The 55,828-nt window shown below is 59.2% G+C and carries 57 protein-coding genes (2 of these 57 only partly in view); 31 read left to right on the top strand and 26 right to left on the bottom strand.

Annotated elements, in window-relative coordinates:
* The 4 genes from BMY54_RS17740 to BMY54_RS17755 all read left to right on the top strand — a co-directional run.
* A protein-coding gene (locus BMY54_RS17740; protein ID WP_093435077.1) for an enoyl-CoA hydratase/isomerase family protein crosses the window boundary here: on the top strand, positions 1–481 show its 3' portion. The gene continues 317 nt to the left of window position 1, outside the view; the window shows 481 of its 798 coding nt (coding positions 318–798); its start codon lies beyond the left edge, outside the window; it ends in the stop codon at positions 479–481.
* A 111-nt stretch (positions 482–592) separates the two neighbouring features.
* Positions 593–2,554, top strand: coding sequence for an acetyl/propionyl/methylcrotonyl-CoA carboxylase subunit alpha (locus BMY54_RS17745; RefSeq protein ID WP_093435080.1), 1,962 nt, complete (start codon positions 593–595; stop codon positions 2,552–2,554).
* A gap of 70 nt (positions 2,555–2,624) precedes the next feature.
* Entirely contained in the window at positions 2,625–3,167 is a 543-nt protein-coding gene (locus BMY54_RS17750) for a 3'-5' exonuclease (protein WP_093435082.1), read from the top strand.
* 105 nt (positions 3,168–3,272) lie between these two features.
* Positions 3,273–3,557 (top strand): pyrimidine/purine nucleoside phosphorylase, encoded by a 285-nt coding sequence (locus BMY54_RS17755; protein ID WP_003226701.1) that lies wholly within the window; start codon positions 3,273–3,275, stop codon positions 3,555–3,557.
* Between the two features lie 70 nt (positions 3,558–3,627).
* On the opposite strand, the gene BMY54_RS17760 is transcribed toward BMY54_RS17755, so the two are convergent.
* Both BMY54_RS17760 and BMY54_RS17765 read right to left on the bottom strand, forming a co-directional pair.
* A complete protein-coding gene (locus tag BMY54_RS17760) occupies positions 3,628–4,434 on the bottom strand; it encodes an MOSC domain-containing protein (protein WP_093435085.1) in 807 nt (268 codons plus the stop codon).
* Between the two features lie 166 nt (positions 4,435–4,600).
* The gene (locus BMY54_RS17765) at positions 4,601–5,536 is read right to left on the bottom strand and encodes a chemotaxis protein CheV (protein ID WP_064391361.1); all 936 of its coding nucleotides are present in this window, start codon (positions 5,534–5,536) and stop codon (positions 4,601–4,603) included.
* A gap of 454 nt (positions 5,537–5,990) precedes the next feature.
* On the opposite strand from BMY54_RS17765, the gene BMY54_RS17770 reads away from it, so the two are divergent.
* The 3 genes from BMY54_RS17770 (at position 5,991) to BMY54_RS17780 (ending at position 8,495) form a co-directional block, all read left to right on the top strand.
* Positions 5,991–6,458: a hypothetical protein gene (locus tag BMY54_RS17770; protein WP_093435088.1), complete on the top strand. Its 468-nt coding sequence runs from the start codon at positions 5,991–5,993 to the stop codon at positions 6,456–6,458.
* Between the two features lie 487 nt (positions 6,459–6,945).
* Positions 6,946–7,839: a sensor histidine kinase gene (locus tag BMY54_RS17775; protein ID WP_093435091.1), complete on the top strand. Its 894-nt coding sequence runs from the start codon at positions 6,946–6,948 to the stop codon at positions 7,837–7,839.
* A complete protein-coding gene (locus tag BMY54_RS17780) occupies positions 7,836–8,495 on the top strand; it encodes a response regulator (protein WP_093435094.1) in 660 nt (219 codons plus the stop codon). The genes BMY54_RS17775 and BMY54_RS17780 overlap by 4 nt, the downstream gene beginning before the upstream one ends.
* Here the strand turns inward: BMY54_RS17780 and yegS are convergent.
* The gene (yegS, locus tag BMY54_RS17785) at positions 8,479–9,396 is read right to left on the bottom strand and encodes a lipid kinase YegS (RefSeq protein WP_093435097.1); all 918 of its coding nucleotides are present in this window, start codon (positions 9,394–9,396) and stop codon (positions 8,479–8,481) included. The two genes, BMY54_RS17780 and yegS, sit on opposite strands and share 17 nt — an antisense overlap.
* A gap of 312 nt (positions 9,397–9,708) precedes the next feature.
* Here yegS and BMY54_RS30630 point away from each other — a divergent pair, with 312 nt between their 5' ends.
* On the top strand, positions 9,709–10,017 hold the full coding sequence (locus BMY54_RS30630; RefSeq protein WP_175559630.1) for a hypothetical protein: 309 nt from the start codon (positions 9,709–9,711) through the stop codon (positions 10,015–10,017).
* Between the two features lie 61 nt (positions 10,018–10,078).
* Here the strand turns inward: BMY54_RS30630 and glp are convergent, their stop codons facing one another.
* Together glp and moaB are read right to left on the bottom strand one after the other, a co-directional pair.
* Positions 10,079–11,305 (bottom strand): molybdopterin molybdotransferase MoeA, encoded by a 1,227-nt coding sequence (gene glp, locus BMY54_RS17795; RefSeq protein WP_093435103.1) that lies wholly within the window; start codon positions 11,303–11,305, stop codon positions 10,079–10,081.
* Entirely contained in the window at positions 11,289–11,828 is a 540-nt protein-coding gene (moaB, locus tag BMY54_RS17800; RefSeq protein ID WP_093435105.1) for a molybdenum cofactor biosynthesis protein B, read from the bottom strand. Before moaB ends, glp begins: the two co-directional genes overlap by 17 nt.
* An 81-nt stretch (positions 11,829–11,909) precedes the next feature.
* Here moaB and mobA point away from each other — a divergent pair, with 81 nt between their 5' ends.
* Both mobA and BMY54_RS17810 read left to right on the top strand, forming a co-directional pair.
* Positions 11,910–12,512: a molybdenum cofactor guanylyltransferase MobA gene (mobA, locus tag BMY54_RS17805; RefSeq protein ID WP_093435107.1), complete on the top strand. Its 603-nt coding sequence runs from the start codon at positions 11,910–11,912 to the stop codon at positions 12,510–12,512.
* Between the two features lie 78 nt (positions 12,513–12,590).
* A complete protein-coding gene (locus BMY54_RS17810) occupies positions 12,591–12,812 on the top strand; it encodes a YgdI/YgdR family lipoprotein (protein ID WP_007908660.1) in 222 nt (73 codons plus the stop codon).
* A gap of 80 nt (positions 12,813–12,892) precedes the next feature.
* Here the strand turns inward: BMY54_RS17810 and BMY54_RS17815 are convergent, their stop codons facing one another.
* From BMY54_RS17815 to BMY54_RS17825, 3 genes are all read right to left on the bottom strand, one after another.
* On the bottom strand, positions 12,893–13,783 hold the full coding sequence (locus tag BMY54_RS17815; protein WP_093435109.1) for a pseudouridine synthase: 891 nt from the start codon (positions 13,781–13,783) through the stop codon (positions 12,893–12,895).
* Positions 13,784–13,853: 70 nt separating this feature from the next.
* Positions 13,854–14,171, bottom strand: a complete 318-nt coding sequence (locus BMY54_RS17820; RefSeq protein ID WP_093435111.1) for a transcriptional regulator — start codon at positions 14,169–14,171, stop codon at positions 13,854–13,856.
* A 112-nt stretch (positions 14,172–14,283) separates the two neighbouring features.
* Positions 14,284–14,520: a glutaredoxin family protein gene (locus BMY54_RS17825; protein ID WP_093435113.1), complete on the bottom strand. Its 237-nt coding sequence runs from the start codon at positions 14,518–14,520 to the stop codon at positions 14,284–14,286.
* 207 nt (positions 14,521–14,727) lie between these two features.
* On the opposite strand from BMY54_RS17825, the gene BMY54_RS17830 reads away from it, so the two are divergent.
* Positions 14,728–16,440: a cation:proton antiporter gene (locus tag BMY54_RS17830; RefSeq protein WP_093435115.1), complete on the top strand. Its 1,713-nt coding sequence runs from the start codon at positions 14,728–14,730 to the stop codon at positions 16,438–16,440.
* Here BMY54_RS17830 and BMY54_RS17835 read toward each other — a convergent pair.
* Complete coding sequence (locus BMY54_RS17835; RefSeq protein WP_093435118.1) at positions 16,437–17,645, bottom strand: ammonium transporter; 1,209 nt, start codon at positions 17,643–17,645, stop codon at positions 16,437–16,439. The genes BMY54_RS17830 and BMY54_RS17835 overlap by 4 nt on opposite strands.
* A 305-nt stretch (positions 17,646–17,950) precedes the next feature.
* Between BMY54_RS17835 and BMY54_RS17840 the strand changes: the two genes are divergently transcribed.
* From BMY54_RS17840 to BMY54_RS17875, 8 genes are all read left to right on the top strand, one after another.
* Positions 17,951–18,265, top strand: a complete 315-nt coding sequence (locus BMY54_RS17840; RefSeq protein WP_007908653.1) for an ElaB/YgaM/YqjD family protein — start codon at positions 17,951–17,953, stop codon at positions 18,263–18,265.
* Between the two features lie 2 nt (positions 18,266–18,267).
* A complete protein-coding gene (locus BMY54_RS17845) occupies positions 18,268–18,654 on the top strand; it encodes a phage holin family protein (protein WP_093435120.1) in 387 nt (128 codons plus the stop codon).
* Entirely contained in the window at positions 18,651–18,989 is a 339-nt protein-coding gene (locus BMY54_RS17850) for a hypothetical protein (protein ID WP_093435122.1), read from the top strand. Before BMY54_RS17845 ends, BMY54_RS17850 begins: the two co-directional genes overlap by 4 nt.
* A gap of 123 nt (positions 18,990–19,112) precedes the next feature.
* Positions 19,113–20,276, top strand: a complete 1,164-nt coding sequence (locus BMY54_RS17855; RefSeq protein WP_093435124.1) for an EAL domain-containing protein — start codon at positions 19,113–19,115, stop codon at positions 20,274–20,276.
* A gap of 76 nt (positions 20,277–20,352) precedes the next feature.
* Positions 20,353–21,681: a deoxyguanosinetriphosphate triphosphohydrolase gene (locus BMY54_RS17860; RefSeq protein WP_093435126.1), complete on the top strand. Its 1,329-nt coding sequence runs from the start codon at positions 20,353–20,355 to the stop codon at positions 21,679–21,681.
* 367 nt (positions 21,682–22,048) lie between these two features.
* Positions 22,049–22,675 carry a response regulator transcription factor gene (locus tag BMY54_RS17865; RefSeq protein WP_007908640.1) on the top strand — a complete coding sequence of 209 codons (627 nt, stop codon included), beginning with the start codon at positions 22,049–22,051 and terminating at the stop codon, positions 22,673–22,675.
* Positions 22,676–22,683: 8 nt separating this feature from the next.
* A complete protein-coding gene (locus BMY54_RS17870; protein WP_093435128.1) occupies positions 22,684–26,328 on the top strand; it encodes a transporter substrate-binding domain-containing protein in 3,645 nt (1,214 codons plus the stop codon).
* A gap of 47 nt (positions 26,329–26,375) precedes the next feature.
* Complete coding sequence (locus tag BMY54_RS17875) at positions 26,376–29,321, top strand: HD domain-containing phosphohydrolase (RefSeq protein WP_093435131.1); 2,946 nt, start codon at positions 26,376–26,378, stop codon at positions 29,319–29,321.
* Here the strand turns inward: BMY54_RS17875 and BMY54_RS17880 are convergent, their stop codons facing one another.
* Positions 29,322–29,804: a GAF domain-containing protein gene (locus BMY54_RS17880; RefSeq protein ID WP_093435133.1), complete on the bottom strand. Its 483-nt coding sequence runs from the start codon at positions 29,802–29,804 to the stop codon at positions 29,322–29,324. It abuts the gene before it with no gap.
* Positions 29,801–30,691 carry an ATP-binding protein gene (locus BMY54_RS17885; RefSeq protein ID WP_093435135.1) on the bottom strand — a complete coding sequence of 297 codons (891 nt, stop codon included), beginning with the start codon at positions 30,689–30,691 and terminating at the stop codon, positions 29,801–29,803. The genes BMY54_RS17880 and BMY54_RS17885 overlap by 4 nt, the downstream gene beginning before the upstream one ends.
* Before the next feature lie 167 nt (positions 30,692–30,858).
* Between BMY54_RS17885 and BMY54_RS17890 the strand changes: the two genes are divergently transcribed.
* On the top strand, positions 30,859–33,180 hold the full coding sequence (locus BMY54_RS17890) for a hybrid sensor histidine kinase/response regulator (RefSeq protein ID WP_093435137.1): 2,322 nt from the start codon (positions 30,859–30,861) through the stop codon (positions 33,178–33,180).
* Here BMY54_RS17890 and BMY54_RS17895 read toward each other — a convergent pair.
* The 3 genes from BMY54_RS17895 to msrB all read right to left on the bottom strand — a co-directional run bounded on the left by BMY54_RS17895 (position 33,164) and on the right by msrB (position 34,612).
* The gene (locus BMY54_RS17895) at positions 33,164–33,625 is read right to left on the bottom strand and encodes a MarR family winged helix-turn-helix transcriptional regulator (RefSeq protein WP_093435139.1); all 462 of its coding nucleotides are present in this window, start codon (positions 33,623–33,625) and stop codon (positions 33,164–33,166) included. The two genes, BMY54_RS17890 and BMY54_RS17895, sit on opposite strands and share 17 nt — an antisense overlap.
* Positions 33,622–34,107: a glutathione peroxidase gene (locus BMY54_RS17900; protein WP_016985485.1), complete on the bottom strand. Its 486-nt coding sequence runs from the start codon at positions 34,105–34,107 to the stop codon at positions 33,622–33,624. The genes BMY54_RS17895 and BMY54_RS17900 overlap by 4 nt, the downstream gene beginning before the upstream one ends.
* 109 nt (positions 34,108–34,216) lie before the next feature.
* Positions 34,217–34,612, bottom strand: a complete 396-nt coding sequence (gene msrB, locus BMY54_RS17905) for a peptide-methionine (R)-S-oxide reductase MsrB (protein WP_093435141.1) — start codon at positions 34,610–34,612, stop codon at positions 34,217–34,219.
* A 224-nt stretch (positions 34,613–34,836) separates the two neighbouring features.
* Here msrB and BMY54_RS17910 point away from each other — a divergent pair, with 224 nt between their 5' ends.
* Positions 34,837–36,048, top strand: coding sequence for a pyridoxal phosphate-dependent aminotransferase (locus tag BMY54_RS17910; protein ID WP_007908620.1), 1,212 nt, complete (start codon positions 34,837–34,839; stop codon positions 36,046–36,048).
* 303 nt (positions 36,049–36,351) lie between these two features.
* Complete coding sequence (gene htpX, locus BMY54_RS17915) at positions 36,352–37,239, top strand: protease HtpX (RefSeq protein ID WP_007908619.1); 888 nt, start codon at positions 36,352–36,354, stop codon at positions 37,237–37,239.
* Between the two features lie 201 nt (positions 37,240–37,440).
* Here the strand turns inward: htpX and BMY54_RS17920 are convergent, their stop codons facing one another.
* Positions 37,441–38,088, bottom strand: coding sequence for a thiopurine S-methyltransferase (locus BMY54_RS17920; RefSeq protein WP_093435143.1), 648 nt, complete (start codon positions 38,086–38,088; stop codon positions 37,441–37,443).
* A gap of 103 nt (positions 38,089–38,191) precedes the next feature.
* On the opposite strand from BMY54_RS17920, the gene BMY54_RS17925 reads away from it, so the two are divergent.
* Positions 38,192–38,959: a DODA-type extradiol aromatic ring-opening family dioxygenase gene (locus BMY54_RS17925; protein WP_093435145.1), complete on the top strand. Its 768-nt coding sequence runs from the start codon at positions 38,192–38,194 to the stop codon at positions 38,957–38,959.
* 105 nt (positions 38,960–39,064) lie between these two features.
* On the opposite strand, the gene BMY54_RS17930 is transcribed toward BMY54_RS17925, so the two are convergent.
* Positions 39,065–40,738, bottom strand: coding sequence for a DEAD/DEAH box helicase (locus BMY54_RS17930; RefSeq protein ID WP_008088238.1), 1,674 nt, complete (start codon positions 40,736–40,738; stop codon positions 39,065–39,067).
* Positions 40,739–41,160: 422 nt separating this feature from the next.
* Here BMY54_RS17930 and BMY54_RS17935 point away from each other — a divergent pair, with 422 nt between their 5' ends.
* Entirely contained in the window at positions 41,161–41,952 is a 792-nt protein-coding gene (locus BMY54_RS17935; protein WP_093435147.1) for a crotonase/enoyl-CoA hydratase family protein, read from the top strand.
* Positions 41,953–42,058: 106 nt separating this feature from the next.
* On the opposite strand, the gene BMY54_RS17940 is transcribed toward BMY54_RS17935, so the two are convergent.
* Positions 42,059–42,814, bottom strand: coding sequence for a spermidine synthase (locus tag BMY54_RS17940; protein WP_093435149.1), 756 nt, complete (start codon positions 42,812–42,814; stop codon positions 42,059–42,061).
* 153 nt (positions 42,815–42,967) lie between these two features.
* Here BMY54_RS17940 and BMY54_RS17945 point away from each other — a divergent pair, with 153 nt between their 5' ends.
* A complete protein-coding gene (locus tag BMY54_RS17945; RefSeq protein WP_093435151.1) occupies positions 42,968–44,314 on the top strand; it encodes a class II 3-deoxy-7-phosphoheptulonate synthase in 1,347 nt (448 codons plus the stop codon).
* Positions 44,315–44,412: 98 nt separating this feature from the next.
* On the opposite strand, the gene BMY54_RS17950 is transcribed toward BMY54_RS17945, so the two are convergent.
* Positions 44,413–45,639 (bottom strand): winged helix-turn-helix domain-containing protein, encoded by a 1,227-nt coding sequence (locus BMY54_RS17950; RefSeq protein WP_093435153.1) that lies wholly within the window; start codon positions 45,637–45,639, stop codon positions 44,413–44,415.
* An 80-nt stretch (positions 45,640–45,719) separates the two neighbouring features.
* Positions 45,720–45,941, bottom strand: a complete 222-nt coding sequence (locus BMY54_RS17955) for a DUF1127 domain-containing protein (protein ID WP_093435156.1) — start codon at positions 45,939–45,941, stop codon at positions 45,720–45,722.
* A 96-nt stretch (positions 45,942–46,037) separates the two neighbouring features.
* On the opposite strand from BMY54_RS17955, the gene BMY54_RS17960 reads away from it, so the two are divergent.
* A complete protein-coding gene (locus tag BMY54_RS17960) occupies positions 46,038–46,892 on the top strand; it encodes a LysR substrate-binding domain-containing protein (RefSeq protein WP_007908606.1) in 855 nt (284 codons plus the stop codon).
* On the opposite strand, the gene BMY54_RS17965 is transcribed toward BMY54_RS17960, so the two are convergent.
* On the bottom strand, positions 46,882–47,631 hold the full coding sequence (locus tag BMY54_RS17965; RefSeq protein WP_175559623.1) for a sulfite exporter TauE/SafE family protein: 750 nt from the start codon (positions 47,629–47,631) through the stop codon (positions 46,882–46,884). The genes BMY54_RS17960 and BMY54_RS17965 overlap by 11 nt on opposite strands.
* A 109-nt stretch (positions 47,632–47,740) precedes the next feature.
* Here BMY54_RS17965 and BMY54_RS17970 point away from each other — a divergent pair, with 109 nt between their 5' ends.
* From BMY54_RS17970 to BMY54_RS17980, 3 genes are all read left to right on the top strand, one after another.
* Positions 47,741–48,697 (top strand): LysR family transcriptional regulator, encoded by a 957-nt coding sequence (locus BMY54_RS17970; RefSeq protein ID WP_093435162.1) that lies wholly within the window; start codon positions 47,741–47,743, stop codon positions 48,695–48,697.
* 72 nt (positions 48,698–48,769) lie between these two features.
* The gene (locus BMY54_RS17975; RefSeq protein WP_175559624.1) at positions 48,770–49,225 is read left to right on the top strand and encodes a MarR family winged helix-turn-helix transcriptional regulator; all 456 of its coding nucleotides are present in this window, start codon (positions 48,770–48,772) and stop codon (positions 49,223–49,225) included.
* 328 nt (positions 49,226–49,553) lie between these two features.
* Entirely contained in the window at positions 49,554–49,973 is a 420-nt protein-coding gene (locus tag BMY54_RS17980) for an organic hydroperoxide resistance protein (RefSeq protein WP_093435168.1), read from the top strand.
* Positions 49,974–50,163: 190 nt separating this feature from the next.
* Here BMY54_RS17980 and BMY54_RS17985 read toward each other — a convergent pair whose 3' ends face one another.
* Both BMY54_RS17985 and earP read right to left on the bottom strand, forming a co-directional pair.
* A complete protein-coding gene (locus BMY54_RS17985; RefSeq protein WP_007908599.1) occupies positions 50,164–50,733 on the bottom strand; it encodes an elongation factor P in 570 nt (189 codons plus the stop codon).
* A 48-nt stretch (positions 50,734–50,781) separates the two neighbouring features.
* Positions 50,782–51,924 carry an elongation factor P maturation arginine rhamnosyltransferase EarP gene (gene earP / locus BMY54_RS17990; protein WP_093435171.1) on the bottom strand — a complete coding sequence of 381 codons (1,143 nt, stop codon included), beginning with the start codon at positions 51,922–51,924 and terminating at the stop codon, positions 50,782–50,784.
* A 124-nt stretch (positions 51,925–52,048) separates the two neighbouring features.
* Here earP and BMY54_RS17995 point away from each other — a divergent pair, with 124 nt between their 5' ends.
* A complete protein-coding gene (locus tag BMY54_RS17995) occupies positions 52,049–52,456 on the top strand; it encodes a hypothetical protein (protein ID WP_093435173.1) in 408 nt (135 codons plus the stop codon).
* A gap of 2 nt (positions 52,457–52,458) precedes the next feature.
* A complete protein-coding gene (locus tag BMY54_RS18000) occupies positions 52,459–52,941 on the top strand; it encodes a GreA/GreB family elongation factor (RefSeq protein ID WP_034155245.1) in 483 nt (160 codons plus the stop codon).
* A 9-nt stretch (positions 52,942–52,950) separates the two neighbouring features.
* On the opposite strand, the gene cysB is transcribed toward BMY54_RS18000, so the two are convergent.
* The 4 genes from cysB to BMY54_RS18020 all read right to left on the bottom strand — a co-directional run.
* Positions 52,951–53,925 (bottom strand): HTH-type transcriptional regulator CysB, encoded by a 975-nt coding sequence (gene cysB, locus BMY54_RS18005; RefSeq protein ID WP_003183769.1) that lies wholly within the window; start codon positions 53,923–53,925, stop codon positions 52,951–52,953.
* 113 nt (positions 53,926–54,038) lie between these two features.
* Positions 54,039–54,542, bottom strand: a complete 504-nt coding sequence (locus BMY54_RS18010; RefSeq protein ID WP_016985500.1) for a universal stress protein — start codon at positions 54,540–54,542, stop codon at positions 54,039–54,041.
* A 97-nt stretch (positions 54,543–54,639) separates the two neighbouring features.
* On the bottom strand, positions 54,640–55,545 hold the full coding sequence (locus tag BMY54_RS18015; protein ID WP_093435175.1) for a 5'-nucleotidase: 906 nt from the start codon (positions 55,543–55,545) through the stop codon (positions 54,640–54,642).
* A 31-nt stretch (positions 55,546–55,576) separates the two neighbouring features.
* A protein-coding gene (locus tag BMY54_RS18020) for a putative 2-dehydropantoate 2-reductase (RefSeq protein WP_093435177.1) crosses the window boundary here: on the bottom strand, positions 55,577–55,828 show its end. It continues 705 nt past the right edge of the window; only the last 252 of its 957 coding nucleotides appear in the window; the start codon falls outside the window, past its right edge; the stop codon is at positions 55,577–55,579.

The following is a 55,828-nucleotide window of genomic DNA, read 5'->3' on the forward strand; positions in this document are numbered from 1 at the left end:
GATCACCGTGCTGCAAGGCGCGGTGCTCGGCGGTGGTTTCGGTCTGGCCTGTGTCAGCGACATCGCGATTGCCGATCATCAGGCGCAATTCGGTTTACCGGAAACCAGCCTCGGCTTGCTGCCGGCGCAGATTGCGCCGTTTGTGGTGCAGCGCATCGGCCTCACCGAAACCCGTCGACTGGCACTGACCGCCGCACGTTTCGATGGGCACCAGGCACGCGGTCTGGGGCTGGTGCATTTCGTCGAAGAGGATTCGCAGGCCTTGGCTGAGCGGCTGGATGAGGTGTTGCAACATGTGCTGTGTTGCGCGCCGGAGGCGAATGCCATGACCAAGAAATTGTTGTTGGCGAGTGCCGGGCAGCCTTCAAGTGAATTGCTCGATGAGGCGGCGCAGTGGTTTAGCGAAGCAGTGACTGGCGCCGAAGGTGTGGAGGGAACCATGGCTTTTGTGCAGAAGCGTAAACCTCGGTGGGCCACTTAAAAGCATCGCGAGCAGGCTCACTCCTACAGGGGAAATGCATTCCAGATGTAGGAGTGAGCCTGCTCGCGATGAGGCCATCACATTCACCGCCAAATACTCAGGAAGATCACCATGCCCGCCATCCACAAAATCCTGATCGCCAACCGCGGTGAAATCGCCTGCCGCATCCAGCGCACCGCCCAAGCCTTGGGCTATCGCACCGTCGCCGTCTTCAGCGATGCAGACGCCGATGCCCTGCACGTTCAGATGGCTGACCAAGCCGTTCGCATTGGTCCGTCCCCCGTTCAACAGTCATACCTCAACATCCCTGCGATCCTCGACGCCGCTCGCCGCAGCGGCGCTGACGCGATCCATCCCGGCTACGGCTTTCTTTCGGAAAACGCCGAATTCGCCCGCGCCTGCGAACAGGCCGGGCTGATCTTCATCGGCCCCAGCGTCGAAGCCATCGAATTGATGGGCAGCAAACGCCAGTCAAAAATCGCCATGCTCGAAGCGGGTGTGCCGTGCATCGCCGGTTATCAAGGCGCCGAACAGGACGACGCCACCCTGCTGCGTGAAGCCGAGCGAATCGGCTACCCACTGATGATCAAGGCCAGTGCCGGCGGTGGTGGGCGCGGCATGCGTCTGCTGCAAAATGCGGCTGATCTGCCGGCGCAACTGCGCACCACGCGCTCCGAAGCATTGAACGCGTTCGGCAGCGACGAACTGATCCTCGAACAGGCGCTGATCGAACCGCGGCATGTCGAAGTGCAGCTGTTCGGCGATCAGCACGGCAACCTGATCTACCTGGGCGAACGTGACTGCTCAATTCAGCGTCGCCACCAGAAAGTCATCGAAGAAGCGCCCTGCCCGGTGATGACCGCCGAGTTGCGTCAGGCCATGGGTGAAGCGGCATTGAAAGCCGGGCGCGCAGTGAACTATGTCGGCGCCGGCACCGTTGAGTTTCTGCTCGACACACGCGGCCAGTTCTACTTTCTGGAGATGAATACGCGTCTGCAAGTCGAGCACCCGGTAACAGAACTGATTACCGGGCTGGATCTGGTCGCATGGCAATTGCTCGTTGCCGAAGGTCAGCCGTTGCCGCTGACCCAGGATCAGGTTCAGCTCAACGGACATGCCATGGAGGTGCGGCTTTACGCCGAAGATCCCGCGCAAGACTTCCTGCCACAAACAGGCCGAGTGCAAGCCTGGGAACCGGCGCTGCAGCACGGTACGCGAATCGACCATGGTTTGCTTGAAGGGCAATCGGTCAGCCCGTTCTACGACCCGATGCTCGGTAAGCTGATCGCCTGGGGTGCGACTCGCGAGGAAGTCCGACGCAAACTGTTGCGCGCGGTACAGGACACGGTGCTATTGGGTGTACAGAGTAATCAGCGCCTGCTCGCCAGTCTGTTGCAACACCCGCAGTTCATCAGCGGCGACTTCAGTACTGCCTTCATCGCCCGGCACTTCAGTGATCACCCTTGCCTGCACCGCTCCATTCCGGATGCCGAGCAGCTGGCGATCGCAACGGTACTTTTCTATCAAACCAGCGCCCGCAGCCACCGCGCACCACTTAACGGCTGGCGCAATAACGCGAATGTGCCGCTGCATTATCGCCTCGGCCTCGACGATCAGACCTGGACCGTGCAACTGCTCGCTGAGGCACACGGCGTGTTCAAAGTGCAGATAGCCGACCGCACGCTTGAATTGAAACTTATCGACCACGATGCCCAGTCGGTCACGCTGGAAGTTGACGGTCTTCGTCAGCGCCACACCTACCGCCTGAATGACGAGCAACTCTGGTTGTTCTGCCATCCCGGCAGTCTGCACCTTGAGGATCGAACTCACGCCGTGATCGACAGTCAGACCAGCGTCAGCTCCGGCACCCTGAAAGCCCCCATGGACGGTGCCATCGTCGACGTACTGGTCAGCGAAGGCAGTCCGGTCAGTAAAGGTCAGTTGCTGGTGGTGCTGGAGGCAATGAAAATGGAGCACCCGCTCAAGGCCGGTATCGACGGCGTGCTCAAGCGGGTGCAGGTCAAGGTCGGCGATCAGGTAAAAAATCGTCAGGTTCTGTTGCAGGTCGAGTAGTCAGCCACACGCCCGTGCGGGTTTTGACTACGCTCTGAGTTATCAGAACGCGGAAATCAGGAACCCTGCGATGCCTCACTGGCTGGTCATAGATCTGGAAGCCACCACCGATGAGGGTGGCTGGCCAGTCACCGAAATGGAAATTATCGAGATCGGCGCCACCCTGGTCGATCGCGCCGGGCGCGAGCAGGATCACTTCCAGCGTTTCGTCAAACCGACGCGACGGCCGTTGCTCACGCCTTTCTGTCGTGAACTGACACACATCACCCAAGCCAATATCGACTCGGCGCAAGTGCTGACCGAAGTCTGGCCGGCGTTCGAACGCTGGCTCGCGCAACATCAGACACGCCTTGAAGGCTGGGCCAGTTGGGGTGATTACGACCGCAAGCAGTTGTTGCAGGAGTGGCAGCGTCTGCAAATCGACAGTGGCTTGAGCAAAGTGCCGCACATGAACCTCAAACAACGCTTCGCCAAGGCCCGGCGCCTGGAGCGTCCATTAGGCCTCAACGGTGCGCTGCAATTGGCTGGCATGCAGTTCAGCGGCCAGCAGCATCGGGCACTGGAAGATGCACGCAACACCGCGCGGTTGTTGCCACTGGTGTTGCCACTCTAGGGTCAATTCGAGAACTCACCAGACAGACGCCGGGCAGGTGACGGCGCGAAAAGCCTTGTGCATACTGGCCGCCTCCAATTTCTAACCCTTTTCGAGGAATCGCCCATGTTTAAAGTCAACGAGTACTTCGACGGCACCGTCAAGTCGATCGCCTTTGGCACCGCTGAAGGTCCGGCGACCATCGGCGTCATGGCCCCGGGCGAATACGAATTCGGCACCGCTCAGCGTGAAATCATGCATGTGGTTTCCGGCGCACTGACCGTCAAACTGCCCGACAGCAGCGACTGGGAAACCTTCGCCGCCGGCAGCCAGTTCAACGTCCCGGCCAACAGCAAGTTCCAGCTGAAAGTTGCGGTCGACACCGCTTACCTGTGCGAGTACCGCGGCTAAACCCACGGCTTTCACTGCGATAAAAAATGTCCGTGTCCAAGGACACGGGCATTTTCGTTTCAGAGACGGATTACTCGAGAATCTCCACCGGCATGCCGACTTCGAGTCGGCCATTGTTGTCGTTGACCAGATTCTGGCCGAACATCGCACCATCGGCTTCGGCGCGGTACTTCTGCAAGGTGGCCAGAGGTTCGCGGTCGGCACTGCGCTCACCGGTTTGCGGGTCGATGGTGGTGAGGATACAACGCGAACACGGCTTGACCACGCGGAATTCAACATCGCCAATGCGAATGCGCTTCCAACTGTCTTCGGCATAAGCCTCACTGCCTTCGATCACCAGGTTCGGCCGAAAACGCAGCATTTCCAATGGTCGTCCGACCTGTTGCGAAAGGTCCTGCAAAGAGGCCTCGCCGATCAACAACAGCGGAAATCCGTCAGCGAACGCGACCTGATCGTCATCCTTGCCGAAGCCTGCCTGGGTGGTCCGGGCGCGATCCAGCGGCACCTGCACCAGCCGGGTCGGTTTGCCGATGAAATCGCTGACCCAACGGGCCGCCTCATCACCGGCATCCGGCACGCGCAAAGTATCGCGCCAGATCGTCACGCCGCGCAGTTCTGCGTTGTTGCCCGGCAATGCGATTTCGATGGGAGGCTGTTGCGGCGCACTAAGGGTCAGACCGCCCTGCGCATTCCATAACGCCGACAACTGACTCATCTTCGCTTCAGCGCGCTGGGTCAGAAAGCGGCCGCTGGCCTCGTCCACGAGCATCCAGCGTCGATCGCCATCAAGCCCCAGCTTGTCGAGATCAACACTGTGCAGCACATCGACTTTGCCGGATTTCAACGGGTAACGATAAAGCGCGCTCAGACGCAGCATGGCCAGCTCCCTGGAGGGTAAAAACGCCACCCTATACGAGCTTGATCAGGAATCAAAGAGCAATAACTGTGGAGTGAGCCTGCTCGCGATAACGGTGTGTCAGGTAATGATTCGGGGCTGACACACCGCTATCGCGAGCAGGCTCACTCCTGCAATGGGTGTGTGATCAGGCCGGAACTTCGTCGAGCATCAGACGCTGGCGAACCACGTCGACCAGTTTGTCCGGCTGGAACTTGGAGAGGAAGTTGTCGCAACCGACCTTCTTCACCATCGAATCGTTGAAACTGCCGGACAGCGAAGTATGCAGCACCACGTACAGGCCACGCAGACGCGGGTCGTTGCGAATTTCGGTGGTCAGACGATAGCCGTCCATTTCCGGCATTTCCGCATCGGTGAAGATCATCAGCAGCTTGTCGGTCATGTTCACGCCGGTATCGGCCCAGGCCTTGAGCATGTTCAGCGCCTTCAGGCCATCGCTGGCAATGTGCATTTTTACCCCGAGCTGGCCGAGGGTGTCGCGCAATTGCGAAAGTGCCACGTTGGAGTCGTCCACCAACAGCACTTCACGGCCACGGGCGCGCTCGAGCACCGGATCATCGAGTTTTTCACGCGAGACCTTGGCGTTGTACGGGACGATTTCGGCGAGGACTTTCTCGACGTCGATGATTTCCACCAGTTGATCGTCGACCTTGCTGATCGCGGTCAGATAGTGCTGACGCCCGGCGCTGGTCGGCGGCGGCAGAATGGCTTCCCAGTTCATGTTGACGATGCGATCCACACCGCCCACCAGGAAGGCCTGCACCGAGCGGTTGTATTCGGTGACGATGATCGTGCTGTTCGGCCCCGGCACCAACGGACGCATACCGATCGCTTGCGACAGGTCAATGACCGGCAAGGTCTGACCGCGCAGATTGACCACTCCGCACACAAACGGATGACGCTGCGGCATCAAGGTCAGCTTCGGCAGTTGCAGCACTTCCTGAACCTTGAACACGTTGATTGCGAACAACTGCCGCCCGGCCAGTCGAAACATGAGAATTTCCAGGCGATTCTCACCCACCAGTTGCGTGCGTTGGTCTACCGTGTCGAGAATGCCGGCCATCAATGACTCCTGGGCTTGTTCTGATGAATTCACTATGTGAGGTTATCGGCGGCAAATCGCAGTTCTTGATTGCCATACCCGACCCCATCAAAAATGCCATGAACAGGCATTGATGTCACATTAACATCATGGTTTACTGGCCCGGTGATTTTCATCTGCTACATTCTCTGCGGCGCGACCTCGGTTTGCACGGTAGGTTCCCGCGTCTAAGGGATTCCCCTAGTAACAATCAGGCCCAACCTGATATTCGCAATATCCAATAGCCATTAATGTGACGCCATTCTCATTGCATGAACGGAGTCAGGCTATTGTGTGCGATCGCAGTTCAGTGGAAACAAGCCCTCTGGAACCTCTCAGTCTGTGCACTTGCACGTCTGGGCGCGATCTCCCGACGATTCACGATCGTCGCCACACACGGCATTCCCTCATCAGACATGACGTTGTGGAGATAAGCATGCCAATGGACCGCAAAGAGTGGGTACAACGCTTCCCCGAATTCCTTGTCGAGGCCGAGCAACTCCTGGCCAAGTCCGAAGAATGCCTCAGCCATCTGCAATTGATCAGCAATGACAAGGACGCCATCGAGTGCATGCTCGGTACTCTGCTGAAACTCGCACGCAGGGCTGAAGCCCTGGCGCTGGAGGCAATTTCCGAGTTTTCCCTGCACATTTACAGTCTGCTCAACCTCAATCAGGATCACGTCGACCTTCACGAACAGGCCCTGCAAGCCTTGCAGGATTGCTTCACATTGATGGCCTGGCAGCTTGAACTGGTCGATCAGCAGACAGGGCAACTGAGTCTGGATGAAAGTGAGCAGGCTTCGCTGCTCGAAGCATTCGCCTTCCAGGTCAACCAAAGCCGCCATCAACCGCCCCGGACGGGCAAACGTTTGCCCCAACTGCCCTACTCGGGACAAGCCTGACCCGCACTCGGTACCCGCGCAAGCACTTGGTACACAAGCGTTGAATGTCGCAATTGAATAGTTCATACCTGCCAGCGACAAGTCGAACTAAATAATCACTGAAAGCCGACGCCGATATTTTTTGCCGGCCTCAGGGTTTACCTGTGTGCAAACAAGCACAACTTCAGGCAACACTGACATCTATCGAACACAACAAATCGACTTTTCCATTATGGAACTTGCGTCCAATATCACGTATTTCCTGACTCAATGGACATATATAGCAAACGCGACCAACGGTATCTTAAGTGGTATTATGCCGCCCATTAGTTGCTTTCAAATTAGTGGCACAGTGATCTCAGAGATCGCTATCCACTGATAATTGGGCGGCCAATACGTTTACTGAACCGCGTTGAAATCAATAACATAATTGATAGCATTTTCAGACAGAGACCCGTCAGCCTCCGGCCGGTCTGCCCGCAGCGAACATCCATTGGCTCCATCCGTTATGTACGCCAGCCTCAAGTCAATCACTACATGGCCACCCTCCCGCGAAAATGCTCGCCGGTTCACACTCATACTGTGTGTCGCGGCCACGCTCGGCAGTTTGCTGACCTACGCTCTTTCAACACCACTTTGCCTGGGATTGCTGCTGCTCGATATCGCTGCTACTGCGTGCGTCTGGGTGCAATATCGACTGTCACGCAAATCGATCAAGTTTCAGCCGCAGGAACTCGCTGACCGCTTGCTGGAAGTCCAGGAAAACGAGCGTCATCGCCTCAGCCGCGAACTGCACGACGATATCGGCCAACTGCTGACGGCCGCCAAACTGCAAAGCGAATGGCTCAAGCGGCGCATGCCCGACGACTTGCAGGAACAATGCACCGCGCTGTGCGACACCCTGGAAGAAACCCTCAACAAGGTGCGCGACGTTTCAGCCATTCTCAACCCGCGCCAGTTGACCAGCCTGGGACTTGAAGCCAGCCTGCGTGCGCACCTGCTCAAGACATTGGCCAACACTAACGTGCACTGGAGCCTCGATTGCCAGCAGCGGCTCAATGGCATTCCGGAAGAAATGGCAGTCGCCGCCTTTCGTATTACCCAAGAGGCTGTTACCAATATCCTGCGTCATGCCCAGGCAAAAAATCTGGTGATACGCGTGCAACGTCTGCCCAAAGGTCTGACGTTGCTGATCAGCGATGACGGCCTGGGATTCGCCCCGGCGGCCAACCCGGGTCGTGAAGGACAACGAGGCATGGCCGGGATGGCCGAACGAATCGAGCAACTGGGTGGCACCCTGAACGTCATCAGCGAACCGGGCAAAGGCACTCAAATCGAAGCACTCTTCCCGTGGGCGCCACGCGCACTCGAGCGGGCCAGTACGAATAAGGTTATGCGTTGACTTGCAACTTACTTCTGGTGGATGACCACTCGCTGATCAGGGCCGGCGTGCGCGCTCTGGTACTGGATATTCCCGGTTACGCGGTGATTGGCGAGGCCAATGACGGTTCGCAGCTGCTCGAAATGGTCGAGCAACTGAATCCGGATATCGTGTTGCTGGATATCTCCATGAAAGAAACCGGTGGCCTGGAAGCCCTGCAACGGCTCAAGCGGGTACGCCCGCAGAGCAAGGTGTTGATCCTGTCGATGCACACCGATCCGGCGCTGATCATGCAGGCGCTGGAATCCGGCGCCCACGGCTACCTGCTCAAGGACACCACAGCGACAGAGCTTGAGCATGCACTGGAAGCCTTGCGCAACAACGAGCGCTACCTGAGCCCGGCCATCGCCCATACCGTCATCAATCAGGCCCTGACCCGTAATCAGAAGCAGCAGCCGGAGGCAGCCGACTCGCACAATCTGACCGCGCGCCAACTGGAAATCCTGCGCTTGATCGTGCGCGGAAAATCCACCCGGGAAATCGCCAATGGCCTGGGCCTGAGCATCAAGACTGTCGAGACCCACCGTTCACAAATCATGAAGCGTCTGCAAATCTACGACGTGGCGGGTCTGGTGCTGTTCGCCGTGCGTGAGCAGATCATCAGCCTGGACGACTGACCAGCCCGGCGCTGCTCAACAAGGGAGAATGTTCCGGCAAATGCACGCGCAACGCCGCCGGACGCGCCTCGAATCGCATGCTGTCACCTTCGAGCGGTTCGCCATCAAGATTGATGCACAGCCCCTCGGCCACCTTGATTTCGACCCATGGCAAACGGGTGCGAACAAACATGTTGTCGATCCCGAAACCATCGCTGAGCAGCGTCTTCAAGGTGCCCACCAACTCTTGGGGCGCCGGCAGAATGCTGATATCCAGCAAGCCATCATCGGCCAGCGCCTCCGGGCACAATACGTGTCCACCGCCGGCCTGTCGGCCATTGCCGATACCCAGTGCCAACAGCTCGCCACGCCAGTGAAAATCCGGCCCCTGAAGTTCGCCGTAAGCGGCATGCAGCTCGCTGAATCGTGACAAGCCAGTGAACAGATAGGCAGCACCGCCAAGTACTTTTTTCAGGTCCTCGGAGGTATTGGCCGTGACCTGGCTGCCGAAACCACCGGTGGCCATGTTGAGAAAAATCTGCCCGCCCACTTCACCCAGATCGATGGCGCGCGGTGGCACATCGAGCAGCTCAAGGGCTTCGGCAGGCTCCAGTGGTACGCCGGCGGCACGGGAAAAATCGTTGGCAGTGCCCAAAGGCAGGAGTACGAGGCTGGCTTTGCCAGGATGCGCGGCGAGCGCTTCGGCGATATCGCGCAAGGTGCCATCGCCGCCCCCGGCAATGATTTTCGTGTAGCCGTCGGCCAAGGCTTGTTCTACCCAGCGCTGTGCGTCCCCTGCCTCCCAAGTCAGACGCACGGCCAGCTCCCAGCCTTGCTTGCGCTTGTCCTCGACGGCGGTGCGTACCGCCTCGTTGAGTGCCTGCTTGCCATGCAGAATCAACAGCGCCCGGCGTTCACTCATAACATCACTCCCAAATCGATCGGTTAAGACATCTTGACCACTGGCGCACGCAAAAAAGCCGTCATACCCGTAATTAATTCAGCCTCCTGGCGCCGGACGTCCTACACAGCGGTACCTTTTCTTACAAAACATGCGGAATCGGCTTAATTGACCCGGTTCGAGCATTGCGTCACCGTGTGTTGGCGGTATCGATTTTCAATCCAACACACAAGGACGTGCATGTAATGAGTGGATACACCCTATGGGCTCTTGCCGGTTCGAGAGCTGGAAAAGGTTGCAAGCAAACAGTTGAAACAATCGGTGGATGCTTCCATGCCTGGTCATGAAGCGAGAATACCCATGAGCCCGGTTGGACCGATTGTCGAAAGTCGCGCGAATCACAAGTCCGATTTCAAAAACAGCGCCAGAACCACTGGAGAAGTTGATATGGAACCCCGTGTTACCGAGCTGGAAACCCATCTCAAATACCTTCGACGGGACATGGACGAAATTCGCGGTGATGTCCGAACGATCAAACACCGGCTTGCGTACTCGGCGGGTGCAACAGCGGTAGTGCTGGGTTTGCTGGGCTGGGTGGCCAATAGCCGATTCGATCAGCTTGTGACATTGATCAGCAATTAATTGAATCAGTCATTGCAGGCGCCGCCTGAGTCAGCCGACGCCTGCATTTACGAGATAGCGATCAGTCGAGCAAGTCACTCAGCGGGATGAAGACCACTTCGTCTCCGATGCTCAGCGTGCGACCTTCCAGCACTTCGACCAATCCATCTGCCCACGCGGCGCTACGCAGTACACCTGAGCTCTGGTTGCGGTAGACAGTCGCCCGTCCTTGCTCAAGGCGGCCTCGCAGGTACTCACGCCGATTGCCTGCCACCGGCCAGTCAAACCCCGCTGGCACGGTGAACTTCAGCGGCTCGACGACCCGAACGCCCTGACGGCGTAACAGATAAGGCCGAGTGAGCAGCGCAAAGGTCACCAGTGTCGACGCAGGGTTGCCTGGCAAGCCAATGACCGGCACGTTGCGGAAATGGCCAAAAGTTAGCGGTTTTCCGGGTTTGATCGCCAGCTTCCAAAGGGCAAGCTCGCCCTCTTCACGCAATGCGACACCCAAAAAATCCGCCTCACCCACCGACACGCCACCGGTGGAAAGAATCAGGTCAACATCCTGCAACTCCCCCAGACGGGTGCGGGTAGTGGCCAAATCATCCGGAAGAATACCGGCATCGATCACTTCACAACCCAGTCGTTGCAGCCAACTGCACAGCAACACTCGATTGCTGTTGTATATCTGTCCCGGCCCCAGGGCCTGGCCCGGCTCGACCAATTCATCGCCAGTGGAAATCACCGCAACACGAACCTTGCGCACGACCTTCAATCCGGCGCAGCCCAACGATGCGGCTAATCCCTGCTCTATCGGACCCAGCCGAGTTCCGGCGGGCAGGATCAGTTCACCGACTGTGGTTTCCTGACCTTGCGGGCGAATGTTCTGCCCGGCCTTCATCGGTTCAAGGAAACGCACCCGTTCATCGGTTTGAACCTCAGCGTTTTCCTGCATTTCCACGCAATCAGCGCCCGCGGGCACCGGCGCCCCGGTGAAGATCCGTGCACAGGTGCCCGGCTTCAGCGGTTCGGGGGATTGCCCGGCAAACACCTTCTGACTGACCGGCATCGGTTCGCCCGTCCAGTCGGTCAGATTCAGCGCATAACCGTCCATGGCACTGTTTGGCCAGGGTGGCAGATCCAGCGTCGAAATCAGGTCTTCGCTCAGCACACGCCCCTGAACCTGAGCCAGCGGCAAATCCTCATGCTCGACAATCGGCGACGCGTCGGCCATGTCGAGCAGGCGCTCCAGCGCCAGCTCGACCGGCATCAGTGCTCCGGTCTTGCCCGGCTTACCCACGGGATTCACAAGGCGCTGCCTGCTTCAAATGAGTCACGAAGTTGCACGGGCGATGACGCGCGTCCAACTGCTCGCCCAGGATGCCATCCCAACCGGTGCGTACGGCATTGGTCGAACCTGGCAGACAGCACACCAGCGTGCCGTTGGCCAGACCGGCCAGCGCACGGGACTGAACTGTCGAAGTGCCGATATCGGCTACCGAAATCTGCCGGAACAACTCACCAAACCCGTCGACCTGTTTATCCAGCAGGCAGGCAACCGCTTCCGGCGTGCTGTCGCGACCGGTAAATCCGGTACCGCCGGTGATCAGCACGACCTGCACGACATCGTCGGCAATCCAGGTGGCGACTTGCGCGCGAATTTTGTAGAGGTCATCTTTGAGCAAAACCCGCTCCGCCAAACGGTGGCCCGCCGCCGTCAAGCGATCGACGAAGACCTGGCCTGAGGTGTCGGTTTCCAGAGTTCGGGTGTCACTGACTGTCAGCACCGCAATATTGAGCGGCACGAAAGGTACATCAGCCTTGGCTTTCATAGGCTCGTCCAGTTGTAGGAGAAACAGCCCGGTGTTATATCACAGCGCCCTATTTTTTCGCCGCCCCTCTGGAGAGCTGCCATGACCCGCGATTCGCAATTGCCCCCCTGCTCCATTCTGCTCCTGGCAGGCGGGCGCGGCCAACGCATGGGCGGTCAGGACAAAGGCCTGGTCGAGTGGCTGGGCGAACCGTTGATTGCACATTTGCAGCGTAAGGTACGCGGGCTGACTGACGACCTGATCATCTCATGCAACCGCAACCGCGAGCGTTACGCACCGTTTGCCGATCAATTGGTGGTCGATGACGAGGGCGATTTTCCGGGGCCATTGGCGGGTATTCGTGCCGGTCTGAAAGCGGCGCGCCATAGCCACCTGCTGGTTTTGCCGTGCGACGTTCCGCGAATTGACGCCGCGCTGCTGCAAAGCATGCGCGAGACTGCCAATCAGCATCCTGAAAAACCTTTAATGTTGCGCCATGACGAGCATTGGGAACCCTTGCTGTGTGTGATTCCGGTGGCTCTTCTAACGGCCTTCGAAGATGCCTGGAATGCCGGTGAACGCAGCCCCGGCCGGGTCATGCGCGGTCTCGGCGCCACTGCCCTGGAGTGCCCGGACAACGACCCCCGGCTGGCCAACCTGAACACCCCCGAACTGTTAAATTCCCACAACACTGTGTCAGACTGACACCATTCAAGGAACTCTCAAGCCTTGTATACGTCTCAAGCTCAGTAACCAAAAGAATTCCCATTCGGAGACACACCCATGACTCAACGGACCCTCGCCACTTTCATGCTCGCACTGGGCCTTGCCACCCTCGCCGGTTGCTCGTCGCCTACAGTGATCACCTTGAATGACGGTCGCGAAATCCAGGCCGTCGACACCCCGAAATACGATGACGATTCGGGCTTCTACGAGTTCAAACAGCTGGACGGCAAAGAAACCCGCATCAACAAGGATCAGGTTCGTACCGTTAAAGAGCTGTAAGCTCTGGATCGACACCGGATACAGAAAAGCCCGCATTGATTGCGGGCTTTTTCATGGGCGCTCGAAAAGTGAAGTCGATATCACCACTGCAAGGTGATCCGGCTCTCGAATTCGCGCTCCTCACCGGTCACCGGGTCGATAAACCGCAGGCCTTGCGCCAGCAGCTTCAACGGATTGGCATAGTCATCCTCGACATCTTTCAACACCTGCGGATAGAACGGATCGTTGCAGATGCTCGCCCCCAGCGCAGTCATGTGGACGCGCAGTTGATGTTTCTTGCCAGTCACCGGAAACAAACCATAGCGCCACAGATCGCCATGCTTTTCCCGAACCTCCACCGCCGTTTCGGTATTACTGGCACCCACGCCTTCCTGCATGCGGAAAAACGGTTCGCCATCGACCAGACGGCTTTTGTGCACCAAGGGGAAATTCAGATCGGGCAGTGCCGGAGCGATGGCCTCATAACGCTTGTCGATCTGCCGCGTGGGGAACAGCGACTGATAAGCCGATCGGGTTTGCGGATTGGCCGAGAAAATCACCAGTCCCGCCGTATGCCGGTCGATGCGGTGCAGCGGCACCAAGTGAGGATTGTCCAGGCGATGAATCAGCCTGCGCAACAGGGTTTGCTCAACGTATTCGCCGGCGGGCGTCACCGGCAGAAAATGCGGTTTGTCAGCCACCACCAGATGTTCGTCTGCATACAGAATCGACTCGACTACCGGGATCGGCTTCTCGTCCGGCACTTCGCGAAAATAATGAATCCGCAGACCTTCCTTGTAAGGCAAGTCCACCGGGATCGGCTGGCCATGGCCGTCCAGCACACGTCCCCGAGCGATGCGGTCCAGCCATTGCTCACGGTCAATGGCGCTGAAATGCTCGCATAGACAATCGAGTACGGTCAGCCATTTACCGGGCGGCAGATAAAGTGTGCTCGCCTGATTCTGAGCAGCGGAAAATGTAGATGTGGACATACGAAAATCGGACCCTCAATGCAGGGCGGCATTATCCAGCACTGAGGGAAACGAACCTAGCGCAGAATGTTCAGGCCGGAATTGTTTTCAGCGCTGCGGCGTCAGTGAATTCCTTGAGCCAGCGCAATACATCAACTGCCTCCCAGCGCCCCGGATCGTACAAGGCGTAGAGCAGCCCCTGATAACCGACCACATCCAGTTGCTTGTGGTAACCGGCACGCTGAAACAAGGCCTCGATTTCGGCAAAGCAAGTGTTGAAATGCAGCTTGTTGAACGGCGTCTTGCCTTCCGTGACCAGCCCGTCCAGGCGCAATTCGAGAACGGCCTCGCGCACCACGTCAACCGACATCCGGTTCACGCTGTTTTTCAACTGTTCGACATTGACCACGGTTCATCCCTCTGACGCATTTACTGTATGAACATACAGTAACCGATGAAACCGCAAAATGCCAAGGAATGCATGGCAGTAGCGACCGGCGGGATAAACCAGAAAATGCGGATTAACCCAGAAACGCGACGACCTCATCAGCGCTGAATGGCCAGTCCAGCTCAGCCCCGCTGTCGACACGGCGCAACACCGGAATCCGCAGGCTATAAGCCTCGAACCAGGATTCGTCTTCAGCGATGTCGACCAGTTCCACCAGCAAGCCGTGCTCGACAAAAGGCATCAACTCGGCCTCGGCGACTTCACACAAATGGCATCCAAGGGTGCCGAACAGCTGACATTCAGGAGGCATGATTGCTCAACCAAAAAATGAGTGGGCCTATTCTAGGCCGCACCTGAAAACCCGTCGAGCCAACGCCGCCCAAAAGCTCCAGCCCCTCAACAAAGGGTCACAGGCAAAACCCTGACGCAAATCAGTCCACAGAAAAATCATTTGCGCGATCCTCCCGGTCTTTTTGCCTCTACGCTTGAAAAGCCTGATCTGCCATCGGAGTGTCCAGTGTTTGCCAATCTGTTGATCATCCTCGCCTCGTCCCTCGTGGTCATTGCCCTGTTCCGTCGCCTGCGGTTGCCACCGGTTCTGGGTTACCTGTGCGTCGGACTGCTGGTCGGGCCGAGTGCCTTCGACTGGGTCAACGAAAGCGAACACTTGCCTGACGTAGCCGAGCTGGGCGTAGTGTTTCTGTTGTTTTCACTGGGCCTGGAGTTCTCCCTGTCGAAGATGATCGCCCTGCGCCAGGTGGTGTTTCGTCTCGGCAGCCAGCAGGTGCTGATCAGCACCGCGCTGCTCGGTTTGCTGCTGATGCTGTTGGGCATGCCGATGACGCCGGCGCTGTTGCTCGGTGCCGGGCTTTCGCTGTCCTCAACGGCGATTGTGACCAAAGAGTTGGGCAGCCTCGGCGAGGTGTTCAGCAGTCATGGCCAGAATGCTGTCGGCGTTTTGCTGTTTCAGGACGTTATCGCGGTATTGCTGCTGACGTTGGTGCCGGTGTTTGCCGGCAGCAGCGAACAAGCCTGGTACTGGGCGTTGCCTTTGACCCTGGCAAAAACCGTGGTGCTGTTTGTCGGTCTGCTGCTGGCCAGTCGCTGGTTATTGCCGAGGCTGTTTCATGAAGTGGCCGCGTCACGCTCGGCAGAACTGTTTGTGCTGCTGGCGCTGGTGATTGTACTGTTGACCGCGTGGCTGACGCACCTGCTGGGGCTGTCCCCTGCCCTTGGTGCGTTTCTGGCCGGCATGTTGCTCGGTGAAAGCCACTATCGACACCAGATCGAGGCGGATATCCGGCCGTTCCGCGACATTCTGCTCGGGGTGTTTTTCGTCAGCATCGGCATGCTCATCGACCTGCAACTGTTCGTCAGTCACAGCCTGCTGATCCTCGGGCTCACCGTCGGTTTGATGGTGATCAAGGGTATCGTCGTGGCCTTGCTGGTGAAGTGGCGCGGCAGTGACAGCGAAACAGCATGGCGCAGCGGTCTGGCGCTGGCCCAGGGGGGCGAGTTCTGCTTCGCCCTAATGGCACAGATGCAGCAACACAGCATGATGCCCGAAGCACTGAGCGACCTGCTGCTCGCAGCGACGTTCTGCTCGATGTTGTTGACGCCCCTGTTGCTGCGCGCAGCGCCACGCATCGCAGCAGTGCTGCATCGCAAACCCAATCAGGAGGCGCAGATCGAAGAGATCAGCGCACTCAATGCCGACCTCAACCAGCATGTGGTGATTTGCGGCTACGGCCGCGTCGGCCAATCCATCGGTCGTTTCATGCGCAACGCCAAGCAGCCTTTTATTGCGCTGGACAATGACCCGGTGCGGGTACAGGAAGCCGCCAGTGGAGAAAGCGACGTGCATTACGGCGACTCGTCGCGCGGCGACCTGCTGACCGCCGTGGGCCTGCTACGCGCCAGACTGTTGGTGGTTGCTGTGGATCAGAGCGACATTGCCCTGCGTATCCTCAAGGAAGCACGTCGGCTCAACGCCCACGTACCGATACTGGTGCGTACCCGCGACGACAGCCAGTGGGCCGAACTGAAAGCCGCCGGCGCCACCGAAGTGGTGCCGGAACTGTTGGAATCGAGCCTGATGCTCGCCTCTCACGCCTTGATCATGCTCGGCTTGCCGGCGCATCAGGTGCAGGAAAAAGTCGATCAGGTGCGCATCGACCGGTATCGCCTGCTTCATGGTTTTTATCCCGGTAGCGACGATGCCGAGACTTAATCCTGACTTACCGCGCCGATCTTGTGCAGCGACAGGTCGGCGCCGTAATACTCTTGTTCCTGACTCAGGCGCAGCCCGTGCAGCGCCTTGATCACGCCGTACACAGCGAAGCCACCGATCAGCGCCACCGCAACACCCTGCGCGGTGCCGATCAACTGGCTGATCAAGCTGACGCCGCCAATACCGCCGAGCGCAGTCTGGCCGAAAATCCCGCAGGCAATCCCGCCCCACACGCCGCACAACCCGTGCAATGGCCACACACCCAAGACATCGTCGATGCGCCATTTCACCTGGGCGGCGGTAAAGCACCAGACAAACAGTGCACCGGCGATCGCGCCAGTCACCAGCGCGCCGACCGGATGCATCAGATCCGACCCGGCACAGATCGCCACCAGACCGGCCAATGGACCGTTATGCAGGAAGCCCGGGTCATTACGTCCGACGAGCAGCGCCGCCATGGTGCCGCCGACCATCGCCATCAACGAATTGACCGCCACCAGGCCACTGACGCCTTGCAGCGTCTGCGCACTCATCACGTTGAAGCCGAACCAGCCGACAATCAGAATCCACGAACCCAAGGCCAGAAAGGGAATGCTCGACGGTGCGAACGCCACCAGACGACCGTCGCGATAACGGCCATTACGCGGCCCCAGCAGCAATACCGCCGCCAGCGCCAGCCAACCGCCCATGGCGTGCACCACCACGGAACCGGCAAAGTCATGAAAAGCGGCACCAAACTGCGCCGTCAGCCACGCTTGCAAACCGTAGTTGCCGTTCCAGATCATGCCCTCGAAAAAGGGGTAGATGAACGCGACAATCAAGGCAGTGGCGCACAACTGCGGCACGAAACGCGCGCGCTCGGCAATGCCGCCGGAAATAATCGCCGGGATCGCTGCAGCAAAGGTCAGCAGGAAGAAAAACTTCACCAGTCCATAACCATGATCGGCACTCAGCACCGCCGCCGGCTGCATAAAGGTCACGCCATAGGAAATCCAATAGCCTATAAAGAAATAGGCCAGGGTCGAGACGGCGAAATCACTGAGAATTTTCGACAGTGCATTGACCTGGTTTTTCTGGCGCACCGTGCCGACTTCCAGAAAGGCGAAACCGGCATGCATCGCCAGCACCATCACCGCACCGATCAGAATGAACAAGGTATTGGAGCTGTGAACCAGAGTGTCCACAGCGCTTTGCAGATTTTCCATAAGCAGGCAGACCTAAAGGCGAAAAAGGCACCAAAGCGGTTCATGCGCACATTTCATGCACCAAGTTGCGACCACGCAGTCACAGATCCGAAGGTCCGACGAACCGCTTTGGCGCACGAGATCGATGTCCTGACACGAACCGGGCTTGTTTGGGATAAGGTTTCTCGAGGCGCACGCCCGGCAACAGCGCACAACCGCCGGGGAACGCACCACGACACAGCAAAAGTTGTACCAGTCATTTGTACTGAACCTTCGCGCAAGGCTCATACTCGAACGCTTCAGACGTCACTTACGGAGATCCACCCATGGCCAGCATCAAGGCAAAGACCGCTCAAGAAATCCTGATGAACGACTTCCAGACTTTGGTCGCCGACACCGAGCGCTTGCTCGAGCACACCGCCACCCTGGCCGGCGATCAGGCCGATGAGCTGCGCGAGCAGATTCACGACAGCCTGCTGCGCGCCCGCGAAACCTTGAAACTGACCGAAGAAACCTTGCGTGATCGCGGTCAGGCGGCGGTCACTGCCACCGAAGATTACGTCTCGGCCAACCCTTGGCAGTCCGTCGGTATTGCCGCCGGTGTCGGCTTCCTGATCGGCCTGTTGGCTACCCGGCGCTGATTATGTCGATCGGTGAATCCGGCCCGGCTGCGGGCACCGCCTCTTCCACGCGACGCCTGGGCGCCGCCGTTCTCGGTCTGCTGCACAGCCATGTCGAATTGTTCGGCATTGAATTGCAGGAGCAGAAATCACGTACCGTCAGCCTGTTGCTGTTCGCAGGCCTGGCGTTGGTCTTTGCCCTGTTATTACTGGTGGGCTTATCGACACTGGTGATGATTGTGTTCTGGGACACTTATCGCCTTGCTGCGATCATTGGCCTGTGCGTGTTCTATACCCTGGCCTCGATCTTCTGCGCGCTGCGCCTCAAGGCTGCGATCTTCGATGAGTCCTCGCCTTTCCACGGCACGCTCGAAGAGCTGGCCAACGACCGGGAGCGCCTGCTGCCATGAGCCTGCCTGAACTGCCACACAACAGCTCGCGTCGGGAAATGCGCAAGGCGTTGATCCGCCTGCGCATGGAAATGCATCGTCAGGAAATCCGCCATGAAGCCGGGCAAGTGTTGCAGCCTCTGCAGCGCATGCGCGGCATGTCGCAAAACCTGCAAGGTGGTTTCGGCATCAAACACGCGCCTTTGTGGGGCGTGGCCGCCGTTACGCTATTGGGATTCATCACTGGCAAAGGCGCGAAAAGCGGCGGTGTCGGTGGCCTGACCCGCTTGATCCGGCTCGGCACCAGCCTCGGGCCGCTGATCAAACTGGTGATGCAGAGCTCGGCGAAACGCTAAACAGATACATCTGGCTACATTCTTGCACTGTCGGCGGGATGAACCTCTTTATCCGGAGGTTCAATCCCGCGCGCCTACCCGGTCGGCGGGGTTCACCAGAACAAGAACCACTAAGGAGGCCCCGTGATCGACGGGCAACCGCTCGCCTGCTTTCAGCCTTTCATCGATACCGCCACCGGACGCATTGCCGGCGTCGAAGCGCTGGGGCGCCTGCGCCAGGCCGACGGTCAACTGAACTCGGTTGGGCCTCTATTCGCCGACCCGCGCACGCCCGCCATTGCCCTGCGCCGTCTCGACCGGCAGATCCGCGATAACGCCTTGAGCCGCTTGCATGAAGCGCCGGCAGACTGGTTTCTCAGCCTGAACATGTCGCCACGCTGGATCAGTCGCCTGCGCGCCGATCAAGCCCTGCCCAGCCTCAAACAATTGGCGCGCTACGGTATCGATCCGCAACGCATCGTCTTCGAGATCACCGAACTGGGCGGCAATGGTCAACGTCTGGCCGAAGTCGTCGCGCGCTATCGCGAGGCCGGAGCGAGGATTGCTATCGATGACTTTGGCGCCGGCTACTCGCAACTCGATCGGGTGCTGGCGTTGCAACCGGACATTCTCAAACTTGATATGCGGCTGTTCCAGGCTGCGGCACTGGGTGGGCCGAGCAGCGACGTGGTCAAGGCCCTGGCGCAGATGGCCGAGAAGACCGGTTGTTGGATCATCGCCGAAGGCGTCGAGACCGAAGCACAGTTGAATTTCGCCCTGGAATGCGGATCGCGCTATGTGCAGGGATTCCTGTTCGCGCGGGCACAGGAGGCGTTTTTCCCCAGTGACGCGTTCGTCCAACGCTTCGCCGAGCTGCGCCAGCGCTATGTCCGGCAGAAACTCGTGGAGCGCGGGCGGCTGATGCAAATGCGCCAGCAACTCGCTGAACTGATGTCGATCCTGCAAGCCTGGGCTCAGGCCCATGCCCCTTTGAGCGCTTTGCCGCAACTGGACGCCTTCCCCTGGCTGCTGCGGTTTTATCAATGCGATCGCCACGGCACGCAACTGACGCCCAATCTGGAATGGCGGCAGCATGGCTGGGTCGCCGACAATCGCTATCTGGGGCACAACTGGTCGTGGCGCCCGTACTTCTATCATTTGCTCGCCGAAGGTTGGGAGGAGCGGCGCTTGACGCTCTCCAATACCTACCGCGATGCCACCAGCAATCAGTACTGCCTGACAGCCGGGCAGTTTTTCGACAACGGTGAACGTTTGCTGCTGATCGACATTGACGCCGCCGGACTGTAGTTCCGCTTGCAGGGGCGGACGTGAACCGGGAAGCTAGGGGCCAACGCCCCCAGTCACCTGACGGAGAGAATCAGCCTTGGATTGGCACACCCTGCTCAACCGCGAACGCCTCGGCAAGCCGCTGCACAGCCCGCAAGAACTTGGCCGCAGCCCTTTCCACAAAGACCATGACCGCATCATCTTCTCCGGCGCCTTCCGCCGTCTCGGGCGCAAGACCCAGGTCCACCCGGTCACCAGCAACGATCATATTCACACGCGCCTGACCCACTCGCTGGAAGTCAGTTGCGTCGGCCGTTCGCTGGGCATGCGGGTGGGGGAAACCCTGCGCAATGCCTTGCCCGAATGGTGCGACCCGGCCGATCTCGGCATGGTGGTGCAATCGGCGTGTCTGGCCCACGACATTGGCAATCCGCCGTTTGGTCATTCCGGTGAAGACGCCATCCGCCACTGGTTCCAGCAGGCCGCCGGACGCGGCTGGCTCGACGGCATGAGCGAAGCCGAACGCGCCGACTTCCTCAATTTCGAAGGCAATGCCCAGGGTTTCCGGGTCCTGACTCAGCTGGAGTATCACCAGTTCGACGGCGGCACCCGACTGACCTACGCCACCCTCGGCACTTACCTGAAGTACCCGTGGACCGCGCGCCACGCCGACTCCCTGGGCTACAAGAAACACAAATTCGGCTGCTATCAGAGCGAGTTGCCGCTGCTCGAGCAGATCGCCCACAAACTGGGCCTGCCGCAAATCGAAGACCAGCGCTGGGCGCGTCATCCGCTGGTGTACCTGATGGAAGCCGCCGACGACATCTGCTACGCGCTGATTGATCTCGAAGACGGTCTCGAAATGGAGCTGCTGGAGTACGCCGAAGTCGAATCGCTGCTGCTCGGGCTGGTGGGTGATGATCTGCCGGAAACCTATCGCCAGCTCGGCCCGCAGGATTCGCGCCGACGCAAACTGGCGATCCTGCGTGGCAAGGCCATCGAGCATTTGACCAACGCCGCCGCACGGGCCTTTGTCGAGCAACAGGACGCCCTCCTCGCCGGCACGCTGCACGGCGATCTGGTCGAGCACATGCACGGCCCGGCCAAGCGTTGCGTGCTGAATGCCAAGGACATCGCCCGCAAGAAAATCTTTCAGGACAAACGCAAAACCCTGCATGAAATCGGCGCCTATACCACGCTCGAGATTCTGCTCAACTCGTTCTGCGGCGCGGCGCTGGAACAACACAACGGTCGTACACCGTCATTCAAAAGCCGGCGCATTCTCGATCTGCTGGGCAGTAACGCACCGGATCCGCAGGGATCGTTACACACGTCGTTTCTGCGCATGATCGATTTCATCGCCGGCATGACCGACAGCTACGCCAGCGACATGGCGCTGGAAATGACCGGGCGCTCCAGTCACTGACCCGCTCGCCTACGGGCGGCCATAACGATGGCCGCCCGTATCCACACAGCCTGTGATTATCGACCCACAAGTGTCGACTGGCGTCTGATATGGCTGGAATAGCGGCAATTATTGCGCCGACGAATCAGCAACTTTAAACATCTTTAAAAAGCCATTTACGGCCAGTACTTGCAAATCATTCAAGTCAAACTATAAGCCCGTTCAAATCCAGCACTTCCTTACGTCAAACCTAGTTTGGTTGTAGTCCGTTTCTTCATTAATTGTAGGATTAATCCGATATCGTGACTGAAGCCACGTCACTTCATGCGAGTGCTCATTCAACTGAGCTAAGGTGCGCGCTTTATTCGTGCTTGCATGGGATTTGATTATGAACTCCGTTTTTATTGTCGACGATCACCCGGTCATCCGTCTCGCCGTTCGAATGCTGCTGGAGCATGAAGGTTACAAGGTCGTCGGTGAAACCGATAACGGAGTCGATGCCATGCAAATGGTGCGCGAGTGCATGCCCGATCTGGTCATTCTCGATGTGAGCATCCCCAAGCTGGATGGCCTCGAAGTACTGGCTCGCTTCAATGCCATGGGATCCCCGTTAAAGATCCTGATCCTGACGGCACAGTGTCCGACGCTGTTCGGCATTCGCTGCATGCAATCCGGCGCATCGGGTTATGTCTGTAAACAGGAGGACTTGAGTGAACTGGTCAGTGCGATCAAAGCGGTACTGTCCGGTTACAACTATTTCCCCAGCCAGGCATTGAATCCGGTGCGCAGCGACGACATCCGTTTTGCCGAACTTGAATTATTCAAATCCGTTAATGATCGCGAGTTGATGGTCTTACAACTTTTCGCCCAGGGTCGCACTAACAAGGAAATAGCCAAGGGCATGTTTCTGAGTAATAAAACCGTCAGCACCTACAAAAAACGTCTGATGCAAAAACTCAAGGCCAAATCCCTTGTAGAACTTATCGAGATGGCCAAACGAAACGCACTCGTGTGAGAGCCCGCATGCCTAGCCGTTTAAAGGACTATTTAATTGCGTTGAGCGCAGGTTTTTACCTGAGCGCCAATGTGTTCGCCATGCCCGGCACGTCACCTGACTACGCCTTGCTCAGCCGGTCGGCGGACGAGCCAGTTCCGGTCACGCTCGAACACTCCCAACGGCAGTGGCTGCTGACACGTAACGAACTGGTCGTGGGCACCTCCGCGCCCGACTACCCGCCTTTTGACATGACGACCAGCGGCAAGGATTACGAAGGTCTGACGGCCGATTACGCCGGGCTCCTCGGCCAGGCCACCGGTCTACCGATCCGGGTGCAGCGCTTTCCCTCTCGGGACGCGGCGATTAGCGCACTGGTCGATGGCCGGATCGACCTGCTCGGTACCGCGAACGGCTTCGAAGCGGGCAATGCCAACCTGGCGCTGTCGATACCCTACGCCGTTGACATGCCGGTGCTGGTTACCCGCGAGGACGAAACCCGCTCACTCACCGAAGGCCTGGCCGGGCTGCGATTGAGCATGGTCTATCACTATCTGCCGTTGCCCGAAGTCAAAGCGCTGTACCCCAAAGCGCTCATCACCTGCTACCCCTCCTACCAGAATGCAATCAACGCCGTGGCGTTCGATCAGGCCGATGTGTTTCTCGGCGACACGCTTTCAACTCACTACATGATCAACAAGGGTTATCTGAACAACGTGCGCATGGCCAATTTCGGCAAGCAGGAAGCCCAGGGATTCAGCTTCGCCGTGCGCCGCAACAACCCACAACTGCTGGCGATCATCGATGCAGTACTAAAAGCTGTGCCGGCCAGTGAGCGTGACAATATTGCCAAGCGCTGGAGCGCTGGCAGCGATCTGCTGCTCACCGACCGGAAACTGCAACTGACACAGCGCGAAGAAGCGTGGCTCAAACAGCATCCGGTGGTCAGTGTGGTGGTCAATGAAGCGTTCGCGCCGCTGACATTCTTTGACAACGACGGTAATTTTCGCGGCATCAGTGCCGACCTGCTCGAGCTGATCCGCCTGCGCACCGGCCTGCGTTTCGAGATCCGTCGCAGCCGCAACGACGCGGAAATGATCCAGCAGATCGACCGTCATCAAGCCGATCTGATCGCCGCATTACTGCCGACGGCGGAGCGCGAGAAAACCCTCAATTTCAGTCGTCCCTATCTGGAAAACTCCTACGTTCTGCTGACCCGCAAAAGCGCGGATGGTCCGACCAATCTGGGCAAGCTCAAAGGCAAGCGACTGGCGATTGCCCAAGGCAATCCGATGGTCGAGTACCTGCGTCGGGAATATCCGCGCATCCAGTTGATCGAAACGGCAGATACGTTCAGCGCGGTGTCCCAGCTCGCCGAAGGCCATGTCGACGGTGCGGTGAACTCGCTGGTGATTGCCAACTACTTCATTTCTTCACGAATCTTCAATCAGGCGCTGCAGATCACCACCACGATCGGCACGGGCCAGGCGGCGTTTTCACTGGCGACCGCGCGGGACAACACGGAACTGACGTCAATCATCAACAAGGCGTTGTTGAGCATCGCCCCCGACGAACTGGGGGTGATCAATGGACGCTGGCGCGGTTACTCGACTGTCTCGCAGAACATCTGGCACAACTACCAACGCCTGTTCTATCAAGTGATCATCGGCGCTTTCCTGTTACTGCTGTTGCTGCTGGTCTGGAACGCTTACATGCGCCACCAGATCAAAAAACGCCAGGCTGCCGAACGAGCGCTGAACGACCAGTTCGAATTCATGCGTTCGCTGGTCGACGGCACACCGCATCCAATTTACGTGCGCGACCGCCAGGGCCGGTTGCAAAGTTGCAATGAGAGCTATCTCGAAGCATTCAATGCCCGCCGCGAGGATGTCATCGGCAAAAACGTCATCGATGGCTCCCTGAGCAATGCCTTCGAGGCCCAGGCCTTTCAGGCCGATTACCAGCGTGTCATCGCCGAAGGCACGCCGATGGTCGTCGACCGGCCCCTGCACATCGGCAACCGGCGTCTGACGATCTATCACTGGATACTGCCGTACCGCGACTCCAGCGGTGAGGTGAAAGGCATCATTGGCGGCTGGATCGACATCAGCGAGCGCCGCCAGTTGTTCGACGAGTTGCGTACGGCCAAAGAACGGGCGGATGAGGCCAACCGGGCGAAAAGCACCTTTCTGGCGACCATGAGCCACGAGATCCGCACGCCGATGAACGCGGTGATCGGCATGCTCGAACTGACGCTCAAACGCATGGATCCGCAGCATCCGGATCGCTCATCCATCGACACCGCGTACCACTCGGCCAAGGACTTGCTGGGTTTGATCGGCGACATTCTCGACATCGCACGGATCGAATCCGGGCGTCTGAGTCTTTGTCCGGAACGGGTCAATCTGGTCGATACGGTGACGTCAGTCGCCAGGATCTTCGACGGTCTCGCCCGGCAGAAAAACCTCTCCCTGCAAGTCATCTTCAACCCACCGGATCTGGCCGTCGATGTGCATCTGGACCCACTGCGTTTCAAGCAGGTGCTGTCGAATCTGGTCAGCAATGCGATCAAATTCACTGAGCAGGGGCATGTGCGGATCACCCTCGACCTCATGAACACCGATGTATCTGCCCGCGCCCTGATGCAGTTGACCGTACAGGACAGCGGCGTCGGTATCAGTGCCGAGGATCAGCAGCGCTTGTTCGAACCGTTTGCCCAAGCGGAAAACAGCAGCCAGCAAGGCAGAGGTGGCGCCGGCCTGGGGCTGGTGATCAGCCGCAACCTGTGCGAAATGATGGGCGGGCAATTGCAATTGAGCAGCCAGCCTGGCATCGGCACCCAGGTCTGCGTCTCGCTGGCACTGGAAACGCTGCCGATACAGCTGAGCACGGTCAAAAGTGAATCCCCAATCAAGGCATCGCAGACCCCCTTACGCGTGTTGGTGGTGGACGACCATCCCGCCAATCGCCTGCTGATGTGTCAACAACTGGAGTTTCTCGGCCATCACTTCAGCATTGCCGAGAACGGTTGCAGCGGCCTGGAACTGTGGAAAACCGGCCACTTCGATCTGGTGATTGTCGACTGCAACATGCCGTTGATGAATGGCTATGAACTGACCCGCGCCATTCGACAGCAGGAACTGCAGGCGCGCTGTCCGCCATGCACCGTGCTGGGCTTCACGGCCAATGCGCAGCCCGAAGAAATCCAGCGCTGCAAGCAGGCCGGCATGAACGACTGCCTGTTCAAACCCCTGAGCCTGAGCCTGCTCAGCCAGTGGGTCGATGGCATCACACCGACATCAGCGCCGCCGGCTTTCAACCTGCAAAACCTGAACATGCTGACCGGTGGCAATCCGGCCCAGGCTCGCCGTCTGCTGGCGGAATTGCTCAAAAGCAGCCGTATCGACCGAGAGGAACTGCTCGCACTGTCGCCGGAACAGGATCGCGGGGCGCTGGCGGTGGTCGCTCACAAAATCAAGGGTGCGGCACGTATCGCGCAGGCATCGCGCGTGATCGAGTGTTGCGATGCCCTTGAGCAGGCCTGCGCCGAGGCCATGGCGACAGACGAAGTCGCTCGCCGTTGCGAGGCGAGCAACCGCGCCATGCTCGAACTGGAGCAGGCATTACAGCAACAATTGGCGGTGTCGGATCGAAGCACAATGAGCTTGCCTTAACTATGCTTGGCGCTGAGCAGTGAGTTAACCATCATGGAGAGTCCGAAATGCCCAGCCCACTGCGCCCGGAGCAACGCCGGTTTCCGCTGCATGTGCACATCAGCGTCATGTTCACATTCCTGTTGCTGCTCACCGGGGTCGTACTGGGCCTGTTCAATTATCACCAGACCACGCAGATCATCCTGTCGAGCAGCGAAAAGCTGTTCGACAGGATCGAACAAGACGTACGTCTGGACATGTCCGCCACCTATCAGCCGATTCGGCACCTGCTGAGTTTGCTGGCGGATGACCCCGCCACTCAGGCCGCGCGCCTTGAACAACGCTTGCCCTTGCTCCGACCGTTTAGCCAGTCGCTCAGCGATAATCCCAATCTGGCATCGCTATATCTGGGTTATGCCAATGGCGATTTCTTCATGGTGCGTCCGCTGCGCAGCGCCGCCATCAAGACATTGCTCAAGGCCCCTGAAGCGGCGGCGTATCAGGTCTGGAGTATCGAACATGACCCGCAGGGCGCGATGCACTCGCTATCGCTGTTTTTTGACCAAACATTGTCGCTGATCAGCCGTCAGGACAACCCCGACGACAGCTACGATCCGCGTAGCCGCGCGTGGTTCAACCATGCTCGCCAGCAAAACGAACAAATCACCACAGAGCCCTACGTGTTTTTCTCCACGCGCAATGTCGGCACGACGCTGGCCCGACGCAGCGGCGAGAACGCCGTCATCGGTGCTGACCTGACGCTGGTCGCCCTGTCGGCGGCGCTGAGCAAACATGTCGTCACACCCTCCACCGAAATTGCCCTGTTCGATGCCGACGGCAACGCTGTGGCCTATCCCGACAGCGAGCGCCTGATCGTCGACAGTAGCGGCGCGCATCTGGCCAAAGCGGCGGATCTGAGTCCGGGCTTGCATGCGCTGTTGTCCGGCGCAGCCACAGGCAATCGCCTGGAAGCCGATGGTCGCCAGTGGATCGTCGCCCGCAGCAACATTCAGGAGGGCGGTCCGAAAGGTTTGCAGTTGGCGCTGCTGGTGCCCGAGGACGAGTTATTGATCGATGCCTACCGCCTGCGCTGGCAAGGCGCGCTGATCACCCTCGCGACCCTGCTGCTGTGCCTGCCGCTGGGCTGGGTGATTTCGCGAATTCTGGTCAAGCCGTTGCATGCACTGGTCAAGGAAGCCGACGCGATTCGCAGTTTCGATTTCAACTTTCCTCTGGCCCGCCGCTCGCCGGTGCTTGAAGTCGACCAGTTGAGCGTGTCGATGGCGCGGATGAAAGACACCCTGGCGAGTTTCTTCCGGATTACCGACACCCTCGGCGCCGAAACCCGCTTCGCCCCGCTGCTGCAACGGGTGCTGTTTGAAACGGTGCAGATTGCGCAGGCGCAGGCAGGGCTGATCTATCTGCGTGAAAGCGACAGCAGCCGCATGGAGCCATACGGGCTGGTGATCGATGGTACGTCTCAGGCGTTGGAAGCATTCGACATTCAGGGCCACGACCTGCAGCAGAACAAAGGGCCGGCGTGGTTTGAACAATTGGTCGGCGCCAATAACGTGGTGAGCAACTTCGGCGTCGATCAGGCCGGCGACTTGCAGAAGGTCCTGCTGGCAATGCAATCGCCCCGCATCCATCTGATCGGCATCCGCCTGCACAACCGCCACGACGAAACCATCGGCCTGCTGATTCTGCTGGTGAGCGACAGCGGCACGGCAGCCGATCTGGAAAAACTGCGCCCTGATCGCATCGCGTTCCTCCAGGCTGTCTCCGGCGCGGCGGCGGTCAGCATCGAGAGCCAACGCCTGCAAGCCCGCCAGAAGCAATTGCTCGACGCCTTCATTCAACTGCTCGCTGGCGCCATCGACGCCAAGAGTCCGTACACCGGCGGCCATTGTCAGCGCGTGCCAGAGCTGACGTTGATGCTCGCTCAGGCGGCAGCGGCAAGCGAGGCGCCGGCGTTCAGTGCCTACCAACCGAGCGAGGATGAATGGGAAGCCTTGCACATTGCCGCGTGGCTGCACGACTGCGGCAAGGTGACGACGCCGGAATACGTGGTCGACAAGGCCACCAAACTGGAAACCATCAACGACCGTATTCATGAAATTCGCACGCGTTTCGAAGTGCTCAAGCGTGATGCCTGGATCAGCTATTGGCAGGCGTGCGCTCTGGGCGGCGATGAGACTGCACTGGCCGAATTGCGCGATGCCACGCTGACGGCGCTGGACGACGATTTTACGTTTGTCGCGCGCTGCAATCTGGGCAGTGAAGCGATGGCAGAGGCGGATCTGCAGCGCCTTGACCATCTGGCGCAACGCACCTGGCTGCGTACCCTTGATGACCGCTTGGGCGTGTCATGGGAAGAGAACCGGCGTCAGGCGCGCACGCCGGCACCGAATCTGCCGGTCAGTGAAAAGCTTTTGGCAGACAAGCCAGAGCACTTGCTTGAACGCGACCCGAACGAGTTGATCCCCGAAGACAATCCATGGGGCTTCAAACTGGATGTACCGCACTACAAATACAATCGCGGCGAGCTGTACAACCTGAGCATCAACCGTGGCACCCTGACCCGCGAAGAGCGCTACATGATCAATCACCACATGGTGCAGACGATCATGATGCTCAGCCACCTGCCCTTCCCCGGCCACCTCGACAGCATTGCCGAAATCGCCGGCGGTCATCATGAAAAAATGGACGGCACCGGTTACCCGAAACGCCTGAAGCGTGAGGACATGAGCCTGCCCGCGCGAATGATGGCGATTGCCGATATCTTTGAGGCGCTGACCGCAGCCGATCGCCCGTACAAAAAGGCCAAAACCCTGAGCGAGGCCTTGGCGATCATGGCCACCATGTGCCGTGAGGCGCACATCGATGCTCAGCTATTCGGATTGTTCATCAACGAAGGCGTTTACATGCAGTACGCCGTGCGCTTTCTCGATCCCGCACAGATCGATAACGTCGATCCGGCCAGCCTGTTGCACAAGGCTGGCCTCACCGCATGATCAGCAGTCGGTCAGACGCAGGAAAATCGCTGCCAGTTGCTCAATGCCAGCCTGATCCTGCGCGGTAAAACGCGCCAGCTTCGGGCTGTCGAGGTCGAGTACACCGATCAGGCGACCGTCCTTGACCAACGGCACGACCAGCTCGCTGTTCGAGGCGCTGTCGCAGGCGATATGCCCCGGGAACGCGTGTACGTCTTCAACGCGCTGGGTTTGCCGAGTGGCCGCCGCCGCGCCACACACACCACGGCCAAACGGGATGCGCACGCAGGCGATCTGCCCCTGGAACGGACCAAGCACCAGTTCTTCGTTGCGATTGAGGTAAAAGCCCGCCCAGTTCAGGTCATCGAGCTGGTTGAACAGAAACGCCGAAAACTGCGCGGCGTTGGCGATGAAATCACGCTCGTCCGCCAGCAGCGATTCCAGTTGTGCGGCCAACATGCCATAGCCTTCGAGGCCCTGGCCGCTTTGTTGCAAATCAATCATGCCTTGTGCTCCAACAATTTCAGTCCCACCCAGTAACGGGCGAATTGGTACGCGCAACGTCCGTTGCGATTACCGCGGCCGGTGGCCCAACGCACGGCAAGGATGTCCAGTGCTTCGTCGCGCTGCCAGCTCAGGCCGGCCTTGGCGGCCAACTGACCGATCCAGTGTTCGACGACGTTAAGGAAGTGTTCTTGGGTAAACGGATAGAACGACAGCCACAGACCGAAACGGTCCGACAGCGCGATCTTGTCTTCAACGGCTTCGCTGGGATGCAGTTCGCCGTCGACGCGTTTCCAGTTTTCGTTATCGCTCTCCTTTTCCGGCACCAAGTGGCGGCGGTTGGAGGTGGCGTACAGCAAGACATTGTCCGGGGCCTGCTCGAGCGAGCCGTCGAGCACGCTTTTGAGAACGCGATAATCGCCTTCACCGGATTCGAACGACAAGTCATCGCAAAACAGCACGAAGCGTTGTGGCAGCTTGCCGATCTGCTCGACCACCCGCGGCAGATCCGCCAGATGATCACGCTCGATCTCGATCAGGCGCAGGCCGGTGGCGGCGTGTTCCGCCAGCAAGGCCCGCACCAGCGACGACTTGCCGGTACCGCGCGAACCCCAGAGCAACGCATGGTTGGCCGGCATGCCATCGAGAAACTGCTGGGTGTTGCGCCCCAGCTGTTCGAGCTGACGGTCAACGCCGATCAGGTCGGACAAGCGCATGTCGAGGCTGACTTCCAGCGGCATCAGATAGCCGCTGCGCCCGTCGCGTTGCCAGCGCGCCGCCAGACAAGTGCCCCAGTCGATCACCGGCCGTGGTGCCGGCAACAACGGTTCGATACGCGCCAGAACCGACTCGGCGCGTTCAAGAAAAGCATTTAATCGGGAATCCACGTCTTCTCCTCGGGCACGTTCACAGTGATGATGGTGAATCCTGCGACGACACACAGATAAAAATCACCCTACCAAGCCTTGTTACAAGGCGATTCGGGAACCTCGGTATCCATACATGATCGACTATGCTTGAGCAGCGAAGGGAAACGGAAGTGGTTCAACACCCCATGGATATCAAATTCACCCACCGGCTGTCTTACAAGCAAGCCAGGCTTACCGTGCTGGTCGGGTTCATTCTGGGCACGCTGCTCAGCCTGCTGCAAATCGGCATCGATTATGCCAGTGAAGACGCCTCCATCAACCGTGAAATCCTGTCTTTGCTGGAAATCAGCCATAACCCGGCCTCACGGATCGCCTACAACATCGACGCCGAACTGGCACAGGAACTGACCCTGGGCCTGTTGCGCTCGCCGGCAATCATTTCTGCGCAACTGATCGACAACAACAATACGGTGCTGGCCAGCGTCAAACGCCCGGAACTGCAAAGCGGCTATCGGGTCATCAGCGACTTCCTGTTTGGCGCCAAACGCCAGTTCGAAGACCGTCTGTATCTGGATCATCTGCCCAATGAATCGCTGGGCGTGTTAAGCCTTGAGGTCGACACCTATGCCTTCGGCAGTCGCTTCCTGCGCCGCGCCGAGGTGACCCTGCTCAATGGCTTCGCCCGCAGCCTGATTCTCACCGGCATCCTGTTGGCGCTGTTCTATGTGATGTTGACCAAACCACTGGTGCGGGTCATCCGCGAACTCAGCGGGCGCGACCCGCGCAGCGCCGAGCCGACCACGCTGGAGTGCCCGTCCGGCCACGGCAACGATGAAATCGGCGTGCTGGTCAAAGTCGCCAATCAGCAATTCGAGAACATTGCCACCGAGATCCAGCAGCGACGCAACGCCGAAAACCGTCTGACCGACTACCTCGGACAACTGGAAAACATCGTCTCGGCGCGCACCGCTGAACTCAAGGCGATCAACGCACGGCTGAGCCAGTCCAATCAGGAACTCGAAGTCGCCCGCAGCACCGCCCTGGAAATGGCCGAGGCCCGCTCGGCGTTCCTTGCCAACATGAGCCATGAGATCCGCACGCCGCTCAACGGCCTGCTGGGAATGATCGCGCTGTCACTCGACGGTCCGTTGAATGCCGAACAGCAGCAACAACTGTCGATCGCCCACGACTCGGGCAAGGTGCTGGTCGAATTGCTCAACGATATTCTCGACCTGTCGAAGTTCGATGCCGGGCAACTGGAGCTTGAGCACATCCCGTTCGATCTTGGCTCGTTGATTGAAGACACCGCCAACCTGTTGTCGCAGAACGCCGCGCCGAGCGTCGAACTGACCTGCCTGATCGATCCGCACTTCCCGGCACTGGTGCTGGGCGATCCGACCCGCGTGCGGCAGATCGTCAGCAATCTGCTGTCCAACGCGCTGAAATTCACCCGCTTCGGCCGGGTCGATGTGCGCTTGTCGACCTACAAGGATGGCGTGCGCATCGAGGTCTGCGACACCGGCATCGGTATCGCCCAGGACGCGCAGCTGAAAATCTTCCAGCCGTTCACTCAAGCGGGCGCCGGCATCACTCGACAATACGGCGGCACCGGGCTGGGTCTGGCGCTGACCTACAACCTCTGCGAAGCCATGCAGGGGCGTCTGACCATCAGTTCCGAAACCGGGTTCGGCAGTCAGTTCTGTGCCGAGCTGCCATTGCCGTGTCATACCCGCGCACTGGTTCCGGCGCCGCTGCACGGAAAAATCCTCGCCATCACCGCTGCCAGCAGTGGACTGGCGGAACTGTTGCAGAGCCTGCTGCCGGTGTGGGGACTTACATATGAGCAGCGCACCATCGATGACTCACTGTTGGGCCTGACGCCGGACGTGGTGATCACCGATTGTCCGGAGTGCCTGTTCGGTTTGCGCCCGACGCTTGGGGCGCCGATTTTGCTGGTAACCGCCTACGGCAGTTTCCTGCCCAGCGAAGAAGCCGCCGCACTCGCGCCTCTGCAGCAACAGGCCCGACCATTGGCGCGTAATGCGCTGTACCAGAACCTGCGACGTACCCTGCAACCGGACGTGGTCGCCGTTAACGATGCGCAGCTCGAAACGTCTCCCTCGGTGCGGCGCGGGCGGGTGTTGCTGGTCGAGGACAACCCGGTCAATCAACTGGTGGCCAAAGGCATGCTCGGCAAACTGGGCTGCGAGGTCATCGTCGCCGCCCACGGTGCCGAAGCACTGGATCAGTTGGAGTATCACGAATTCGATCTGGTGCTGATGGACTGCAACATGCCCGTGATGGATGGCTACGAAGCCAGCCGACAGATCCGTCAAAGCGGGCGCTGGCCGAGCCTGCCCATCGTCGCTCTGACCGCCAACGCCATGTCCGAAGAACGCGAACGCTGCCGCGCAGCCGGCATGAGCGACTATCTGGCCAAGCCGTTTCGCCGTGAAGAGCTGGCGGCGCTGCTCGATCAATGGATCCCAACTACGACAGCGCTTTGATCTGCCCCAGCAAGTGATCGAGACCCTTGCGCAGGTCATTGAGGCGGTCCAGATCCACCCCGCTGTCACACAGCAGACGGGCCTTGAGCGGCCCGACCTGCTCGCGCAAGGCTTGCCCCGCCGGCGTCAGACTCAGGTGCACTTCGCGCTCGTCACGCGTTGAACGCTGGCGCTGTACCCATTGCAACTGTTCCAGACGCTTGAGCAATGGCGTCAGCGTGCCCGAGTCCAGTGCCAGACGCTCGCCCAACGCCTTGACCGTCGGTTGCTCCGGCGCAGCGTCCTGCCATTCCCACAACACCAGCATCGCCAGGTATTGCGGGTACGTCAGGCCCAACTGATCGAGCATCGGTTTGTAGGCACGAATCACCGCTCGAGAGGCGGCGTACAGCTTGAAGCACAACTGGTTGTCGAGCTTCAGCGAATCGACCGGCAAGCTGTTCATTTGAGCAGGGCTTCGATCTCGCCGCTCAGCTCCTGCGGCTTGGTGGTCGGGGCAAAACGCTTGACCAGTTTTCCGTCCTTGCCAATCAGGAACTTGGTGAAGTTCCACTTGATGCCTTGGGAGCCAAGCAGGCCCGGCGCGCGTTTTTTCAGTTGCACGAACAGCGGATGCGCGTCTCCACCGTTAACGTCGATCTTCTTGAACAGCGGGAAGCTGACGCCGAAGTTCAGCTCGCAGAACTCACTGATCGCCCCTTCGTTACCCGGCTCCTGCTTGCCGAACTGATTGCACGGAAAGCCCAGAACCACCAGGCCCTGATCCTTGTAGGTCTGCCACAGTTCTTCGAGGCCTTTGTACTGTGGAGTGAAACCGCATTTGCTCGCGGTGTTGACCACTAAAACCGCCTTACCGGCGAAATCGGCGAGGGTCTTTTGCTCCCCCTTGATGGTGGTGCACGGAATGTTCAACAGGTTGTCGCTCATGGCGTCGGGCTCCGCAGACAGTCAAGAAAGATCAAACATAGCGAGCAATTAAATTGTGTGCAATTTAATTATCGAATAATAAGGCGACCCGAAGGTCGCCTTCATTGGTTTATGCGCGTGGAACCAGATCCAGGCACACCGAATTGATGCAATAGCGCAAGCCGGTCGGCGGTGGGCCGTCCGGGAACACATGGCCCAGATGCGCATCGCAGCGCGCGCACTTCACTTCCGTACGGATCATGCCGTGACTGATGTCACGGATTTCAGTCATCGCGCTTTCGCCGATTGGCGCGTAGAAGCTCGGCCAGCCGCAGCCGGAGTCGAATTTGGTCTTGGAGTCGAACAGCGGCTCGTTGCAGCAGACGCAGTGGTAGATACCATCGGTCTTGGTGTCGTTGTATTTACCGGAGAACGGGCGCTCGGTCGCGCTCAGACGACAAACGTTGTACTGCTCAGGGTCGAGCATCGCCCGCCATTCTTCCAGGGTTTTTTCCAACTTTTCCATCATCACACCTCAGCGGCTGAAAAAGCCCGATCTGTACCTTTTCCACGGATCGGGCGGCACGTATGATTGCGCCTCGTCACGCACCAGTCTGGCAGCCAGACCGGGCGCATTCAAACGGATTATGGGAGCCACGGCTCAAGACGTCCGCCTGTGTGAAGACGCAGGAATCCCAGTACGGTTGTCCATCCGCCGCCTGGATCGTTCATTTTCGGGATCACATCGCCATGCAGTTCAGCAAATCGAACAAGCTCGCCAACGTCTGCTACGACATTCGCGGCCCGGTGCTCAAGCACGCCAAACGACTGGAAGAGGAAGGCCAGCGCATCCTCAAGCTGAACATCGGCAACCCGGCGCCGTTTGGTTTCGAAGCGCCGGACGAAATTCTTCAGGATGTGATCCGCAACCTGCCGACCGCGCAAGGCTACAGCGACTCCAAAGGTCTGTTCAGCGCGCGTAAAGCGGTGATGCAGTACTACCAGCAGAAGAATGTTGAAGGTGTCGGCATCGAAGACATCTATCTGGGTAACGGCGTTTCCGAACTGATCGTGATGTCGTTGCAGGCGCTGCTCAACAACGGCGACGAAGTGCTGGTGCCCGCCCCGGACTACCCGTTGTGGACTGCCGCCGTCAGCCTCGCCGGTGGTAACGCCGTACATTACCTGTGCGACGAAGGTGCCGACTGGTTCCCGGATCTGGCCGACATCAAGGCCAAGATCACCCCGAACACCAAAGCGATGGTGATCATCAACCCGAACAACCCGACCGGCGCAGTGTATTCGAAGGAAGTGTTGCTGGGCATGCTGGAAATCGCCCGCGCGCACAACCTGGTGGTCTTCTCCGACGAGATCTACGACAAAATTCTGTACGACGATGCCGTGCACATCTGCACCGCGTCGCTAGCCCCGGACTTGCTGTGCCTGACCTTCAACGGTCTGTCGAAGTCCTACCGTGTGGCGGGTTTCCGCTCCGGCTGGATCGCCATTTCCGGGCCGAAGCACAACGCGCAGAGCTACATCGAAGGCATCGACATGCTGGCCAACATGCGCTTGTGCGCCAACGTGCCGAGCCAGCATGCGATCCAGACCGCATTGGGCGGCTATCAGAGCATCAACGACCTGGTGCTGCCGCAGGGTCGCCTGCTGGAACAGCGTAACCGCACTTGGGAATTGCTTAACGACATTCCAGGCGTGAGCTGCGTCAAGCCGATGGGCGCGCTGTATGCGTTCCCGAAGATCGACCCGAAAGTCTGCCCGATCCATAACGACGAGAAATTCGTCCTCGACCTGCTGCTCTCCGAGAAGCTGCTGGTGGTACAGGGCACGGCGTTCAACTGGCCGTGGCCGGATCACTTCCGCGTGGTCACCCTGCCCCGCGTCGACGATCTGGAAATGGCCATCGGCCGTATCGGCAACTTCCTCAAGTCCTACCGCCAGTAACTGGCCAGCAGTGCGCAACGGCCAAACGTTGCGCACTGTCTGATTCAGCAACACTTCTGCGTTCCGCGTCCGCGCACGCCTTCTACACTTGCGATTCGTACCGTTTACCTGCGTCCAGCTTAATGGCGACGGGTCGCGGCTGGCCGTCATCCCTATCGTTATCTGTCGTGGGAAATGTGCCGGGCACCGAAGAATCCGCTGTAGGACACAGTTTGAAATAGTCACTCAGTTGAATAGCCCGGTGCAGCACCTTATATACCCCGCAGTACGCTACATCTTTAGCTTGAGGAGATTTCTACAACCATGATGCGCATCCTGCTGTTTTTGGCCACTAACCTGGCGGTCGTGCTGATAGCCAGCATCACCCTGAGCCTTTTCGGCTTCAACGGGTTCATGGCGGCCAACGGGGTTGATCTCGACCTTAGTCAGCTGCTGGTTTTCTGTGCAGTCTTTGGTTTCGCCGGCTCGCTGTTCTCGCTGTTCATCTCCAAGTGGATGGCGAAGATGAGCACTGGCACCCAGATCATCAGCCAGCCACGTACCCGGCATGAGCAATGGCTGCTGCAAACTGTCGAGCAACTGTCCCGCGAAGCCGGGATCAAGATGCCCGAAGTCGGTATTTTCCCGGCCTACGAAGCAAACGCCTTCGCCACCGGCTGGAACAAGAACGACGCGTTGGTCGCGGTCAGCCAGGGCTTGCTCGAGCGCTTCTCACCCGATGAAGTGAAAGCCGTGCTGGCCCACGAAATCGGCCACGTCGCCAACGGCGACATGGTCACCCTGGCGCTGATCCAGGGCGTGGTGAACACCTTCGTGATGTTCTTTGCGCGGATCATCGGCAACTTCGTCGACAAAGTGATCTTCAAGAACGAAGAAGGCCAAGGCATCGCCTACTACGTGGCGACCATTTTTGCCGAACTGGTACTGGGCATTCTCGCCAGTGCGATCGTCATGTGGTTCTCGCGCAAGCGCGAATTCCGTGCCGACGAAGCCGGCGCCCGCCTGGCCGGTACCAGCGCAATGATCGGCGCACTGCAACGCCTGCGCGCCGAACAGGGCCTGCCGGTGCACATGCCGGACACCCTTAACGCCTTTGGCATCAACGGTGGTATCAAACAGGGCTTTGCCCGCATGTTCATGAGCCACCCGCCGCTGGAAGAGCGTATCGACGCCCTGCGTCGTCGCGGTTGATCCGACCGGTGTAACAATGAAAAAGGCCCGCAGTGATGCGGGCCTTTTTTACATCTTTGGATTGTGCGCCGACAGTGCCGGCCCTTTCGCGAGCAAGCTCGCTCCCACAGGGTTCTGCGGTGTTTAGGCGATCTGTGACATAGCACAAATCACTGTGGGAGCGAGCTTGCTCGCGAAGAGGCCCGTAACGGCGCCAACAAACTATCGGGAAGAAACCCGGTAGACCCGCTCCTCCAGCCGCGTCACGCCAGCCTGAAGGAACTTCCCGCTCTCCCCCAGCACATCCTGCTCTTCCAGCATCTGCACCTGCCAGGCACCACTCAGCAACCGCTGCACCTCATCATCCCCCACCGCAAACGGCGGCCCCGGCATCTGCGCCTGATCGTAGTCCAGCGTAATCAACAACCCGTGCACACCCTGCGGCAGAATCTGCTGAAGATGCGCCGCATACCGCTCACGCATCGTCGCCGGCAAGGCAATCAGCGCGGCGCGGTCGTACAACGCGGCGCAATCGGCCACATCGATCGCCGTTAGCGCAAAAAAGTCACCGCACCACAGCTCGATGGCTTCACCGCGATAGACCTTGAACGCGCCCTTCTGGCTAATCTGCGGCTGCACCTGATGTTCACTGAAAAAGTCCTCGATAGCCTTTTCCGACAGTTCGACCCCGAGCACCTGATGACCGCGTCCGGCCAGCCACGCCAGATCCAGACTTTTCCCACACAAAGGCACGAGCACTCGCGCCGCTGCCGGTACCGCCCAGTGCCGCTGCAGATACGGGTTTACCTCAGGCAGATGGAAACCAATCTGCCCCGAAGCCCACTTCTTGTGCCAAAACTCAGGCTGCATGCATCACTCCCAATAATTCGATCAAAAAGCGTTAAAACTTATATTAGATTTAGATCAATGATCTGACTGAAGATGAAGCCATCTTAACGCTCAGGAACCCATCATGTTGCCCAGCCTGTTCATTTCCCATGGTTCACCCATGCTGGCCCTGGAGCCCGGCGCCAGTGGCCCGGCTCTGGCTCGTCTGGCCGCCGAATTGCCGAAACCCAAAGCCATCGTCATCGTCTCCGCGCACTGGGAAAGCCAGGAACTGCTGGTCAGCAGCCATGCGCAACCGGAAACCTGGCACGACTTCGGCGGCTTTCCCCGGGCGCTGTTTGAAGTGCAGTATCCGGCACCGGGTAATCCGCAACTGGCTGCTGAGGTGGCTGATCTACTGACTGCCAACAACCTGCCTGCCCGTCTCGACCCGCAACGCCCGTTCGATCATGGCGTCTGGGTGCCGTTGTCGCTGATGTATCCGCAGGCGGATATCCCGGTGGTGCAAATCTCTCTGCCGAGCCGTGGCGGCCCGGCGCTGCAAACCCGAGTCGGCCGGGCACTGGCGAGTCTGCGTGATCAGGGCATTTTGCTGATCGGCTCCGGCAGCATCACGCACAACCTGCGCGAACTGGACTGGCACGCCGGCCCGGAAAGCGTTGAGCCCTGGGCGCGGGATTTCCGTGACTGGGTGATCGATAAGCTCGCGGCCGACGATGAGGCAGCGCTGCACGATTATCGTCAGCAGGCGCCGCATGCGGTGCGCAGTCATCCGAGTGATGAGCATTTGTTGCCGTTGTATTTTGCCCGGGGTGCGGGGGGTGAGTTCAGCGTGGCGCACAAGGGATTCACAATGGGTGCGCTGGGCATGGATATTTACCGCTTCGGTTGATGCCTTCGCGAGCCGGCTCGCTCCCACAAAGGCAAAAAACAGGCAAAAAAAATCCCCGAACCAGTCGGGGATTTTTTATGTTCGATCAATCAGCCCAAGGGCGGATCAATCTTCGCGATAGCGACGCAGCTTCAACTGCTTGCCAGCAACGCGAGTGTCCTTCAGTTTGGTCAGGAGTTTGTCCAGACCATCTTCCGGCAGCTCGACGAGGCTGAAGCTGTCACGCACCTGGATGCGACCGATCGCTTCACGGGCCAGACCGCCTTCGTTGAGGATGGCGCCCAGCAGGTTCTTCGCAGCGATACCGTCACGCGCACCCAGCGCGGTACGGCAACGAGCACGGCCTTCGCCCAAAGGCATTGGCGCGCGACGCTCGCGGTCACCACGATCAGGACGATCACCAGTGCGCTCAGGACGGTCGCCACGCGGTGCGTTGTTCGGCACCAGTGGACGTTCCTTCTCGATCGCCGCCAGGTTCAGCGCTTGACCGTTGGTGGCTTTGCGCAGCAGCGCAGCAGCCAGAGCACGCGGGGTGCAGCCGATGTCTGCAGTCAGACGATCGAGCAGCTCACCGTGGGTCGATTCGGCATCAGCGACCAGCGGCGACAGGCTGTTGGTCAGTTTCTTGATGCGCGCATCGAGAACGGCTTGAGCGTCCGGCAGGCGTACTTCAGCAACTTTCTGGCCGGTTACACGCTCGATCACTTGCAGCATGCGGCGCTCACGTGGAGTCACCAGCAGCAGTGCACGACCTTCGCGACCGGCACGGCCAGTACGGCCGATACGGTGAACGTAGGACTCTGGGTCGTACGGCATGTCAACGTTGAACACGTGAGTGATGCGCGGAACGTCCAGACCACGAGCAGCTACGTCGGTCGCGACAACGATGTCCAGACGGCCATCTTTCAGCGAGTCAATAACGCGCTCACGCTGGTTCTGGGCGATGTCACCGTTCAGCGCCGCGGCTTTGTAGCCTTTGGCGTCGAGGGCGCTGGCCAGATCCAGGGTCGCTTGCTTGGTGCGTACGAACATGATCAGAGCGTCGAAATCTTCCACTTCCAGCAAGCTGAGAACGGCCGAAGTCTTCTGGTCAGCGTGAACCAACAGGTGAGCCTGTTCGATCGCGGTAACGGTCTGGGTCTTGGTCTGGATCTTCACGTGTTGCGGATCGCGCAGATGGCGTTCGGCAATGGCGCGGATCGACTGCGGCAGGGTAGCCGAGAACAAAACGGTCTGACGGGTCGCTGGCAGAGCCTTGAAGATGACTTCCAGGTCATCCATGAAGCCCAGTTTCAACATTTCGTCAGCTTCGTCGAGAACCAGGTGGTTCACGGTCGACAGAACTTTTTCGTCGCGACGCAGGTGGTCGCACAGACGGCCCGGAGTGGCGACAACGATCTGTGCGCCATTACGGATTGCTTTCAGTTGTGGGCCCATAGGCGCGCCGCCGTAAACGGCCACAACGGTAACGCCCGGCATTTGCTTGGCGTAGGTTTCAAAAGCGGTTGCTACTTGCAGCGCCAACTCACGAGTTGGCGCCAGGATCAGGGCTTGCGGTTCGCGCTTGGCAGGATCGATGCGGTGCAGAATAGGCAGTGCGAACGCGGCGGTTTTACCGGTACCGGTTTGCGCCTGACCAATCATGTCCTGGCCGGCCATGATGATCGGGATCGATTGCTGCTGAATCGCCGAAGGCTCTTCGTAGCCAGTCGCTGCGACGGCTGCAAGAATATTCGGGTTAAGATTAAAAGCGGCGAATCCGCCGGTTTCCTGGGTCATGGGTCTGCCTCTAAGTGCATCCGCAAAGACCCATGCTCCAAAGCTGCGCATGCCGTGTTGAGACTCAAGAGTCGCCCTGGCAGCTTTGTCGGCGGGGATTTGCGAAAACGAATGAATGAAAAAAAGAATCGTCCGGGAAGAGCCCGCAATGCGGACGTGCAGCCGAAGCTGACTTCGGGAAATGCGCTACCTAAACGCGGCCCGGTTAAAGGCCGGCGCGCACTATACCGGATTTTGCCCAAAAAGGGAGCTTTTTTTATTGCCTGAATGAGCGTGTCACCGCTGTGTAACGGGGTTTTGCGGATAATCGCGCGAAGGTCTATTTTTCAAAGGCCCGGCCCTGCGGGCGATGACGCTTAAACGATTCACTGATGTGCGGCATACCGTCGCTGCACCCGCCCTTCCCGCCCGAGGATCTACCCATGAATCAGCCCTGCCCCGGCCGCGTCAGCCGTGAACGTCGTGGTCACGTCCATCTGATTGGCCTGGATCGAGCGGCCAAGCGCAATGCTTTCGACCTCGACCTGCTCAACGAGCTGAGCCTGGCCTACGGCGAGTTCGAGGCCGACAGCGAAGCGCGGGTGGCGGTGGTGTTCGGGCATGGCGAGCACTTTACCGCTGGCCTGGATCTGGTCAACGCCAGTTCCGCCCTCGCCCAGGGCTGGCAGGTTCCGACCGGCGGTTGCGATCCGTGGGGCGTTTTCGTCGGCCCACGGGTGAGCAAACCAGTGATAGTCGCCGCGCAGGGTTATTGCCTGACCATCGGCATCGAGCTGATGCTGGCAGCCGATATAAACCTGTGTGCGAGCAATACCCGCTTCGCGCAGATGGAAGTGCAGCGTGGGATCTTTCCTTTTGGTGGTGCGACTTTACGTTTTCAGCAGATCGCCGGTTGGGGCAACGCGATGCGCTGGCTGCTGACCGGCGATGAGTTTGATGCGCACGAGGCGTTGCACCTGGGGTTGGTGCAGGAAGTCATGGCCAGCGAAGACCTGTTGCCGCGGGCGATTGAATTGGCTGAGCGGATTGCCCGGCAGGCGCCGTTGGGGGTGCAGGCGACGTTGATGTCGGCGCGGCAGGCGCGGTATGAAGGTGAGACAGCGGCCGCGCAAGGGTTACCGGCGTTGGTGAAGAAATTATTGGCGAGTGAGGATGCCAAGGAAGGGGTGCGGTCGCTGGTGGAGCGGCGGCCTGGAGTCTTCAAAGGGATCTGAAATATTTGCTGGTTATCAGATCCTCTTCGCGAGCAGGCTCGCTCACAGGGAAAATGCATTCCAATGTGGGAGCGAGCCTGCTCGCGAAGGGGCCATCACTGACGACTCAGGTCGCCGAGCGAATACTGTTGATCAACGACTGCAACGAATACCCCAACCGCGGCGCCAGCGCTTCAGCCCGGGCCGTCAGTGCCTGCATGTCCAGCTCCTGATCGAGGTCCGCCGGCACAATCAGAATCACATTGCCCTCCTTCACCGGCAGCTCCCAATAATGCCGGTGATACAGCCCGCGCAACAACGCCGCGCCCAGAGGCTTGCCGTCATCGGTGGCCCACTGGTTGATCACCAGCCAACCACCCGGATTCAGACGCTTCTGGCAGTCGCCGAGAAAACTCCAGGCCAGATGCCCGACACCCGGACCGACATCGGTATACAGGTCGACAAAAATCAGATCCGCCGGCTCAGCCGTCGGCAGTAACTCCAGCGCATCGCCAACACGGATGTACAGCCGCGGATCATCGTCCAGGCCAAGGTATTCGATGGCCAGGCGCGGCACATCCGGACGCAGTTCAATGGCTTCGACATCTTCCAGCGGCAGGAACTTGAGGCAGGCCTGGGTCAATGTACCGGCGCCGAGCCCGAGAAACAGCGCGCTCTCCGGCTGCTCGTGGCACAACGCACCGATTAGCATCGCGCGGGTGTAATCGTATTCTAGCCAGCTCGGGTCGGCGGTGAACACGCAGCTCTGCTCGATCGCATCGCCGAACTCGAGAAAGCGGTAATCGGCCACTTCCAGCACGCGAATCACGCCGAACTCATCCTGTACTTCGGCGAGCAGATGCTCGACGCGCTCCTCAGTCATTTCGTCTCCTGATGGTCACCGGGCGCGGTGACGCGATGGCACCGCTGTGGCGCCGTGGCAAAGCGGCGATTGTCGGCGATGGGGCGGGAGCAGGTCACGTACTAATTGCTGCTACCATGGGCTTCCCGTGCGTAGAACCAATTAGAGACCGTGATGAGCCAACCGTGGAGTCCTGATAGCTGGCGCGCCCTGCCGATCCAGCAACAACCCCAATATCCTGACGCGGCGCATCTGCGCCAGGTCGAGCAGACGCTAGCCAGTTATCCGCCACTGGTGTTTGCCGGCGAAGCGCGCGAACTGCGCCGCCAGTTTGCCGAAGTCACCCAGGGCCGGGCATTCCTGCTACAGGGCGGTGATTGCGCGGAAAGTTTTGCCGAATTCTCCGCTGCGAAGATTCGCGACACGTTCAAAGTGTTACTGCAAATGGCGATCGTCATGACCTTCGCCGCTGGCTGCCCGGTGGTCAAGGTCGGGCGCATGGCCGGTCAGTTTGCCAAACCGCGCTCGGCCAACGACGAGACCATCGACGGCGTGACGCTGCCGGCTTACCGGGGCGACATCGTCAACGGCATCGGCTTCGACGAAAAGAGCCGCGTGCCGGATCCAGAGCGCCTGCTGCAGTCCTATCACCAGTCCACCGCGACCCTGAACCTGCTGCGCGCGTTTGCCCAGGGCGGTTTTGCCGACCTGCACCAAGTGCACAAGTGGAACCTCGATTTCATCGCCAACTCGGCGCTGGCAGAAAAATACAGTCACCTCGCCGACCGCATCGATGAAACCCTGGCATTCATGCGCGCCTGCGGCATGGACAGCTCGCCGCAACTGCGCGAAACCAGCTTCTTCACCGCCCACGAAGCACTGCTGCTGAACTACGAAGAAGCCTTCGTGCGCCGCGACAGCCTGACCAACGATTACTACGATTGCTCGGCGCACATGCTGTGGATCGGTGACCGTACTCGTCAGCTCGACGGCGCGCATGTCGAATTCCTGCGCGGGGTGAACAACCCGATCGGCGTCAAAGTTGGCCCAAGCATGGATCCCGATGACCTGATCCGCCTGATCGACGCGCTCAACCCGGACAACGATCCGGGGCGCCTCAACCTGATTGCGCGGATGGGCGCGAACAAGGTGGGCGATCACCTGCCGGCGCTGATCCGCGCGGTGCAGCGCGAAGGCAAGCAAGTGCTGTGGAGTTCCGACCCGATGCACGGCAACACCATCAAGGCCAGCAGCGGCTACAAGACCCGCGACTTCGCGCAGATCCTTGGCGAGGTTAAACAGTTCTTCCAGGTGCACGAGGCGGAAGGCAGTTATGCCGGCGGCATTCACATCGAGATGACCGGGCAGAATGTCACCGAGTGCATCGGTGGTGCGCGGCCGATTACTGAAGATGGCTTGTCGGATCGCTATCACACGCACTGTGATCCACGGATGAATGCTGACCAGTCGCTGGAGTTGGCGTTTTTGATTGCCGAGACGCTGAAACAAGTCCGCCGCTAGACCGCGTCGCCCCCTTCGCGAGCAAGCTCGCTCCCACATAGATTTGGTGTACGACACAGATCCAGTGTGGGAGCGAGCTTGCTCGCGAAGGGGCCAACTCAGTCACCACCGATCTCGGCCAATGCCACCCGCAACCGCGCCGCACTCTCGCGCTGACAATTCAACTGCACCCGCGCCAGCCCCAACCAATCCGCCATCCGCCGCAGATTCTCCGCCAGCGCCAGCATCCCCTGCTCATCCAGCCCCGGCGCTTCCTCGTGCAGCGCATGCACCGCCAACTGCCCCGCCGCCCGCTCAGCCCGCAAATCCACCCGCGCAGCAATCCGCTCGTTGTGCAAAAACGGCAACACGTAATAGCCGTAAACCCGTTTGTCCTGTGGCGTATAAATCTCCAGCCGATAGCGAAAATCGAACAAGCGCTCAGTCCGGCTACGCTCCCAGATCAACGAATCAAAGGGCGACAGCAGCGCACTGGCCATGACCTTGCGCGGGACGCTCGGCTCCGGCAGGCAATAGGCGATTTGCCGCCAACCGGCAACCTCGCACATCTGCAATTGCCCGGCCTCGACCAGTTCCGCGAGACGTGGCCGCGCATCCGCCGGATTCAGGCGAAAGTAATCACGCAGGTCTTTTTCAGTACCGACACCCAAGGCCTGTGCCGCGTGCAATAGCAGGCCACGTTGCGCTTCGGCTTCATCAGGCAACGCCTGTTGCAGGATCGATGAAGGGATCACCCGCTCCGGCAAATCATACAAACGCTCAAAACCACGCCGCCCCGCCACCGTCACTTCACCCGCCGCGAACAGCCACTCCAGCGCATGCTTTTCCGCGCTCCAGTCCCACCACGGCCCGGCCTTGTCTGCACGGGTTGAAAGGCTGCCGGCGCCCAACGCGCCCTGCTCTTCCACCGAACTCAAGACCCGACGCACCACGTCCTGCTGCTCGCGACCGAATCTGGCCAGTTGCTGATAAATATCCTCGCCACGCCTGGCCCGCTGCATGCGCCAGCCCAGCAACGGATACATCGACATCGGCAGCAACGAGGCTTCGTGTCCCCAGTATTCGAACAACGTGCGACGTCGCCCCGAACTCCAGGCAGCCTGGTCGAGCAAATCGGAAGAATAGGAGCCGAGACGGGAAAACAGCGGCAGGTAGTGCGAGCGCACCACGGCGTTGACGGAGTCGATTTGCAGCAAACCCAGCCTTTCGATCAGCCGGTTGACGTGTGGCGCCTTGACGGTCGGCGGCTGGCGCCCGTTGAACCCTTGGGCAGCCAGCGCCAGTCGTCGCGCCTGTTTGAGGGAAAAGGCCAGAGTCGCGGGCATGAGCATCTCCTTGTCTGCTCGCAACCTACCTCACTGGAAGAGGGTTTGTGTAGCGTTCTGCTCATCATTTATGCAGCGGGTCATTTATGCATCGGATCATCCCAGAACGGCCGCACGGACTCGTGTTCAACGTCGGCACGACTGACGCCGATGTCTTTCAACGCTTCGTCGCTCAGACTGGCAAGCAGCTCGCGTTCACGGTGCAATTCGTACCAGCGGCTAAACTTGTGCAGCAGGTCGGAAACGAGATGGCCGTGGCCGGAAAATTTTGCGTCGTCTACATACTCTCTTTGACCTTTCATCGTGTTGCCTCCTTTGTGGATGGCTCAAGTCTCGCGCCGGCGCTAAGATCAATCCAACGAATGTTTCTGATGGCATGCATCACGGAGATTCATCAATTGTCGGCCTACCCCAGTATCGATACCGATGTCCTGCGCACCTTTGTCGCGATTGCCGATCAGGGCGGTTTCACCCGCGCCGGCGAAATGGTCAACCGCACGCAGTCGGCGGTGAGCATGCAGATGAAGCGTCTGGAAGAAGACGTGTTGCAGCGGCAGTTGTTTGAGCGCGACGGACGCCAGGTGCGCCTGACCGCTGAAGGCCAGGTGCTGCTCGGATACGCGCGGCGCATCCTCAAGCTGCACAGCGAAGTGTTCAACACCTTGCGCGAGCCGCACATGGTCGGCACCGTGCGCATCGGCACGCCGGATGACTACGTGATGCGTTTTCTGCCGGGGATCCTGTCGCGGTTTGCGCAGTTCTATCCACTGATCCAGATCGAAGTGCATTGCGAATCGACCAAACAACTGTTGCAGCGTACTGACCTGGATTTGTCGATCGTCACCCGTGAACCGGGCAACGAAATCGGTCAGTTGCTGCGCAAGGAACGTTTTGTCTGGGCCGAGGCGCAGAATTTCAGCGCCCACGAACAAACGCCACTACCTCTGGCGATGTTCAACAGTGATTGTTTCTGCCGCTTGTGGGCGTGTAACGCACTGGATGCGATGGGCCGCGAATACCGCATCGCATATAACAGCACCAGCCTCTCGGCGTTGATGGCAGTGGTGAGCGCGGGTCTGGCGATCACCGCGCAACTGGAAAGCCTGATCACCCCGGACATGCGCATTCTCGGCGCCGCCGAAGATCTGCCACTGTTGCCCGAGGCCAGCATCATGCTGATCCGCAACCTGAACAATCCGTCGCCGATCACCGAGTGCCTGGCCGAGCATATCGTCGAAGGTTTTAAACTTTAAACGCGAGCATCACCGCACACAGCACCAGGAAACCGCAGAACAGCCCGCGCAGAAGCTTTTCCGGCATGGCGTGGGCAACTTTCACCCCCCAACTGATGCTCGCCAGACCGCCGATGGCCAGCGGCAGGCCGATCATCCAGTCCACTTCGTGATGTACCGCGTAGGTCACCAGGGTCACGCCGGTGCTTGGCAACGCCAGCGCCAGCGACAAGCCCTGAGCGACCACTTGCGTGGTGCCGAAGAGGCTGGTCAGCACCGGCGTTGCCACCACGGCACCGCCGACACCGAACAAGCCGCCCATGGTTCCGGACGCCGCACCGAGAACGCCGAGCCAAGGCCAGGAATAGCGCATCTCGGAAGTCGCGGCGGGTTGCTTGCCGAACATCTTCAGCAGGTTGTACGCCGAGAGCACCACCAGGAAAGCGACAAAACCGATGCGCATGGTTTGCGCATCGATACCCACCGCCCAGATCGAACCGATCCACGCAAAGCAAAAACCCATCAGCGCCAAGGGCAACGCATGCCGCAGTTCGATGCGATTGCGCTGGTGATAGCGCCACAGCGCCAGCATCACGTTCGGCACCACCATGACCAGCGCGGTGCCTTGGGCAATCTGCTGATCGAGGCCGAACCACACACCAAGCAACGGGATAGCAATCAAGCCGCCGCCGATGCCGAAAATGCCGCCAAGTGTGCCAAGCGCGGCGCCGAACAGCAGGTACAACAAAAACTCCATCACAGCTCAATTCCTCTTACGTCAGGCGATTCATCCTACGCAGTCGTGGCTGGCGGGGAAACGCACAGCAACGCACAATGGCTATGCTGATTTCGCACAAGCGTGAATTCTTATGAACCCCAACCAACTGACTGAACAATTAGGGCTGTTTCTCGATGTGCTGGAGAGTGGCAGTTTTTCCGCCGCCTCGCGCCGTCATCCGCTGACACCTTCGGCCGTTGCGCGACGGATCGACAGCCTGGAAAGCGCCGTCGGCAGCCAGTTATTTATACGCAGCACCCACGCCGTCAGAGCCACACCCGCCGGTCTGGCGTTTGCCGAACGTGCCCGGCGCATTGTCGCCGAGTTGCAACTGGCGCGGGCCGAAGCCGTGTCCTTGAGCAGCGCGCCGGAGGGCTTGATTCGCATCGACGCCCCCGCCGCGTTCGGGCGACGGCATCTGGCACCGGTGATCGCCGACTTTCTCGTCCTCTACCCGGGGCTGGATGTGCAGTTGCACTTGATCGACAGTTTCGTCGACATGGGCGGCTCGAACCTGGGCAAGGTTGACCTGGTGCTGCGTGCCGGGCAAATGGCTGACACGCGATTGGTGGCGACGCCTTTGGCGAGCATGGTGCGCATAGCCTGTGCCAGTCCTGACTATCTCAAACGCCGGGGTGTGCCCGGCAGTCCGGCGCAACTTGGCGAGCATGACGGTCTGGACTGGGAAGGCCTCGCCCCGCCCTTCGCCTGGCGGTTCGAGCAGGACGGCCAGATGCACTTGCACCGCCCGGCGCGCATCCGCATGAGCGCCAACAATGCCGAAGCGCTGGTGTGTGGGGCTTTGGCGGGATTAGGGATTGCGCATTTGCCGACCTGGCTGGCGAGCGAATACCTGCTGCGCGGTGAACTGGTCCCGCTGTTCTGCGAGAACGGTCTGCCGGCCCCGGAATCCACCGGCATCTACGCACTGCGCATGGAACAGCAAACCAACTCGCGCAGCCGCTTGTTGCTTGAATACCTCAAGACCCGTTTCAGTCCAGTGCCGCCGTGGGATCTGGCGCTGCAACGAGATCTCGACCGCCATTAGATCCGGAGAATTATCTGGCGCATTAAAGATTCGAGCGCTAGATTCATGACCATCACCGAACAAGGCTTTGACATGACTTCCCAACGCGACACCTGCGACGACCTGCTGCTGGATAACCAGGCCTGCTTCGCCCTGCATTCCACTTCGCTGATGATGACCAAGGTCTACAAACCGCTGCTGCAAGCCTTGAACCTGACCTATCCGCAGTACCTGGCGATGATGGTGTTGTGGGAGAAGGATGGATTGACGGTCGGAGAAATCAGCTCGCGGTTGCTGACCGATCCTGGCTCGCTGACGCCACTGCTCAAGCGTCTGGAAGGCGAAGGGTTGCTCAGCCGCACGCGCAGTCGTGAGGATGAGCGGGTAGTGATTGTCGAGTTGACCGAGCAAGGCCGAGCGCTGAAAGAAAAAGCCGAGACCGTTCCGCAATGCATCCTCGGCGCCAGCGGCTTCACTCTGGAACGGCTGCAAAAGCTGCAAGCGGAGTTGCAGGCGCTGCGTAGCCATCTACAGAACAGCCTGATCTAAAGCCAATACTGTCCCCCTGTGGGAGCGAGCCTGCTCGCGAATGCGGTCTGTCAGCCGACTGATTTGTTGCATGAGAGATCCTATTCGCGAGCAGGCTCGCTCCCACATGGATTTCATCGTCAGCGAAATATTTTCAACACCTGACGTACCGCGCAATCCGCTCTAAATCAAGCCTTACAGCCCGCCCCCAATAACCATCTTTTTGTCGAAACGCAGATTTTTCAAAAATTTATCTTGCGCGCAAAATATTTGAGCGATACATTCATCTGGCACTTACTTAGCGCGCAAACAATTAGCGCATAAAATCACACTCAACGAGGCTCACACCATGCAAACTCTCTACACTGCAATCGCAACCTCCACTGGCGGCCGTGACGGTCGTGCGGTCTCCAGCGACAACATCCTCGACGTCAAGCTCGCCACTCCGAAAGAACTCGGCGGTGCCGGCGGCGCGGCAACCAACCCTGAGCAGCTGTTCGCTGCCGGCTACTCGGCCTGCTTCATCGGCGCACTGAAATTCGTCGCCAGCCAGACCAAACGCAAAATCCCTGACGACGCCTCGATCACCGCCCACGTCGGTATCGGCCAGATCCCTGGCGGTTTCGGTCTGGACATCGACCTGCACATCAGCCTGCCAGGCCTGGAACAAGCCGATGCGCAAGCGCTGGTCGACGCCGCTCACCAGGTTTGCCCGTACTCCAACGCCACCCGTGGCAACGTCGATGTACGTCTGCACACCACCGTCTGAAACCGGACACAACCCCCCTGTGGGAGCGAGCCTGCTCGCGAAGGCGCCCTGTCAGTCAACATTTCATTGAACGACGCCCCGCATTCGCGAGCAGCCTCGCTCCCACAGGAGTCGGTGGTTAATGAGAAATCGCAGGCACAAAAAAGCCCGACTCAATGGTCGGGCTTTTTCTTTCCGCAAAAACCAGTGCTTATTTGGCACGGCCTTTGTAGGAACCGCCTTCGCGGGTGTCGATTTCGATCTTGTCACCGATTTCGATGAAGTCAGCAACTTGCAGCTCAGTACCGTTGGCCAGCTTGGCTGGCTTCATGACCTTGCCGGAAGTGTCGCCACGAGCCGAACCTTCGGTGTAGTCAACTACGCGCACGATGGTGGTCGGCAGCTCTACGGAAACCAGACGCTCTTCGAAGAAGATCGCTTCGCAAACATCGGTCATGCCTTCTTCAACGAAAGGCAGAACAGCTTCGATGTCTTCAGCGTTCAGCTCGTACATGGTGTAGTCAGTGGTGTCCATGAACGTGTAGGTGTCGCCGCTGATGAAGGACAGGGTCGCTTCTTTGCGGTCGAGGATTACGTCGTCCAGTTTGTCGTCAGCGCTGTAAACGATCTCGGTCTTGTAACCGGTCAGCAGGTTTTTCAGCTTGGTCTTCATGATCGCGCTGTTACGGCCCGACTTGGTGAATTCAGCTTTCTGAACCAGCCAAGGATCGTTCTCGAGACGGATCACGGTACCGGGTTTCAGTTCTTTACCAGTTTTCATTGCGAATATCCGAATTTGGATGGGATTTACAAAAATCTAGGCCGCGTATCATATCCAATTTAGGTAAAACTGTACCAGCGCTGCGGCAAGATCGGCCTGCAAGCCTTGTTCCAGACACCACGCTTCGGCATTTTCCTGCAGTTCTGGCCAATGATTGCGGACTTCGAGCCAGTGTTCACCGATGGGCTGACCGGCGCTCCAGGCTCGCCACAGACCGTTCATCGCCTCGGCAGCGGCCGGTGACAGACCTTTTGTGTAAAGCGCGAGGAAGGCATCAAGCTTGTCCAGATGGATGTCTTCGTCCTGCTGATAGATGTGCCAGAGCATCGGCCGCCCCGCCCACTGCGCCCGCACGAACGAGTCCTCACCACGCACCGCGTTGAAATCACAGCACCAGAGCAACTGATCGTATTGATCCTGACGGACGAACGGCAACACCTGCACAGTCAAAGACTGCCGCACATTAATCTCGCCCACCGTCAGGGCTTCCACCCCGAGCCAGCGCGCCACGTCGCCAAGAATCCGCCCCTCCGGCACCAACAGGTGAGTCGGCGCAGCGTCCGCCGCCAAAACGTCCAGCCAACTGGCCAGCCCGGCATTCTCGTAGGCAAACAACGAAATCAGCTGGGCGTCAGACGCAGGAGCGATCCCGAGACCTTGCAGGAATTGCCGTTGAGCTTCGGCATCCTGTTGAAACTGCCGACGCTGCTCGAGCAAGCCGCGCTCACGCAACAGCCCGCCAGTGCCTGGCTGGAATCCGGGAAAGAAAAAGAACTTCTGCACCGATTTGTATTTGACCGACGGCAAGCCGTGACAACCAATCACCCAGTCTTCGGCGCTGAGATAGTCGAGGTTCATCCACAGTGGCGGCTGCTCGCGCGCAGCCATCGCGTCCATGTAGTCAGTGGGCAACTGACAGGCGAACGCTGCAATCACCACATCCGCCGCCTCTGTGTGCACCCAGTCAGCCGGCCAGTACCGCACTTCGACGCCTTGTTGCGATTGCTGTGCGGCGTTGATATCAATCGCCGGGCAAATGCGTTCGAAGGCGCGCAGATCATCGACCCACAAGCGCACCGCCAAACCATGCTCAGCCACCAATTGCCGAGCCAGACGCCAGGTCACGCCGATGTCGCCAAAGTTGTCGACCACGGTGCAAAAAATATCCCAGCGGGGTTTCAATTGCGGCATTCAAGACTCCCGTTGGCAAAAGCTGCGATTGTCCGCATAAATCACCTCGCGCAGAAGAGCCGACGGCGATTAATCTTCGTGCGACAATCGCCACTTGCCCGCAATCATCCGCCAGGAGGCAGCCATGCCCTATCGCCCCAATCCGCGTCGCCCGTTGCCTGTTCAGCTTAGCGCGCTGCATTTGACCGGCAGCATTGCCTTGGGCATGTGGCTGGGCTTTGTCGCCATTGCGCTGACCTGCTGGCTGCTATCGCACTTTTTGTTCAAGGAGCAATTGGCACCGGTTGCGCAAGCGGTGCAGCAACTGGCCAATCCACCGGCCGTGCAGGTGCAACCGGACATTCCGCCGCCGAGCCCGCAGTTCCAGCAGTACGAAGAAAACCTGCGCAAGAACGAACAACAGGCACGTCTGGATCAGGCACGCGGCAGCACGCGTAACCTGTCCAATCCGAAGTGCCAGTTCTGGCTGCAACAGGATCAGACGGCCCCGAGCGAGAAAAGCCGCGCCAACGTTTTGCAATTCTGCGATTGATCATGAACAAGCACATCGTCCACCAACTGATTCTCGACAAACTGCGCATCGACCTCGACATCGCCGAACGCGCCGCGCAAACCGCTTACGAAACCGCGACGCACGAAGAAAACATCGCCGAGAACAAGTACGACACGCTGGGTCTGGAAGCGTCGTATCTGGCAGCCGGGCAAGCAAAACGGGTCGAGGAAATCCGTCAGTCTTTGGCGTTGTGCCAGAACCTGACGCTGCGGGCCTACGATGAAAACCGTGGTATCGAAGTCGGTGCCCTGCTCGGCCTGGAGGACGAAAAGGGTCGCGAGCAATGGCTGTTTCTGGCGCCGGATGCAGCAGGCCTGAAAGTCGATGTGGTCGGTCAGCCGATTACCGTCATCACTCCGCGCTCGCCGCTGGGCAAAGGTCTGCTGGGCAAGTGCGAAGGTGATGAGGTGGAGATTCTGGTGGCGGGCACTCGGCAACAGTTTGCTGTCACCGAGGTACTCTGAGGCAACTGATCAGTGAACGGGTAGCTCGACGCCGTCGAACAGCTCTTCCAGTTCCTGCTTGTTGTGGCACTGAATGGCTTTGGCCATGACTTCGCGAGTCAGATGCGGGGCGAACTTCTCGATGAAGTCGCACATGAAGCCGCGCAGGAAAGTACCGCGACGGAAACCGATCTTGGTCACGCTCGATTCGAACAATTCACTGGCATCCAGCACCACCAGATCGTTGTCGAGCTTGGTGTCGACTGCCATTTTAGCGACGATGCCCACGCCCAGACCCAGACGCACGTAAGTCTTGATCACGTCGGCGTCGGCGGCGGTGAACACCACTTTCGGCGTCAGGCCGCGATGGCTGAAGGCTTCGTCGAGTTTCGAACGGCCGGTGAAACCGAACACGTAAGTCACGATCGGGTATTCGGCCAGCGCTTCCAGAGTCAGCTTTGGCAACTTGGTCAACGGATGGCCCTGCGGTACGACCACGCAACGATTCCAGCGGTAGCACGGCATCATCACCAGATCGCCGAACAGCTCCAGCGCTTCGGTGGCGATGGCAAAATCCACAGTGCCATCAGCGGCCATTTCGGCGATCTGCATCGGCGAACCCTGGTGCATGTGCAGCGCCACGTCCGGGTATTGCTTGATGAAATTGCTGATCACCGGCGGCAGTGCATAACGTGCCTGGGTGTGGGTGGTGGCGATCGACAGGGTGCCTTTCTTCTCGTTGGAGAATTCCTGGGCGATCTGCTTGATGCTTTCGACCTTGCGCAGAATCTCACCGGCGGTGGTGATGATGCGCTCGCCGGCCGGGGTCACGCGGGTCAGGTGTTTGCCGCTGCGGGCAAACACTTCGACACCGAGTTCGTCTTCCAGCAGGCGGATTTGTTTACTGATGCCCGGTTGCGAGGTGTAAAGGCTTTGGGCTGTAGCGGAAACGTTGAGGTCGTGGTGCGCCACTTCCCAGATGTAGCGCAATTGTTGAAGCTTCATATGAATCCCTCAAAGCAGGTAGACGCCACGGGCATCAGCGACGGTATATAACTATATTAATGGTTTGAATAATAAATCTAGAACTTTTTTATCAAAGCGCCATTATTCCTGCCTTAGCGATCCTCCCGCCGCCGCCGCTCCACTAACGGCACCAGATAAACCGGCACCTTGGCCAATTGCAGGACCCGCGCCGCCGTGCGCCCCAACGGCGTTTCCGCGCCCACCCCATGGCTATGACTGCCTACGATCAGCAGATCGACGGAGAGTTTCTGCACCTGGTCGAGAATCACCTGCGACGGATCGCCCTGCAGCACGCGCACGGCGCGAATGCGCTGCAGATCCTGTTCGCCTTCATCCCCCAGTTCTTCGCGAAAACTGTCCAGCACCCGCTGCTCGATATTGGCAATGACAGTTTTCAGACCCTGACTATGAAATTCGTTCAATGCCTGCTCGTCGAGATAGCTCTGCAACACCGATTCGGCAAACAGCCCCATCGGCTCCACCGCGTGCACCACGTACAGATCGGCATTGAACGTTCGCGCCAACGCCAGGGCATGCTGCATCACTAACGGTGCGTACAGACCGAGGTCAGTGGCATACAGCATCGAACGAATCATATGACCTCCTCGCGTGCCAACATGGCGGAGATTTGATTCAGCTTAGCAGTGCCTTGGCGACTACGACGGGCGACGCAACGTCTTGAAGCACAGGGCTTTAGATGGACGGCTCATTGCTGATGCCGTGAGGCACATGACCGGTGGCGACCACTTCGCGGGCGAGTTCGCAGTGACCAGCCTGATCGTCGAAAAACACATCGGCGGCGAAGGCTTCAAGGAACGCCGATTTGGTCAGGCCACCGAGAAACAGTGACTCGTCGAGACGAATGTCCCACTCGCGCAAGGTGCGGATCACCCGCTCATGGGCCGGCGCCGAACGTGCAGTGACCAGCGCCGTGCGGATCGGGCAATCGTCATCGGGAAACTCGCGCTGCAACAGATTGAGCGCCGCCAGAAAGCCCTTGAACGGCCCACCGCGCAACGGCTCGCGAGCCGACTCACGCTCCTTGGCCTGGAACGCTTCGAGCCCGCCGGACTGATAGACGCGTTCCGACTCGTCGGAAAAAATCACTGCGTCGCCGTCGAAGGCGATGCGCAATTCGTCACTGGCCGCACGACTGGCACCACCGGACAGAATCGTCGCCGCTGCGAATCCGGCATCCAGCGCCGCGCGCACGTCTTCGGCATGGGTCGAAAGAAACAGGTCGCAACCAAAGGCTTTCAGATACGGATACGGACTGCGCCCGCCAACAAACGCCGCGCGGGAAATCGCCAGACCATAATGATGAATCGAGTTGAATACGCGCAGGCCGGTGTCGGCACTGTTGCGCGAGACCAGAATCACCTCGACCCGCGCGCGGCCGAGGCGACTGTTGAGTTTCAGGAGTTTTTCCACCAGCGGAAAAGCATCGCCAGGTGCGAGGATTTCGTCCTCATGCTCAATCTGGTATTGCCGATAGGCTTCGACACCGCTCGACAGGTAGACCTTGTGGCTCTCGCTCAGGTCGAACAGGGCACGCGACGAAATCGCCAGCACCAGTTTGTCATCGATGTTCTTGGCCATGCCTTCCCCCGCCCCTCACAAAAAAAACGACCTAAACGTTGCGCCGGTCGATAAAACGTAAATTACGATACAGCGCTTCGATGCGCGGCAGCTCACAGCCCGCCGCTTTGGCCGCTGCCAGTGGCCGAGCGTAAATCGCCTCCAGCTCCAGCGGTCGCTTATGTAAAAAGTCGTGGTACATGCTCGGCCAGTAGTCGGGCATTTTCTCGGTCATCATGAACAGGTAATCGGCGTATCCCGGCGGTATGTCCTGGCCGCAGGCCTTGGCACCCTGCACCACTTC

This window comes from Pseudomonas sp. ok266, from assembly GCF_900110195.1.
GTDB classification, from domain to species: domain Bacteria; phylum Pseudomonadota; class Gammaproteobacteria; order Pseudomonadales; family Pseudomonadaceae; genus Aquipseudomonas; species Aquipseudomonas neuropathica.

What these genes read in the sequence shown, in the direction of transcription:
- BMY54_RS17745 (WP_093435080.1), top strand. Translation starts at nt 593, where the DNA reads ATGCCCGCCATCCACAAAATCCTGATCGCCAACCGCGGTGAAATCGCC.
- BMY54_RS17750 (WP_093435082.1), top strand. Translation starts at nt 2,625, where the DNA reads ATGCCTCACTGGCTGGTCATAGATCTGGAAGCCACCACCGATGAGGGT.
- BMY54_RS17755 (WP_003226701.1), top strand. Translation starts at nt 3,273, where the DNA reads ATGTTTAAAGTCAACGAGTACTTCGACGGCACCGTCAAGTCGATCGCC.
- BMY54_RS17760 (WP_093435085.1), bottom strand. Translation starts at nt 4,434, where the DNA reads ATGCTGCGTCTGAGCGCGCTTTATCGTTACCCGTTGAAATCCGGCAAA.
- BMY54_RS17765 (WP_064391361.1), bottom strand. Translation starts at nt 5,536, where the DNA reads ATGGCCGGCATTCTCGACACGGTAGACCAACGCACGCAACTGGTGGGT.
- BMY54_RS17770 (WP_093435088.1), top strand. Translation starts at nt 5,991, where the DNA reads ATGCCAATGGACCGCAAAGAGTGGGTACAACGCTTCCCCGAATTCCTT.
- BMY54_RS17775 (WP_093435091.1), top strand. Translation starts at nt 6,946, where the DNA reads ATGTACGCCAGCCTCAAGTCAATCACTACATGGCCACCCTCCCGCGAA.
- yegS (WP_093435097.1), bottom strand. Translation starts at nt 9,396, where the DNA reads ATGAGTGAACGCCGGGCGCTGTTGATTCTGCATGGCAAGCAGGCACTC.
- BMY54_RS30630 (WP_175559630.1), top strand. Translation starts at nt 9,709, where the DNA reads ATGCCTGGTCATGAAGCGAGAATACCCATGAGCCCGGTTGGACCGATT.
- moaB (WP_093435105.1), bottom strand. Translation starts at nt 11,828, where the DNA reads ATGAAAGCCAAGGCTGATGTACCTTTCGTGCCGCTCAATATTGCGGTG.
- mobA (WP_093435107.1), top strand. Translation starts at nt 11,910, where the DNA reads ATGACCCGCGATTCGCAATTGCCCCCCTGCTCCATTCTGCTCCTGGCA.
- BMY54_RS17810 (WP_007908660.1), top strand. Translation starts at nt 12,591, where the DNA reads ATGACTCAACGGACCCTCGCCACTTTCATGCTCGCACTGGGCCTTGCC.
- BMY54_RS17815 (WP_093435109.1), bottom strand. Translation starts at nt 13,783, where the DNA reads ATGTCCACATCTACATTTTCCGCTGCTCAGAATCAGGCGAGCACACTT.
- BMY54_RS17825 (WP_093435113.1), bottom strand. Translation starts at nt 14,520, where the DNA reads ATGCCTCCTGAATGTCAGCTGTTCGGCACCCTTGGATGCCATTTGTGT.
- BMY54_RS17835 (WP_093435118.1), bottom strand. Translation starts at nt 17,645, where the DNA reads ATGGAAAATCTGCAAAGCGCTGTGGACACTCTGGTTCACAGCTCCAAT.
- BMY54_RS17840 (WP_007908653.1), top strand. Translation starts at nt 17,951, where the DNA reads ATGGCCAGCATCAAGGCAAAGACCGCTCAAGAAATCCTGATGAACGAC.
- BMY54_RS17845 (WP_093435120.1), top strand. Translation starts at nt 18,268, where the DNA reads ATGTCGATCGGTGAATCCGGCCCGGCTGCGGGCACCGCCTCTTCCACG.
- BMY54_RS17850 (WP_093435122.1), top strand. Translation starts at nt 18,651, where the DNA reads ATGAGCCTGCCTGAACTGCCACACAACAGCTCGCGTCGGGAAATGCGC.
- BMY54_RS17865 (WP_007908640.1), top strand. Translation starts at nt 22,049, where the DNA reads ATGAACTCCGTTTTTATTGTCGACGATCACCCGGTCATCCGTCTCGCC.
- BMY54_RS17870 (WP_093435128.1), top strand. Translation starts at nt 22,684, where the DNA reads ATGCCTAGCCGTTTAAAGGACTATTTAATTGCGTTGAGCGCAGGTTTT.
- BMY54_RS17875 (WP_093435131.1), top strand. Translation starts at nt 26,376, where the DNA reads ATGCCCAGCCCACTGCGCCCGGAGCAACGCCGGTTTCCGCTGCATGTG.
- BMY54_RS17880 (WP_093435133.1), bottom strand. Translation starts at nt 29,804, where the DNA reads ATGATTGATTTGCAACAAAGCGGCCAGGGCCTCGAAGGCTATGGCATG.
- BMY54_RS17890 (WP_093435137.1), top strand. Translation starts at nt 30,859, where the DNA reads ATGGATATCAAATTCACCCACCGGCTGTCTTACAAGCAAGCCAGGCTT.
- BMY54_RS17895 (WP_093435139.1), bottom strand. Translation starts at nt 33,625, where the DNA reads ATGAACAGCTTGCCGGTCGATTCGCTGAAGCTCGACAACCAGTTGTGC.
- BMY54_RS17900 (WP_016985485.1), bottom strand. Translation starts at nt 34,107, where the DNA reads ATGAGCGACAACCTGTTGAACATTCCGTGCACCACCATCAAGGGGGAG.
- msrB (WP_093435141.1), bottom strand. Translation starts at nt 34,612, where the DNA reads ATGGAAAAGTTGGAAAAAACCCTGGAAGAATGGCGGGCGATGCTCGAC.
- BMY54_RS17910 (WP_007908620.1), top strand. Translation starts at nt 34,837, where the DNA reads ATGCAGTTCAGCAAATCGAACAAGCTCGCCAACGTCTGCTACGACATT.
- htpX (WP_007908619.1), top strand. Translation starts at nt 36,352, where the DNA reads ATGATGCGCATCCTGCTGTTTTTGGCCACTAACCTGGCGGTCGTGCTG.
- BMY54_RS17920 (WP_093435143.1), bottom strand. Translation starts at nt 38,088, where the DNA reads ATGCAGCCTGAGTTTTGGCACAAGAAGTGGGCTTCGGGGCAGATTGGT.
- BMY54_RS17925 (WP_093435145.1), top strand. Translation starts at nt 38,192, where the DNA reads ATGTTGCCCAGCCTGTTCATTTCCCATGGTTCACCCATGCTGGCCCTG.
- BMY54_RS17930 (WP_008088238.1), bottom strand. Translation starts at nt 40,738, where the DNA reads ATGACCCAGGAAACCGGCGGATTCGCCGCTTTTAATCTTAACCCGAAT.
- BMY54_RS17935 (WP_093435147.1), top strand. Translation starts at nt 41,161, where the DNA reads ATGAATCAGCCCTGCCCCGGCCGCGTCAGCCGTGAACGTCGTGGTCAC.
- BMY54_RS17940 (WP_093435149.1), bottom strand. Translation starts at nt 42,814, where the DNA reads ATGACTGAGGAGCGCGTCGAGCATCTGCTCGCCGAAGTACAGGATGAG.
- BMY54_RS17945 (WP_093435151.1), top strand. Translation starts at nt 42,968, where the DNA reads ATGAGCCAACCGTGGAGTCCTGATAGCTGGCGCGCCCTGCCGATCCAG.
- BMY54_RS17950 (WP_093435153.1), bottom strand. Translation starts at nt 45,639, where the DNA reads ATGCCCGCGACTCTGGCCTTTTCCCTCAAACAGGCGCGACGACTGGCG.
- BMY54_RS17955 (WP_093435156.1), bottom strand. Translation starts at nt 45,941, where the DNA reads ATGAAAGGTCAAAGAGAGTATGTAGACGACGCAAAATTTTCCGGCCAC.
- BMY54_RS17970 (WP_093435162.1), top strand. Translation starts at nt 47,741, where the DNA reads ATGAACCCCAACCAACTGACTGAACAATTAGGGCTGTTTCTCGATGTG.
- BMY54_RS17975 (WP_175559624.1), top strand. Translation starts at nt 48,770, where the DNA reads ATGACTTCCCAACGCGACACCTGCGACGACCTGCTGCTGGATAACCAG.
- BMY54_RS17980 (WP_093435168.1), top strand. Translation starts at nt 49,554, where the DNA reads ATGCAAACTCTCTACACTGCAATCGCAACCTCCACTGGCGGCCGTGAC.
- BMY54_RS17985 (WP_007908599.1), bottom strand. Translation starts at nt 50,733, where the DNA reads ATGAAAACTGGTAAAGAACTGAAACCCGGTACCGTGATCCGTCTCGAG.
- earP (WP_093435171.1), bottom strand. Translation starts at nt 51,924, where the DNA reads ATGCCGCAATTGAAACCCCGCTGGGATATTTTTTGCACCGTGGTCGAC.
- BMY54_RS17995 (WP_093435173.1), top strand. Translation starts at nt 52,049, where the DNA reads ATGCCCTATCGCCCCAATCCGCGTCGCCCGTTGCCTGTTCAGCTTAGC.
- BMY54_RS18000 (WP_034155245.1), top strand. Translation starts at nt 52,459, where the DNA reads ATGAACAAGCACATCGTCCACCAACTGATTCTCGACAAACTGCGCATC.
- cysB (WP_003183769.1), bottom strand. Translation starts at nt 53,925, where the DNA reads ATGAAGCTTCAACAATTGCGCTACATCTGGGAAGTGGCGCACCACGAC.
- BMY54_RS18010 (WP_016985500.1), bottom strand. Translation starts at nt 54,542, where the DNA reads ATGATTCGTTCGATGCTGTATGCCACTGACCTCGGTCTGTACGCACCG.
- BMY54_RS18015 (WP_093435175.1), bottom strand. Translation starts at nt 55,545, where the DNA reads ATGGCCAAGAACATCGATGACAAACTGGTGCTGGCGATTTCGTCGCGT.